Origin of the sequence: Streptomyces jeddahensis (genome assembly GCF_001642995.1) — a bacterium.
GTDB lineage: Bacteria > Actinomycetota > Actinomycetes > Streptomycetales > Streptomycetaceae > Streptomyces > Streptomyces jeddahensis.
Window position 1 is genome coordinate 1 of the sequence record NZ_LOHS01000177.1, and the last position, 57,056, is coordinate 57,056.

Here is a 57,056-nt window from a genome sequence, read left to right on the forward strand (position 1 = left end):
CCTCTTCGAGGTCGTCCCGCAGCTCACCGAGGAGATCAAGACCCGCAAGGGCTGATCCGCTCCTGAGCCTGCGAGGCCCCCGGGACCGTCTTCATCGGTCGCGGGGGCCTCGCTTCATGTCACGGGCAGCCCGCGGTCCGTCCCCTCCCTGGAGACGGAAGATGGTGTTGACCAGCGTGAAGCGCCGTGGATAACTTCGCTCAACGGATTGTTGATTCCGCGACGCGGAAAAGTGACGGTGGAGGGTGTGGACATGGGGCAGCACGAGAAGGTGGCCACGAGCCTCGCGGGCGCGGTCAGCGAGGCCGTCAGCGCCTCCCTCGCTCCGGTCGACGCGGAGCTGCAGCGCCGCTATCCCGGAGACCCCGGCACCCGCCAGCCCGTCCATACGGTCTACGTCCCCGGTGACGTCTTCGCCGCCGGCACCATCCGCTCCTGGGGCGACCAGGCGCTGAAGGCCCTCGACGAACACGCCCCGGACGCCGCCTCGTTCGCCGCCGTCCTCGGTCTGAGCGACGACCTCGCCGTCCCCGTGTACGACCGCGTCCGCGCCAAGCTGCAGCGCGAGCCCATCGAGGACCTGCGCATCGACTTCGAGGACGGCTACGGGCCCCGCCCGGACGCGGAGGAGGACGAGGCGGCCGCCCGCGCGGCGCGGCTGGTCGCGGAGGCCTACGAGAACGGCACCGCCGCCCCGTACATGGGCATCCGCATGAAGTGCATGGAGGCCGCCGTCCGCGACCGCGGCATCCGCACGCTCGACATCTTCCTCACAGGCCTGATGGACGCGGGGGGACTGCCCGAAGGGCTCGTCCTGACGCTGCCCAAGGTGACGTACGCCGAGCAGGTCACCGCCATGGTCCGGCTGCTCGAGGCGTTCGAGAAGGCCCGCGGCCTGGAGCCCGGCCGGATCGGCTTCGAGATACAGATCGAGACCAGTCAGGCCATCCTCGCCCCGGACGGGACGGCCACCGTCGCCCGGATGATCGACGCCGCCGAGGGCCGCGCCACAGGCCTGCACTACGGCACCTTCGACTACAGCGCGTGCCTCGGTGTCAGCGCCGCCTACCAGGCCAGCGACCACCCGGCCGCCGACCACGCCAAGGCGATCATGCAGGTCGCCGCCGCGGGCACCGGCGTCCGGGTCTCGGACGGCTCGACCAACGTGCTGCCGGTCGGCCCGACCAAGAAGGTCCACGACGCCTGGCGGCTGCACTACGGCCTCACCCGCCGGGCGCTGGCACGCGCCTACTACCAGGGCTGGGACATGCACCCGGGCCACATCCCGACGCGCTACGGCGCCGTGTTCGCCTTCTACCGGGAGGGTTTCGCGCAGGCCGCTGCGCGCCTCGCCGCGTACGCCAACCGGGCCGGCGGAGACGTCATGGACGAACCCGCGACCGCCAAGGCCCTCAGCGGATATCTGCTGCGCGGTCTGGACTGCGGCGCCCTCGACACGGCCGAGGTAGCACGGCTGAGCGGCCTCACCCGAGCCGACCTGGAAGGGTATGCGGCACCGCGGCGCGGCGACCTGACCGTGTCCGGCCGATAGCACGAGTGCCCGGGGCGCGGCAGTACCCCTCCCCGCAGCGCGGCCGCGCAGGTGCGGTCGCGAACCGGGCCGCAGCGGTCAGTCCACAGGCGGCAGTTCGCCCGAGCCGCGTGTGATCAGCCGGGTCGGGAGCATGGTGCGCTCCGGAGCGTGGGGCACGCCGTCCAGTTGCTGGAACAACCGCTCCGCGGCCGTACGTCCGAGCTGTGCGGCGTCCTGCGCGACGACGGTCACGCCCGGCTGCAGCAGATCGGCGAGCTCGAAGTCGTCGAAGCCGACGAGGGCCGTGGGCCGGGGCCGTTCGGACAGGACGCGCACCACCGTCACCGTCACACGGTTGTTGCCCGCGAAGACGGCGGTCACCGGTTCCGGGCCGTCGAGCAAGGTCTCGGCGGCCCGCCGGACCCGCTCCGGATCCGTGGCGCCCAGCGATATCCAGGTGTCCTCGACCGGGATGCCCGCCTCCGCCATGGCCGCGCGGTAGCCGCGCAGGCGCTCGGCCGCGGTGTGGATGACCGGTCGGTCGCCGATGAAGCCGATCCGGCGGTGCCCGTGCGCGAGGAGATGGGCGACGGCGTGCCGCGCGCCGCCGAAGTTGTCGGAGAGCACGGCATCCGCGTCGATCTTCCCGGCGGGCCGGTCCACGAAGACCGTGGCGACGCCCGCCCTGATCTCCGGCTCGAGATAGCGATGGTCGTCGCCCGCCGGGATGACCACAAGGCCGTCGACGCGGCGCGCGCACAGGGCGAGGGCCAACTCCTGCTCGCGGTCCGGGTCCTCCGCGCTGGAACCGTTGATGAGCAGCGCGCCGTGGGCACGGGCGACCTCCTCGACGGCGCGGCTGAGCGGGCCGTAGAAAGGGTCCGCCAGGTCCTCCAGGACCAGGCCGACGCTTGCGGTACGGCCCTTGCGCAGGACGCGCGCGCTGTCGTTGCGCCGGAAGCCCAGGGCGTTGATCGCCTCGTGGACGCGGCGTTCGGTGTCGGGCGTGACGCCCGGCTCGCCGTTCACCACACGCGAGACCGTCTTGAGGCCGACTCCGGCGTGCGCGGCGACGTCCTTCATGGTCGGACGGGAGCCGTAGCGGTTGCCGGGTCGGCGGGCGGTGTCGGCCACGTTTGCGCTGTCCTGTCCTGTCGTCCACGAGAAGCACGAGTGGGTCGTATGCGCCGGATGCGTACGGACGTCGGGTGCATCCCGCATGACGATGTGCTGCATAAGCATGTGCCGGTGAGCATAGGCCCTGGACAACGTTGTCAGAAGCGGGAGAGACTGTCCATCGCCTCATCTGGTGCACTCTCCGCACCTCGCCCTTCACCAGGAGATTCCACGCCGATGCAGAACGACCTCGTCGCCGCCCTCGACATCGGCGGAACCAAGATCGCCGGAGCCCTGGTGGACAGTGACGGCCGGATCCTTGTGCGCGCACAGCGTCCGACGCCGGCGCAGGAGGACGGCGAGACGGTGATGCGGGCCGTGTCAGAGGTCGTCGGCGAGCTCACCGCCTCCCCGCTGTGGGCACGGGCAGGGGCCCTGGGCATCGGCAGCGCAGGCCCCGTCGACGCCTCCGCCGGCACAGTGAGCCCGGTCAACGTCCCTGGATGGCGCGATTTTCCGCTCGTCGAACGGGTACGAGCGGCGGCCGGCGGACTGCCCGTCGAGCTCGTCGGCGACGGGGTCGCCATCGCGGCAGCCGAGCACTGGCAGGGCGCCGCCCGCGGGCACGACAACGCGCTCTGCATGGTCGTCTCCACGGGGGTCGGCGGGGGCCTCGTCCTCGGCGGAAGCCTCTACTCCGGCCCGACGGGCAATGCAGGCCACATCGGTCACATCAGCGTGCAGCTCGACGGCGACCCCTGTCCGTGCGGGGCGCGCGGCTGCGTGGAGCGGATCGCGAGCGGCCCCAACATCGCCCGGCGGGCACTGGAGTCGGGCTGGCGGCCCGGCCCCGACGGCGACACTTCGGCCGCCGCCGTGGCGGAGGCCGCGCGCGCCGGTGATCCGGTGGCCCTCGCCTCGTTCGAGCGCGCCGCCCAGGCGCTGGCCGCTGGAATCGCGGCCACCGCCACCCTCGTCGAGATCGACATCGCGGTGATCGGCGGGGGAGTGGCGAAGTCAGGCGATGTCCTCTTCGCGCCTCTGCGCAGGGCCCTGCGGGACTACGCGACCCTCTCGTTCGTACAGCAGCTGACCGTCGTACCCGCACTGATGGGCACGGACGCCGGCCTGGTGGGCGCGGCCGCGGCGGCGCTCGGTTCGAGGGCGGGGGCGGCTGCGGCGGGGGTCGGGGGCTGAGGGACTCCGGCTCGACCCGGGGTGGCCCGGAGGCGCCGGTTCCCCTTGCGGCGGCCGCCGGCGCACGCGCGCCGTCAGTCGAAGGCGTCCGTCATGCAGTCCCTGCGGCAGCCACCCGCCTCGTACCGCTGACGGAGCGCTGCGGCCGCCTGCTCGCGCGGTACGACGTCGTGGCCGAAGTGCTGGGATGCGATGCCGATCACGTCGTCGATGCGGACGATGACCGGCTCGCCCCGAGCGGCCCGGCGGCGCGCCGCCGCGATCGCCATGTCGGCGGAGCGGAGCAGCTGCCGCCGGTAGTCGCGTGCCAGCGCCGCACGGGCCCGTTTGCGGAACAGGGGGCGGATGGCGCGCCCCTTCCAGAGAGCCCCCGCTGCGATGAGCACCACGCCCAGCGCGACGAACCCCAGACCGGCCATGGACGTACCCGATCCGGGCGCGCCTACGCGGCCTCGCCGACGCCGCCGCGGACGGCCGCGGCCCACTCCATGACCAGGTGTTCGTACTCCACGCGCTCCTCGGCGGACAGCGTGCCGCCTGCGCGCAGCCACAACTCGCGGATCTGCTCGTTCACCGCGGCGGCAGACCGCACGGAACCAGAAGGCTGTGGGCTCGGGAACATGGAGCAAGACTAAGGCCAACGACCGGCTTCGGGAACACTCAGCTACCGGTCGGATCCGAGAAGTGATCGCGGGCCGCCGTCTCCCTCATCAGGCGCTGGTTTCCGTGGCAGGGTTGAGCGGGCAAGCCACAGGGGTCCAACAGAAGAGGGGGAAACGTGATCGTCTGGATCAACGGCGCGTTCGGTGCGGGAAAGACCACCACCGCACGGGAACTGATCGATCTGATCCCGAACAGCACGCTCTTCGACCCCGAGCTCATCGGCGGGGAACTGTCGTATCTCCTGCCGCCCAAACGCCTCGCCGAGGTCACCGACTTCCAGGATCTGCCGATCTGGCGGCGGCTCGTCGTCGACACGGCGGCGGCGCTGCTCGCCGAGCTGGGCGGAGTCCTCGTGGTCCCGATGACCCTGCTGCGCCAGGAGTACCGCGACGAGATCTTCGGCGGGCTCGCGTCCCGCAGGATTCCGGTCCGGCACGTGTTGCTCGCACCGGCCGAAACGATCCTTCGTGCGCGCATAGCCAGCCGTGACGTACCGCCCGACATACCCGACGGCGAGATACGCATACGCCAGTGGTCCTACGACCACATCGAGCCGTACCAGGCGGCACTCGGTTCCTGGCTCACCTCCGACGCGCATCTCGTCGACAACGGCCCGCTCACCCCGTACGAGACCGCCGTCCGCATAGCGGAGGCCGTGCGCACCGGGGACGCGCCCGTCTGCGACATCGTGCAGAGCCCCGAGCCGACCAGCGAGACCGTCGCATCCGGCGTACTGCTCTTCGACGAACAGGACCGGGTGCTGCTCGTCGACCCGACGTACAAGCCGGGCTGGGAGTTCCCCGGAGGCGTCGTCGAATCCGGGGAGGCGCCCGCGCGCGCGGGCATCCGCGAGGTCGCCGAGGAGACCGGCATCCGGCTGCAGGAGGTGCCGCGGCTCCTGGTCGTCGACTGGGAGCCGCCCGCCCCTCCCGGGTACGGCGGGCTGCGGCTGCTCTACGACGGCGGGCGGCTCGACAGCGGAGAGGCCCGGCAGGTGCTGCTGCCGGGCCCCGAACTGCGCGACTGGCGCTTCGTCACCGAAGCCGAAGCGGCCTCACTGCTGCCGCCCGTCCGCTACGAACGGCTCCGCTGGGCCCTGCGTGCGCGGGAACGCGGCGCCGCCCTGTATCTGGAGGCCGGTGTGCCGGTCGGCTGACGTGTGCCGACCCCGGTGCGCCGGCTCCTCGGGCATGTCGGAAGCGTGGCGGCGGCCGACGAGCGGCTTCCGCCCGTCGCCGCGCGCCGCACCACGTACGTCAACTCGCCGCGTAATTGCGCAGGAACAGCGCCTCCGCGACTGACAGCCGTTCCAGTTCCTCCGGCGACACGCTCTCGTTGACCGCGTGGATCTGCGCCTCCGGCTCGCTCAGGCCGATCAGCAGGATCTCCGCGTCCGGGTAGAGCGCGGCGAGTGTGTTGCACAGCGGGATGGAGCCGCCCTGGCCCGCGTACTGCATCTCCTCACCCGGGTAGGCGACGCTCATCGCCTCCGCCATCGCCGCGTACGCGGGGCTGGCGGTGTTCGCGCGGAACGCCTGGCCCTGGCCGATCTGTTCCGTCTGCACGCGCGCACCCCACGGCGTGTGCGCCTCGAGGTGGGCCAGCAGCAGCTTCGTCGCCTCGGCCGCGTCGACGCCCGGCGGCACGCGCAGGCTGATCAGCGCCTGCGCGCTCGCCTGCACGGACGGGGTGGCACCGACGACCGGTGGGCAGTCGATGCCCAGGACGGTGACGGCCGGCCGCGCCCAGATGCGGTCGGCGACGGTGCCGGAACCGATCAGCTCGACGCCGTCCAGCACCTTGGCGTCCTTGCGGAAGTCCGTCTCCGGGTACTGCAGTCCGTCCCACGAGGCGTCGCCCGTGAGCCCGTCGATCGTCGTCGACCCGTCCTCGGCGCGCAGCGAGTCCAGTACGCGCACGAGGGCGGCCAGCGCATCGGGTGCCGCGCCGCCGAACTGGCCGGAGTGCAGGTTGCCTTCGAGGGTGTCGATGCGCACGCGGACCATGGTCATGCCGCGCAGCGTGGAGGTGACCGTGGGCAGGCCCACGCGGAAGTTGCCGGAGTCGCCGATGACGATCGTGTCGGCAGTCAGCAGCTCCGGGTGCGCCTCGGCGTACCGCTCAAGGCCGCCCGTGCCCTGCTCCTCCGAACCCTCGGCGATCACCTTGACGTTGACGGGGATACCGCCGTTCGCCTTGAGGGCGCGCAGCGCCAGCAGATGCATGATCACGCCGCCCTTGCAGTCGGCGGCGCCGCGTCCGTACCAGCGGCCGTCGCGCTCGGTCAGGATGAAGGGCGGGGTGGTCCACGCGGCCTCGTCGAGCGGCGGCTGCACGTCGTAGTGCGCGTACAGGAGCACGGTCGGCGCGCCCTCGGGGCCGGGCAGGAAGCCGTACACCGACTGCGTGCCGTCGGGGGTGTCCAGCAGCGCCACGTCCTGGAAGCCCTCGGCGCGCAGCGCGTCCGCGACCCAGTTCGCCGCCTTCTCGCTCTCGCTCCTGGGGAACTGCTCGAAGTCCGCCACCGACTTGAAGGCCACCAGTTCGGTGAGCTCCTCCTTCGCCCGCGGCATCAGCGCGGCGACGGTCTCGGCGATCGGATTCGGCGACATGGGCACGCTCCTCGTAGGTGCGACGGCGCGTGCCTGCATGGCCATGCACGCATGCGCCTGTGTGCGTATTGCTTGTGGTTCGTTCTGGGTGGATTCGCGCGTGCTGGTTGTACGGCGAACACATTGCCGATCCTCCCACAGCGGCGGGCCGCGGCGTCCCCCGTAGGATGCGGGGGAAAGTGCGGCAGACGGCTGGATCGGGAGCGGCAGACCATCGTGAGCAGCGAGAACTCAAGCGAGAACTCAGCGGACGACGCTCGGCGGGTATGGGACGTCGTGGTGGTCGGGGCCGGGCCCGCGGGCGCCTCCGCGGCCTATGCGGCGGCCGTCGCGGGACGCCGTGTGCTGATCCTGGAGAAGGCCGAGCTGCCCCGCTACAAGACGTGCGGCGGCGGGATCATCGGCCCCTCGCGCGACGCGCTGCCGCCCGGCTTCGAACTGCCCTTCAAGGACCGGGTGCATGCGGTGACGTTCTCCCTGGACGGCAGGTTCACCCGCACCCGCCGCTCACGGCACATGCTGTTCGGCCTGATCAACCGTCCGGAGTTCGACCAGCAGCTGGTCGAGCACGCGCAGAAGGCGGGGGCCGAGCTGAGGACCGGTGTCACGGTCTCCCGGGTCGAGCAGCACGGCCCCTCCGTGCCCGACCGGCGCACCGTAGCCGTCGTTCTTCAGGGTGGCGAGACCCTGTACGCGCGCGCCGTCGTCGGCGCGGACGGCAGCGCCAGCCGCATAGGAGCCCATGTCGGCGTGAAGCTCGACCAGGTCGATCTGGGGCTCGAGGCGGAGATCCCGGTTCCGCCCACCGTCGCCGAGGACTGGAAGGGCAGGGTCCTCATCGACTGGGGCCCGATGCCCGGGAGTTACGGCTGGGTATTCCCCAAGGACGACACCCTGACCGTCGGCGTCATCTCCGCACGCGGCGAGGGCGCCGCCACCAAGCGGTACTTGGAGGACTTCATCGCGCGGCTCGGCCTCGCCGGCTTCGAACCCGCCATCTCGTCCGGGCATCTGACCCGCTGCCGCAGCGACGACTCCCCGCTCTCGCGCGGGCGCGTCCTAGTGTGCGGCGACGCGGCGGGCCTGCTGGAGCCGTGGACCCGCGAGGGCATCTCGTTCGCGCTGCGCTCCGGGCGGCTCGCGGGGGAGTGGGCGGTACGCATCGCCGAGGCGCACGACGCGGTCGACACCCGGCGCCAGGCCCTCAACTACGCCTTCGCGGTGAAGGCGGGCCTCGGGGTCGAGATGAGCGTAGGAAAGCGCCTGCTGACCGTCTTCGAGCGGCGGCCCGGTCTGTTCCACGCGGCGATCACCGGGTTCAGGCCCGCCTGGAAGGCGTTCACGGGCATCACCCGGGGATCGACCTCGCTGGCCGAGCTCGTACGGACGCATCCGATGGCGGGGCGCGCCCTGGCGGCGCTGGATCCTTCGGCGTAGCTCGGTTACGGCGTCGGCTGTCCTGGCCGGGACCCAATCGCGTGCGTACGGATTGTGGCTGTTGGGGGCGGGTGCCGCTTGCGCGTGTGCGGAGTGCGGCCGTTGGGGGCGGGTGCCGCTCGGGGCGTCAGCTCTTGACCGTGATGCGGAATACGGGGTGCTTGTGCGCCGCCGCGAGCAGCTCCGCGTCGGTGGAGTCGGCGTTGACGTCGCCGAAGAAGCGGCCGACCTCCCAGCCCCACTTCTTCAGGTAGGTCCGCAGGATCGGGGGCTTCTCCTCGTCGGGAAGCTCCACCGCGGTGAACTCCTGGGTCCGGCGGCCGACCTGGAGGCGCCCGCCGCCCGCGGCCCGCATGTTCCGTACCCACTCGGAGTGGCCGCGGGCCGAGATCAGGTAGGGGCCGCCCTCGTACGGCAGCGGGTTGACCGGCACGCGGCGCCACTCTCCGCTCTTGCGGCCGCGGACGGACAGCTCGGCGTGGCCGAGGAGGCTGATGCCGCGCCGGGCGATCCAGCCGATGAAGCGGTTCATGCCTGCTTCGAAGGCGCCGGGCTTGATGTAGTGCTGCTGTGCCATGGTGACCTCCACCCGTTGAGAGAGCAGCGCTGAGAGAGCACTGCTCTCGCTTGAGAGCAGTGTGCACGGGATCGGCGATCCAAAGCAAGAGCAGTGCTCTCTTTTTGGTGCGCCGATCTCGAATCGGTGGGGCGCTCTCGCGCAGAAGCGCCGCTCTCGAATCGGTGAAGCGCTCTCGGACAGAAGCACCGCTCTCGTACGTGTGCACTGCTCCGGAACCGTGGGAGACTGCCGCGCATGAGCACCGCACGTGGAGCCCGTGCCCGGGCGCGTACCGAGATCACCGCCGCCATCAAGGACGAGGCGCGCCGGCAGCTCGCCGCCGAAGGCGCCGCGAAGCTCTCGCTACGCGCGGTCGCCCGTGAGCTGGGCATGGTGTCCTCCGCCCTCTACCGCTATTTCCCGAGCCGCGACGACCTGTTGACCGCGCTCATCATCGACGCCTACGACTCCCTCGGCGAGGCCGCCGAGTCGGCCCACGCCAAGGCCGCCGACGCGGAGCCGGTGCGGCAGTGGACCGCCGTCTGCGAGGCGGTGCGCGCCTGGGCGCTTGCCCACCCGCACGAATACGCCCTCATCTACGGCTCACCGGTGCCCGGCTACTCCGCGCCCGACTCGACCGTGCCCGCCGCGTCGCGCGTCGGGCTGCTGCTCATCGGTATCGTCCGCGACGCCCTGGAGGGCCGCGGCATCGCACGCCCCCCGCTCCCCGCCAGACTGAGGCCGGAGGCTGAACGCATGGCGGCGGATCTGGCGCCCGACATGCCGCCGGAGGTCGTCGCCGCGCTGGTGGCCGCGTGGGCGCAGCTGTACGGGCTGGTCGGGTTCGAGGTCTTTGGGCAGTTCCACCGTGTCGTCGAGGATCGTGCGGTGTTCTTCTCCCACGCCGTAACGCAACTCGCCCACTCCGTAGGCCTGTTGAACCATGCAGGGACCTCGGGTGCGCCTCAGGAGTCCCGTCGCCCGCCTCGGGGACGAGGCAGGGGCACTGCATCGGGCGGGACGAGGGCCGGATCCTGACACGCTCCCGAGGCCGCGGAGGTACTCCGGCGGGAGTACGTGTGATCACCTCGCATGGCTGACGCCCGCGGCCCCTGCCGGCGTCTAGCGTGGCAGGCATGGAGGAGCAGCGCGTACGGCGACGCGGCGGCCCGCCGTGGGCGCGGGGCGGGCCCGCGCGGTGGTGCCGGAACGGGCCACCAGCGTGGTGGCGGCAGGGCCCGCCGTGGTGGAACCCTCATGCCTCCGCCAACGACGACGAGGACGTACGCCGCACGCGGTGGCCCTGGCGTTCGACACTGCTGTTCGCCGTGTTCGTGATCGCCGGCTCCCACTTCGCGGCACGGGAACAGGCCGGCGAACGCGTCGATCTGGACGTCCTCGCGGGGGTGCTGCTGATCGGGGCGGCGGGCCTGTTGCTGTGGCGGCAGCGGTACCCGGTTCTCGTGGCCTTCGGTACGGCGGCGGTCGCGACGATCTATCTGGGTGCCGGATATCCGTACGGCCCGATCTTCCTGGCCGTTGCCGTGGGCTGCTTCAGTGCGATCGTCTCCGGGCACCGCTGGGCGGCGTGGACGGCGCTCGGCATGCTGTGGGCGGCGCGTCTGCTGGTGGGGCACTGGCTCTACCGCTGGCTGCCTCCGCAGGGTGACGGCCCCGCCTCGTGGGGACAGGAACTGGGCGTCGCCACCTGGACGGTGGCCATCCTGGCGGTCTGCGAGCTCGCGCGCGTGCGGCGCGAGCAGTGGGAGCGCGACCGGGCCGAGCGGCGGCTGGCCGCCAAACGGCGGGCCGACGAGGAGCGGCTGCGGATCGCCCGCGAACTGCACGACGTACTGGCCCACAGCATCTCCGTGATCAACGTCCAGGCGGGCGTGGGCCTGGCGCTGCTCGACACCGACCCCGAGCAGGCCCGCACCGCGCTGACCACCATCAAGGCCGCGAGCAAGGAGGCGCTGGGCGAAGTGCGCCAGGTCCTCGACACACTCCGGACAGCGGGCGATGCACCGCGCGCCCCCGCTCCGGGACTCGACCGGCTCTCCGAGCTGGTCGAGCAGGCCGCGAGCGCAGGTCTCACGGTCGGCGTCGGGACAGAGGGACGGTGCGTTCCGCTGCCGCCCGGCACGGATCTCGCCGCCTTCCGCATCGTCCAGGAGGCGCTGACCAACGTCGTACGGCACTCGGGATCCCGGCACGCGCGCGTGCTCGTGCGGTACGAGGAACGGGCACTGCGGCTGCGCATCGACGACGACGGGCCCGCCACCGGAGCGGACGCAGGCGGAAGCGGCAACGGCCTCGCCGGCATGCGGGAACGTGCCGCAGGCCTCGGTGGCACGATCGAAGCGGGCACGCGCCCCGACGGCGGTTTCCGGGTGTCCGCCGTCCTGCCGCTCAAGGAGGACCGGTGATCCGCGTACTGCTCGCCGACGACCAGTCACTGGTCAGGGCCGGGTTCAGGGCACTGCTCGACGCACAGCCGGACATCGAGGTGGCCGGGGAGGCCGCGGACGGGGAGCAGGCGCTCCGTATGGTGCGCGAACTGCGCCCCGACGTGGTGCTCATGGACATCCGCATGCCCCTGGTCGACGGCCTCGCATCGACCCGCCGCATCACCGGCGATCTGGACCTCGCCGCGGTGAGGGTGGTCATGCTCACCACCTTCGAACTGGACGAGTACGTCTTCGAGGCCATCCGGGCCGGTGCTTCCGGCTTCCTGGTCAAGGACACCGAGCCGGAGGAACTGCTGCGCGCGGTCCGCGCGGTGGTGCACGGTGACGCGCTGCTGTCGCCGAGCGTGACGCGCCGGCTGATCGGGGAGTTCGCGGCCCGCTCCAAGGAACCCGCAGCCGCCGAGTCCCTGTCCCGGCTCACCGAGCGGGAACGCGAGGTGATGGCGCTGGTCGGCATCGGCCTGTCGAACGAGGAGATCGCCCGCCGTCTCGTCGTCAGCCCGCTCACCGCCAAGACCCACGTCAGCCGCACCATGGTCAAGCTGGGCGCCCGGGACCGTGCCCAACTCGTGGTGCTGGCTTACGAGTCGGGTCTGGTCAGGCCGGGCTGGTTGGGCTGAGCGCGCTGAGCGCGCGGCGGCGCGTGCCGGTGGATGTGTGAGTCTGCCGGTGGATGTCAGTCGCGGACGGCGACGCGTTCCTCCGCCACCTCCCGCTCCTCCTGTGCGGAGCGCTCCTCCAGTGCGGAGTCCCGTACGGAGTTCTCCTCCCGTACGGACTGCGCGACGAGCACCGACTGCTGCGGGCGCCGTGCGCGGAGCCCCGTGAGCGTGATCAGCAGCCCGCCGAGCGCGATCGCCGTCACGACCATCAGGCCCGGGCGGAAGCTGTCCAGTACGGCCTGGGGGGACGAGCCCCCGTGGCCGTTCGCGGTCACCACGGCCGTCACCACGGCCAGGAAGATCGCGCCGCCCACCTGGATCGACGTGTTGAGCAGCCCGGAGACCATGCCCTGCTCGTCGTCGTCCACGCCGTTGGTGGCCTGGATGTTGAGCGACGGGAAGACCAGCGCGCACGCCGCGCCGAGCAGCAGCATCGACGGCAGGATCACCGCCGCGTACTGCGGCGTCAGGCTGATCCGCAGGAAGAGCGCGTACGCGATGACCAGCAGCGTGAAGCCCGTGGCGATGACCCGCGGGGTGCCGAACCGGTCGACCACCGCGCCGATCTTCGTCGCCGACAGCGCGACCAGCGCACCAGCCGGCAGGAAGGCCAGAGCGGTCTGCAGCGCCGACCAGCCGAGCAGCGACTGCATGTAGAGCGTGACGAGGAACTGGAACCCGACGTACGAGCCGAAGAACGCCATCGCGCCCAGCTGCGCCCTGATCTGGCTGCTCGAGCGCAGTACCCCCAGCCGGATCAGCGGGCTCGTGGTGCGCTGCTCGATCCTCACGAAGACCGCGAGCAGTACGGCGACGGCGAGGAAGGAGAGCAGGGTCCGGGCAGACGTCCAGCCGGCCTCCGGCGCCTGGACGACGGTGAAGACGAGCAGCAGCATCGACGCCGTGCCGATCACGGCGCCCGGCACGTCGTAGCCGCCGTGCTTCTGCTCGCGCTCGCTGTGCGGGATCAGCTTGAGACCGGCGAGCAGGGCGACGAGCGCGATGGGGGCGGGCAGCAGCATGGTCAGGCGCCAGCTCGCCTCCGTGAGCAGGCCGGAGAGGACGAGTCCCATGGAGAAACCGGTGGCCGCGCAGGTCGTGTAGATCGAGAGGGCGCGGTTGCGCACCGGTCCCTCGGCGAACGTGGTGGTGATGATCGACAGACCTGCGGGCGCCGTGAACGCGGCGCTCAGGCCCTTGATGAACCGGCTGGCGATCAGCAGCGGACCGGAGTCGACGAGCCCGCCGAGCAGCGAGGCCAGGGCGAAGACGCCCAGCGCGACGAGGAAGACGCGGCGCCGGCCCAGCAGGTCGGCGGTGCGTCCGCCGAGGAGCAGCAGTCCGCCGTATCCCAGGATGTAGCCGCTGACGATCCACTGCAGGGTCGAGGTGGACAGATCGAGTTCGGAGCCGATGGACGGCAGGGCGACGCCGACCATCGAGACGTCGAGAGCGTCCAGAAACATCGCGGCGCAGAGGACGAGCAGGGTTCCCCACAGGCGTGGGGTCCAGCGCTCCTGCGTCGCGGAAGCGGTGAGCGGTGAGGTCATAGGCAGCACAGTACATGCGCATGCATCTGATGCAAGTGCATTTAATTCCGATGCAACAAACAGTTCTCTTCTGCTACCGTGCGGTCATGGCGGCGAAGAAGGCCGAGCAGGGGCTCGTGGACCAGTGGCGGGACATCCTCGCCGTGCACGCACGCACCATGTGCGAGCTCGACCGCGAGCTGCATCAGTACGGCCTGGGCGCCAGCGATTTCGAGGTTCTGGACGTACTCGCGGAGGGCGCGGCCGAGGACGGCGGCTGCTCGTACCGCGTGCAGGAGATCGCCGGGCAGGTCCATCTCAGCCAGAGCGCGTTGTCGCGGCTCATCGGCCGACTGGAGAAGGACGGCCTGGTCGAACGGGGCATGTGTGTGGAGGACCGGCGAGGCGTACGCGTCGCGCTGACCGAGAAGGGCCGCGACCTGCATGCCCGGGTGCGCCCGCTGCAGCGGGCGGTGCTGACGCGCATGCTGGCAGAGGGCCCGTCCGCCTGACCTCTTCCCCGTCCGCGTCCGTCACCTTCAAGTGACGGCTGACCTCTCCCGCCACAACGCCGCGAGAGAGCTGTCGCCGGTGACGCGGGGGAACGGCAGCCGGTTCCACAGCGACATATAGAGGCGCGCGGCCGGACCCGAGATCTCGCAGTCTGCTTCGCCTGTGCCGTCCTGCTCGGTCACCGGGGGCTCGGCCGAGAGCCGTACGGTCCACACCGCGTCCGTGTCGGTGGCGCGCACCCGCAGCACGCGCGGTTCAACCGAGCGGACCTTGCTCTTGCTCCGGGCATGGAAGCCGCGCAGCAGTTCATCGATACCGTCCGCGGCGAAGTCCCTCCCGATCTCCCCGGGCGTCCCGCTCCGCGCCGCCTCCGCATCGAACCGGTGTACCGCCGTCTCGTGCGCCTGCCGCCGGGCCCAGAAGGCGAGCGGCGACGGCGCGGGCAGAAAACTCCAGCAGTCCACATCGGGCGGGGCCGTCGACAGCGTCTCGACCAGCGCACGGTGCCCCACGCGGAACCATGCCAGCAGCTCATCGCCGTCGAGGTCCGGCAGACCGCCGTCCGGCTGGTACGAAGTGTGCCCCTCGGCGACGAACGCGGTGGCCCACCGGTGCACCATCCCCGTGTGCCGCAGCAGGTCGCGCACCTCCCAGCCTGGGCAGGTCGGCACCTTGGCGTCAGGCCCGGCCTCTTCGGCGGCGACGGCCAGCAACTCGCCCTCCGCCTCCAGCGCCTTGATGTGCTCCGAGGTCTCCATGCGGTGAGTGTGCCCGATGGAGTGCGGTCGAAGGCAACGTGAATTGGGCCTCCTGCGAGGATCGGCTCTCCTGACATGTGGCTGAGAGGTGGATGGGGGCTGATGTCCGGGTCAGTCCTTGACCGCGCCCGCGGTGACCCCGGCTGCCACGTACCGCTGTGCGAGGACGAGGAGGGCGGCGGCGGGGACGGATGCGACGACGGCGGTGGCCATGATTGCGTTCCATTCCTGGTTGTTGTTGCCGATGTAGTGGTAGATGCCGAGGGTGATCGGGCGCAGCTCGCCGCCTCCGTCGAGGGTGTTGGCGAAGACGAAGTCGGACCAGGCCCACAGGAAGCTGAACAGCGAGACGGTGACCAGGGCGTTGCGGCTCACCGGCAGGACCACGGACCAGAAGGCGCGCCAGGTGTTCGCGCCGTCGATGCGGGCGGCGTCGGTGAGCTCGTCGGGGATGCCCGCCATGAACGCCGTGAAGATCATGACGCCGAAGGGCACAGCGATGGTGGAGTCCGCGATGATCAGGCCCCACCAGGAGTTCAGCAGGCCCAGGTTGAGGAAGATCCCGTAGAAGCCCATCGCCATGACGATGCCGGGGACCATCTGGGCGATCAGCAGGCCGAGGCTGAGGACGCCGCCGCCGCGGGGACGCAGCTTGGCGAGCGAGAAGCCGGCCGGGGCGGCGAGGACGAGGGTGACCGCGACGGTGCCGAGGCCGATGAGCAGACTCGTGCCCAGGTACGGCATCTGGTCGTTCAGGACGGCCCGATAGCCCTCGAACGTGGGGTGCAGGGGCAGCAGGTCGGGCGGGGTCTTGCGCATGTCCTGCTGCGGGGTGAGGGACACGTTCAGCATCCAGTACACCGGGAACAGCATGAGCGCGGTCAGCACGACACCGATCACGGTGTTGCGGCGCGAGCGCCGGACGCCGGGCCGGGGGGACGTGATGGGACGGGCGGAGGTCGCGATGGGACGGGGCGAGGTCACGCTTCCTGCCTCCTCTGGACGCGGATGTAGAGCAGGCCGAAGACGAGGGCGATGAGAATGAGGATGTTGCCGACGGCGGCGCCCGGCCCGAACTTCGGGAGCAGCGTGCCGAATCCGAGCTGGTAGGACCACGTCGCCAGGGTGGACGAGGAGTCACCCGGGCCGCCCTTGGTCATGATCCAGATCAGGTCGAACACCTTGAGCGTGTACACCAGGCCAAGGAGCAGCGTGATCGCCGAGACCGGCCGCAGCAGCGGGAAGGTGATGCGCCGGAACTGCTGCCAGCCGCTCGCCCCGTCCAGCGCCGCGGCCTCGTACAGCTCCGCCGGGATGTTCTGCAGGCCGCTGTAGAGGATGACCAGGTTGAACGGGATGCCGATCCAGATGTTGGCGATGATGACCGACGTCAGCGCCCAGTGCGGCGAGGTGAGCCAGTCGACCGGTGAGACGCCGAAGACATGGAGGGCGTAGTTGACCACGCCGGACTCGCTGTTCAGCATCCAGGACCAGGTCGACGCCGACACGATCAGCGGCAGTAGCCACGGGATGAGGAACAGCGCCCTGAGGGTCGCGGCAAGGCGGAAGTGCCGGTTGAAGAAGACCGCGAGGGCGAGGCCGGCCGCGTACTGGAATGCGATCGACACGAAGGTGAAGACCATCGTGTTGCGCAGCGCGGGCCCGAACGTCGGGTCGTTCAGCACCTGCGAGAAGTTGTCCCAGCCGGAGAACGGTGCGTCGCCCGCCACGAACGACCGGACGGTGTAGTTGCGCAGGCTCAGGTCGAGGTTGCGGTAGAGCGGATAGACGTAGAAGGCGGCCAGGTAGGCGACGAGCGGGGCGACGAACGCCAGTGCGGTCAGCTGGCTCCTGCGGCGCCGACGGCGTGAGGGGGCGTCACGCCGGTCGGCGGTGCCCGTTCCGGACACGGCCGGGGACCGCTTCGGGCGGTCGACTCGGGCGATGGTCATGCGAACTCCTGGATGCGGGTGGCGGTGTCCGGAACGGGCGGCCTGCGGCAGCGGCGCCGCGCCGCGTCGGCCGCAGGTGTCGCGGGGGCCTAACCCTTGCCGGCCGCCGTCTGCGCCTCGTCGAGAGCGGCCTGCGGGCTCTTGCCACCGGACAGGGCCGCCTGCACCGCGGTCCACATCTGCTGCGAGATGGTGGGGTACTTCGTGCCCAGACCGCCGCTGGTCCGGCCGCGCGCCGATGCCACGGCCTCCACCCACGGCTTGAGCTTCGGGTTCGCCTTCACCTGCTCTTTCTGCACCGCCGTCGTCGGAGCGACGTACATGAGCGTCGTGTCGGTGGGCAGCAGATTCTTGTCGCTCGTCAGGCAGGTGACGATCTTCTTGCTGACCTCGTAGCGCGAGGTGTCCTGCTGCACCGGGACGGTGACGAACTCGCCACCGGTCGGCACCGGCGCCGAACCGCCGTTCCGTGCAGGGATGTTGATGATCCCGTACTCGAAGCCGGCCTTCTCGGCGTTGCCCAGCTGCCAGGTTCCGTTCTCGCCGAAGGCGTAGTCCCCGGTGGCGAACTCCTGCCAGCTGGTGGTCTGCGTGTTCTGCAGGACGTCCTTGGGCGCGTAGCCCTCGTCGACCCACTGCTTCCACAGCGACAGCGCGGCGACACCCTTGGCCGAGTTGAGCTCGGTGAGATCGGCACCGGCGCCCCAGAACCACGGCAGGAACTGGAAGCTGCCCTCCTCCGTGCCGATCGCGGAGAACGTGATGCCCTTCTTGCCCGCCGCCTTGACCTTCTTCAGGGCCCCGGTCAGCGACGCCCAGTCCTTGATGGAGGCGGGATCGACGCCCGCGGCCGACAGGACCTCCTTGTTGTAGTAGAGAGCGAGCGTGTTGGCGCCGATCGGTACGCCGTAGGACGTCCCGTCGAGGGTCCCCGCGCCGATGATGTTCTTCTGTATCGAGGACGTGTCCAGGCCGAGCTCGCTCGTCTTGGTCAGGATCCCGGCCTCCACCAGCGTGGACACCACCGGGTTGTCCACGAGCATCACATCGGGGGCGTTGCCCTGCTGGGCGGCCAGCAGCGCCTTGTTGCCCAGGTCCGTGGTGTCGTACCCGGTCCGCTTGAGCTTGACGCCGGCCTCGGTGCCGCACTGCGCGACGCGCTTGCCCCAGTCCGATGAGGCGTCGAACTGCGGGTAGGGGTCCCAGAACGTGTACGTCGCGGACTTCCCGGACGAGCCGGACGAGCCCGAACCGCCACCACCGCATGCGGTGAGCGATGCGAGGGTGCCGACGGCGACACAGGCGGCGAGGAGGGTACGGCGGGTGCTTCTCATCGGGGTGACCTCGTTGTCATGGGTGGGCACGAGCGGTGACGAGCAGTGACGAGCGGAGGCGCGCGGGGGCCAGGGCCCCCGCGAAGCCGTGGTGGGAAGCGGGCCGGGTTCAGGAGGTGGGCAGCCAGACGCGCATACTGCCGTCCTGGCGGTTGGCCCAGGCGTGGTACGGGATCGCTGTCAGTTCGATGGGCTCGTCGGCAGAGGCAGAGCCCGTGTCATCGGCGGTGGGCCGGTAGGGCCACCAGCCGGCGTCGGGAATCCGGCGGCGGTGGCCGGCGGCCACGACGGTGGTGACGCCGCCGAGCAGGTCCGGGCGGTGCTTCACCGCGAGCGGGTGCGTGGTGTCGATGACGATGTCGTCCAGGCCGCCGGGGTGGTCGACCTGTTCCAGGCAGTACACCAGCGGCCCACGCTCGATGGCCACGCAGCCGCGGACGGCGTCGACCCTGGGGTCGGCAGCGGTGAGCCGGGGCTCGAGGTCGAGCTCCAGGACGACCTGGTCGCCCGGCGCCCACGGCTGCTCCAGACGCAGCCAGCCGTCCGTGACGGGGGCGTCGGTCTGGGCGTACGTCCGCGTGCCGCACCGCACCCGGTATGCGCGGCACCACTGCGGGATGCGCAGGGACAGCGTCCATGGCCGGTCTGCCGGGGCTTCCTCGACAGTCAGGGTGATCGTGCCGTGCCAGGGGTAGTCGGTCTCGGAAGTCACCGTGACGGGGGAGCCGCCGAGGTCCGCGCGGTAGCGGCCGGTGACGTACTGGTGGATCTGCAGGCCCTGCCCGTCGGAGTCGGTCGAGGACAGGTAGTGCTCGAGGCCGGCCAGGAGGCGCATGGCGTTCGGCGGGCAGCAGGCGCAGCGGAACCAGCGGGTGCGGCGGGCCGACTGGTCGCCGCCGGTGTCCGTGTGGCCGTCGCGGACCTGCAGCGGGTTGACGTAGAGCCAGCGCTCGCCGTCCAGCGATACGCCGGCGAGGAACCCGTTGAACAGGGTGCGTTCGATCAGGTCGCTGTAGCGGGCCTCGCCGGTGAGCAGGGCCATGCGCCAGCTCCACTGGACCGAGGCGATGGCGGCGCAGGTCTCGCAGTAGGCGCGTTCGTTGGGCAGCTCGAAGGGGTCGCCGAAGTCCTCCTTGTCGTGGTGGGCGCCGAGCCCGCCGGTCAGATGGGTCTTGGTGGTGGTCATCGCGTGCCACAACCGCTCGGTGGCGGCGCGCAGTCCGGCATCGCCGGTCTCGGTGGCCAGATCCGTCGCGGCGGCCAGCAGGTAGAGCTGGCGTACGGCGTGTCCTTCGACTGTCGTCGCCTCGCGCAGGGGCACGCGGTCCTGGCAGTAGGCGGCGCCGCCGAGCAGGCCGTGGCCGTAGCGGTCGACGAAGTAGCCCGCCAGATCCAGGTAGCGCTGCTCGCCGGTCTCCCGGTACAGCTCGACCAGGGCCGTTTCGACCTCGGGGTGGCCGTCGATGCCGTCGATGGGCTTGCCGCTGCCGGGGGGACCGAAGACGGAGTCGATCTGGTCGGCGAAGCGGCGCGCGACGTCGAGCAGTTCGTCGCGTCCGGCGGCCCGGTGGTGGGCCACCGCCGCCTGGATCAGGTGCCCCGCGCAGTACAGTTCGTGGCCCCACCGCAGGTCCTGGTAGCGCTCGCCGCCCTTGCGGATCTGGAACCAGGTGTTGAGGTAGCCGTCGGGCTGCTGGGCGTCGGCGACCAGGGAGATGATCCGGTCCACGTCGGCGGCGAGCCGCTGGATCTCGGGATCGTCCCCGTCGCCGTCTTCGTCAGGACCCTGCGGGGCGAGCTGCCAGGATGCGGCCTCCAGCCACTTGTAGACGTCGGAGTCCACGAACGGGAAGTCGCCCCGGTGCTCGCCCTGAGCGGTGCCCGCCACCAGGCGCAGGTTGTGCAGGTTTCCCGCGGACTCCAGCAGCCCGGGGCCCTGCGGAATGGAGGTGCGCGCGTTCACCTCGCGTCGGGCGTGCCAGAAGCCGGCGCGCACCTCGGCAGCGGCGGGACGCAGCGCGGCACGGGCGTCGGGGCCGAGGCGGACCGGGCCCGTGCGGGGCGGGACGGAGCGTGTGCGGGGCATGGCTCTCCGGGGGATACGAGGGCTGGGAAGTGGAGGACGGGAGTGGCCACCGCACGTGGCGGTGCCCGCGGCCCGTGGACGTGCAGCTGGCGGCACGGCTACCGGTGCACGATGGGCAACCGATTGAGCAATCGTTTTCCTGCTGGAAGAGTAGAGGGCAGACCGAGGAGCCGGGTCAAGGGTCGCGCACAACATTTCTCCGGGTACCGAAGGGCTGGTACTCGGCGTCGGCGACTGCGACCATGGACGGCGCCGATGCCGTCAAGGACGACTCCGGTGCCGTCGAAGTTGACGACTGAGAAAAGGATTGCTCGTGACCGATGCCGCTCCGCGTTCCCCCTCCCCAAGCCGGGCGAAGCTCGCCGACGTAGCCGCCCTGGCCGGCGTCAGCGTGGGCACCGCGTCCAAGGCGCTGAACGGCAGCGGCAGGATGCGGCCCGAGACCCGGCAGAGGGTGCTCGACGCCGTGGAGGCACTCGGCTTCCGGCCCAACCAGCACGCGCAGAGCCTGCACACCGGCCGCAGCTGGACGGTCGGCCTGATGACGACGGACGGCATCGGCCGCTTCAGTACGCCCGTGCTCCTGGGCGCCGAGGACGCGCTCGGCGCAGGCAAGATCTCCGTGCTGCTGTGCGACACCCGGGGCGACTCCATCCGGGAGCAGCACCACCTGCGCAACCTCGTGGACCGCCGGGTCGACGGCATCATCGTCACCGGCCGCAGGACCGATCCGCGCCCTCCCCTCAAGGGCATCGAGCCGATCCCCACCGTCTACGCCCTCTCCCCGTCCACGGACCCCGCCGACATCTCCGTGGTCTCGGACGACCGCGGCGGCGCCCGCCTCGCCGTCGAGCACCTGCTCGCCACCGGCCGTACGCGGATCGCGCACGTCACCGGCCCCGAACACCATGCGGCCGCCCGCGACCGCGCCCGCCACGCGGTCGAAGTGCTGGAGCGCTCCTCGCTCGGCCTCGCCACCGGCCGGGTCCACTACGGGGAGTGGAGCGAGGCATGGGGACGGCGCGCCGCCGACGCGGTGCTGCGCACGGCACCGGACACGGACGCCTTCTTCTGCGGCAACGACCAGATCGCCCGGGGCGTGGCCGACGCCCTGCGCGAGCGGGGCCTGGACGTGCCCGGCGAGATCGCCGTCGTGGGCTACGACAACTGGGACACCATGGCCCTGGCCAGCCGCCCGCCCCTCACCACGATCGACATGGACCTCACCGAGATCGGCCGGATCGCCGCCCTGAAGCTCCTTGAGGCCATCGACTCCGGTCCGGTCCCGGGTGTGCACACCGTCGCCTGCCGCCTTGTCGTACGTGAGTCCACCTGAGACGAGTGAGCCCAACGGCGACGCATGGTTCGAACGGCGACGCATGGTTGATGACGCTGGAACTCGTCGGTATGTTGCCGAGCCACGTGCTGTGCAAGATTCGCTGCGGGGAGGGCGGACGGCGTGAGCCACGTCGAGAACGAGCTCAACAGCCAGCCCGAGTGCTGGCAGCGCGCCGCCGAACTGGCCGCAGGCCAAAGCCCGGTGCTGCCGGCCCCGGGCGAGCGGGTCGCCATCGTCGGCTGCGGAACCTCCTGGTTCATGGCGCAGTCCGCGGCGGCGCTGCGTGAACAGGCGGGCCAGGGCGAGACCGACGCCTTCGCCGCCTCCGAGTTCCCGGCCGCCCGCGCCCGCGCCTACGACAGGGTCGTCGCCCTGACGCGCTCCGGCACCACGACCGAGGTCCTCGACCTCCTCGGGCGCCTACGGGGATCCGCCCGCACGACCGCGATCACCGCCGACCCCCGGACGCCCGTGATCCAGGCCGCCGACGACGTCGTCGTACTCGACTTCGCCGACGAACAGTCCGTCGTGCAGACCCGGTTCGCCACCACCGCCCTCACGCTCCTGCGCGCCCATCTCGGCCTGCACACCGAGGCCGTGGCCGACGACGCGCGCACCGCGCTCGCCGAGCCGCTGCCCGAAGGGCTCGCCGACTGCACGCAGTTCACGTTCCTCGGGCGGGGCTGGACCGTCGGGCTCGCCCTGGAAGCCGGGCTCAAGATGCGCGAGGCCTCACTGGCGTGGACCGAGGCCTACCCGGCCATGGAGTACCGGCACGGCCCCATCGCCATCACCACAAAGGGCACCGCGACCTGGATGCTCGGCGAGGCACCCGAAGGTCTCGAGGAGCAGGTGCGCGCCACCGGCGGGATGTGGGTGGCGGGCCGGCTCGACCCGCTCGCCGAGCTGGTACGCGCGCAGCGGCTCGCCGTCGCGGTCGCGTCCGCCCGCGGTCTGAACCCGGACCAGCCGCGCCACCTGACCCGCTCGGTGATCCTCACCGACTCCTGAGCCGCTCGGTGATCCTCACCGACTCCTGATGACGCGGCCGCCACGGGACCCCTACACAGGACCGGGCACAGCCTGACCGCACGAGAAGGACCTGAGAGGAGCGAGCCGCCATTCCCCTTGCCGCCACAGGTGCGCTGGTCGCGTCGGCGTCCGCCGCGCGCACCGCCGTCGCCGCGTTCAACGTCATCACGCTCGAACACGTCGAAGCCGTCATCGCGGGCGCCGAAGCCGTGCAGGCGCCTGTCGTCCTGCAGATCAGCGAGAACGCCGTCACGTTCCGCCAGGGGCAGGTGCTCCCGCTGGCCCGCGCCGCGACCGCCGCCGCCGAGCGCTCGACGGTTCCCGTGGCGCTGCACCTCGACCACGTCCAGAGCGACGACCTGCTGCGGCAGGCCCCCGGCGCCGGGTTCAGCTCCGTGATGTACGACGCGGCGCACCTGCCGTACGAGGAGAACCTCGCCGCGACGCGCGCCGCCGCCGACTGGGGTCATGCCCAGGGGCTGTGGATCGAGGCGGAGTTGGGCGAGGTGGGTGGCAAGGACGGCCGCGCGCCGCTCGACGCCCACGCCCCAGGAGCCCGGACCGACCCGGCCGAGGCGCGGGCGTTCGTGGCCGGCTCCGGCGTCGACGCGCTCGCCGTCGCCATAGGAAGCTCGCACGCCATGCGGACCCGCACCGCGACCCTCGACCACGACCTGCTGAAACGCCTCGCCGCGTCCGCGGGTGTGCCGCTCGTCCTGCACGGCTCCTCCGGGGTGCGCGCCGGGGAAGTGTCGGCGGCCGTCGCCGGCGGCATCGCGAAGGTCAACGTGGGAACCGCGCTGAATCTCACGATGACCAGGGCCATCCGCGAGTACCTCGCCGTCCACCCCGACGCGGTGGATTCACGCACCTATCTGAGCGTGGCACGTGAGGCGATGGTGGGGACGGTGACGCAGCTGATCACGGTGGTACGCGGCGGCCCCGGGCAGTGACCGGGCGCGGTGACATGATGGCCGTGATGAGCGGTGAGTTGTTTCCCCGGTCCCGCTCGGAGGTGGCTCCCGGTGCCGTGCACCTCCCGGACTGGCTGCCCCCGGAGCGCCAGCGCGAGCTGCTCGAGGCCTGCCGCGCGTGGGCACTCCCGCCCGCCGGGCTGCGCACCGTGCGTACCCCCGGCGGCGGCACGATGAGCGCCCGGCAGGTGTGCCTGGGCTGGCACTGGTACCCGTACGGCTATGCCCGCACCGTCACCGACGGGGACGGAGCGCCCGTGAAGCCGTTCCCGCAGTGGCTCGGGGACCTGGCCCGCCAGGGGGTGAGGGACGCCCTCGGCGTCGCCGAGTGCTCCTCGCCGTACGACATCGCGTTGATCAACTTCTACGAAGAGGGCGCGCGGATGGGCATGCACCGGGACAGCGACGAGGACGCCGACGATCCGGTGGTGTCGCTGAGCCTCGGCGATGCCTGCGTGTTCCGGTTCGGCAATGTGGAGTCGCGGGGGCGGCCGTATGTAGACGTCGAGCTGCGCAGCGGGGACCTGTTCGTCTTCGGCGGGCCCGCGCGGCTCGCGTACCACGGCGTGCCGCGTGTCGAGCCCGGCAGCGGGCCTCCGGAGCTCGGGCTGCGCGGGCGGCTCAACATCACCCTGCGGGTGAGCGGGCGGCCGATACCGGCGGCGTGACGGTCGTGTTTCGAGGTGATGGCTCCGGCGCCCGATGGCCGCTGCATCCGCTGATCATGGGAGACTCGCCTTCATGAACGGCAACGAGGCCCATCCAGTGGCGGGAGAAACGTCCACGCGCAACAGGCTGGAGCGGGGGCGCGGCGCGCTCGGTCCCGCGTTGGAACTCGTCCACACCGGCCGCGCCCCGACCCGTGCCGTGCTCACCGCCGAACTCGGGGTCACCCGCGCCACGGCCGGGGCGGTCGCCGCGGAACTCGAAGCCCTCGGCCTGATCCGCGTGGACGTCCGCCCCACCGCGGCCACCGGATCGCAGGGAAGGCCCTCGCACCGGCTGGAGATCGCCGAACAGGGGCCCGTCGCGCTCGCCGCACAGGTGCACGCCGACGGGTTCCGGGCCGCGCTCGTCGGACTCGGCGGCCGTATCGTCGCCACCGCCCCCGGCTGCGAGATCATCGACCCGGACCCGGCGAAGGTACTCGGCTCCGTCGTCGAGGCGGGCGCCCGGCTGCTGCGCGAGACCGGACGGCGCTGCGTCGGTTCCGGGCTCGCCGTGCCGTCCGCCGTGGCCGAGCCCGACGGCACCGCGCTCAATCCGCTGCACCTCGCATGGCCTCCCGGCTCCCCGGTCCGGGAGATCTTCGCTGCGAAGATCCGTGAAGCGGGCATCCCCGGACCGGTGTTCGCGGGCAACGACGTCAACCTCGCCGCCCTCGCCGAACACCGGCACGGGGCGGGGCGCGGCGCCCGCGACCTGCTGTGCGTGGCCACCGGGCACCGCGGCGTCGGCGGTGCGCTCGTCCTCGACGGACGCCTGCACACCGGCAGTTCGGGCCTCGCCCTGGAGGTCGGCCATCTGACCGTGAACCCCGAGGGCCGCCCCTGTCACTGCGGAAGCCGCGGCTGCCTCGACGTCGAGGCCGACCCGCTCGCCTTCCTCAACGCGGCGGGCCGCACGCCAGGGCCCGAGGTGTCGCTGCTGCAGCAGGCGCTCGACCTGATCCGCACGCAGTACGCCGACCCGACGGTCCGCATGGCCACGGAGGCACTGATCGACCGGCTCGGCCTCGGGCTCGCGGGCCTGGTGAACATCCTCAACCCCGACCGCATCATCCTCGGCGGCCTGCACCGCGCCCTGCTGGACGCGGACCCGGAGCGGCTGCGCGCCGTGGTGGCCGACCGCAGCCTGTGGGGCCGCAGCGGCGGCGTACCGATCCTGGCGTGCACGCTGGACCACAACAGCCTGGTGGGGGCGGCCGAGTTGGCATGGCAGCCGGTGCTCGACGACCCGCTGGCGGCGCTGGGGCACGGCTGAGGCGGCCCCGCTGCGACTCAGGGCGAGTACCGGACAGTCCTCACCACAGTCGTCCGCGCGGCAGCCGGTCCAGCTCCGGCACGGAGAGGTGCAGCACCTGGAACACGTCGCCGGGCGCTTTGGGCGTGTCGTGTTCCCAGAGCGAGAAGTGCACCAGTTCCCAATGGCGCGGGTCGACAGCCGCCGCCGCGCACACCGCGCCGTCCTGCCCGGCCAGCCGCTCGGTCTCCCGTACGGCCTCGTCGATCAGGCCGGTGAGCGGCTCCGTGTCCGGCATGTGCTGCCGTCGGCGTACGGCGATCCGCGCGGCGGAGCCTGCGGCAGCTCCCGGCTCGTACGCGAGGCCGGACCAGTGCTGCACCACGGGGCGGCCGAAGTCGTCGACCAGACCCTGGAATCCGGGTCCCCAGAGGAAGGAGTTCATGCCTTCGGGGGTGTTCCAGAGGTAGAACGGTGCGTACTGGTTGACCGGGGAACCGCCGACCCCGCGCTCACGCATCAGAAACGCTTTCAGACCCAGGCCGGGGTAGTCGTCCATGAGCGGGCCCTTGCCCGTCCCGCGGATGCGGATGATGTCCATGTCGTAGTCGGCGGGCAGGGTGAGCTCGTACTGCATGGCGTGCATCGTGTGTCTCCCGAGGGATCAGCCGGTGGAGCCGGGTGCGAGCAGGGAGAGCAACCCTCGGACGCCCGCGTCGAACGCGGCCGGTGAACCGGACGCCCGTGCGAGGACGTAGCCGCCCTGGACCGTCGCCACGATCGTCGCGGCGATCGCCTCCGCGTCGAGTGACGGCGCGAACTCGCCCTGTTCCCTGCCCTCTTCGACGATTCCGGCGAGGCGTGCGCGCAGCCAGTCGAGCGTCTCGTCGACGGGCGCCCGCAACTCCTCGCTGGCGATCACGTCCGGGTCCATCGTCAGCCGCCCGACGGGACAGCCGCGCAGGACGTCACGCTCGCGCCGCAGATACGCCTCGATGCGCGCGTACGCCGAACCGGGAGTGCTCAGTACGCCCTCGGCAGTAGCGCGCATCTCGTCGGCGGTGCGCCGGATCGCGGCGAGGGCCAGGTCGGGCTTGCCCTTGAAGTGGTGGTACATGCTGCCCTGGCCGGCCCCCGCGTGCTGCTGGATGGCCTTCGGGCTGGTCCCCACATAGCCGCGCTCCCACAGCAGCTCCCGTGTGGACTCGATCAGCCGGTCCTGAGTGCTCATGCGGTCACTGTACATACTAGTAGGTACAGAAGGAAGCCATTCGGCGGACGCCCGGGGGAGCAGCCCGCCCGAGCGCTGCGTACTCCCGCAGAGGTAGGCGAACTGCCGCTGGCCGTACGACGACCTGATGCCCCTTCCGGAGGGAGCCTCGAAGCGTCACAGACACAGCTCACACAGCGACAGCACCGCTACCGAGGAGATGAGTCCGTATGCAGACCCTGGCGCACTGGGACGGCGGGCCCGGCCCGTGGATCCTGTTCTTCCCGCTGATCTGGGCGGCCGTCGTGATCGGCGTGGTCACCGTCCTGCGCCGCACCGTGTGGCGCGGCCGCCCCGGCCCGTGGCGGTCCCTGGACGGGCGCGGCCCGTGGGGTCCCGCCGGGCCGGCCGACGGCAATTCGCCCATCGCGCTGCTGGGCCGCCGCTTCGCCTCCGGTGAGATCGACGAGGACGAGTACTGGCGCCGCCTGTCGGTCCTCGACGAGCAGTTCGGGCGGAGCAGCGCTGGCAAAGGCGGTGCGGCATGACGACCACCGCGACCGGCACACGAACCGCAGCACGGGTCGTCGACGCCGTGAAGGTGTACGGCTCGGGCGATACCGCCGTGAGGGCTCTGGACGGGGTGAGCGTCGGCTTTCCGGCCGGGCGCTTCACCGCGATCATGGGGCCCTCCGGCTCCGGCAAGTCCACGCTCATGCACTGCGCGGCCGGGCTCGACACGCTCACCTCCGGCTCCGCCTTCATCGGGGACACGGAGCTGAGCACCCTTGACGACCGCCGCCTGACGCTGCTGCGCCGGGACCGGATCGGCTTTGTGTTCCAGGCGTTCAACCTGGTGCCGACGCTGACCGTCGCCGAGAACATCACGCTGCCGATGGACCTCGCGGGCAGGAGGGCGGACCAGCGCGACGAGGAGTGGATCGACGCGCTCGTCGACGTCGTCGGGCTGCGCGACCGGCTGCACCACCGGCCCGCGGAGCTGTCCGGCGGACAACAGCAACGCGTCGCCGTCGCACGCGCGTTCGCCGGTCAGCCCGACGTCGTCTTCGCCGACGAACCGACCGGCAACCTCGACTCGCGCTCCGGCGAGGAGGTGCTCGGGCTCCTCGGGCGGGCGGTGCGCCTGATGGACCGTACGGTCGTGATGGTCACCCACGACCCGGTGGCGGCCGCGCACGCCGACGAGGTCGTCTTCCTGGCCGACGGCCGCCTCGTCGACCGTATGGAGGCACCGACGCCGGAGCGGGTTCTCGACCGGATGAAGGCCTTCGACGTCAAGGCTCTCGACACCACGGACCTCGAAGACGAGGGCCTCGACGACAAGGCCCTCGATCCGCAGGCCCTCGAAGCGAGCGGCTCCCAGGAAGGGGTGCCGTCATGAGTTCCACGTCCGCCGCGTTGCGGATCAGCCTGTCGTCGCTGCGCGCCCACAAGCGGCGCTTCGCCGGGACCTTCTTCGCCGTGTTCCTCGGTGTCGCCTTTCTGACGGGCACGCTCGTCATGGGCGACACCCTGCGCGCCAGCTTCGACACGATGTTCGGCAACGCGGCGAGCGGCACCGACGCGGTCGTCCGGAGCGCCGACACCATCACCGCACCCGGCGAGCGCCAGGGTGTGCGCAGGCCGGTCGACACCTCGCTCGTCGCGACGGTGGAGAAGACGCCCGGTGTCGCGGCCGCCGCGGCCGACATCCAGGGCGCAGGTCAGCTCGTCGGATCCGACGGCGAACCGATCGGCGGTCAGGGCCCGCCCACCCTCGCGGGCAACTGGATCGACGACCCGAAGCTCAATCCGTACCGGCTCGCGGAGGGGCGCGCCGCGTCGAAGCCCGGCGAGGTGGTTGTCAACCGCGGCGCCGCCGAGGCGGGCGACCTGAAGATCGGCGACACGACCACCCTGCGCACCCCGGACCCCGTCCGGGTGAAGATCGTCGGCCTGGCCACCTTCGGGGGCGAGGACGGCATGGGGCAGGTGACCTTCACCGGCATGACCCAGGCCGACGCGGAGAAGTACCTCACGCCGAAGCCCGGTGAGGCCGCGAGCATCCTGGTACGGGCCGGCCCCGGCACCAGCCAGCGGGAACTGGTCGACGCCCTCACCCCCGTACTCCCCGAGGGAGTCGAGGCCATCACGGGACAGGAGTCGGCGCAGGAGAACACGGACATGATCTCCGGGCAGTTCCTGACCCTCTTCACGACCTTCCTGCTGGTGTTCTCCGGCGTCGCGCTGCTGGTCGCGACCTTCTCCATCCACAACACCTTCGCGATCGTCGTCGCCCAGCGCACCCGCGAGAACGCCCTGCTGCGTGCCCTCGGCGCCGCGCGCCGCCAGGTCACCGTGGCGACGCTCGCCGAGGCGACGGTCGTGGCCGTCGTCGCGTCCGCCGCCGGGCTCGCGGGCGGCATCGGTATCGCCGCCGGGCTGCAGGCGCTGTTCCCGGCCATCGGATTCCCGTTCCCGGACGGCTCCTTGGTGATCAGCGGCTGGTCCATGCTGCTGCCGCTCGCGGTCGGCATCGTGGTCTGCCTCGGCTCGGCCGTGCTGCCCGCCGTGCGGGCGGGACGCACCGCGCCCCTCGCCGCGCTGCGCGAGAGCGCCGTCGACCACTCCGGGACCTCGCGCGCCCGGGCCGTGGCCGGGACGGGAATCGCACTGGCCGCGGTCGCCCTCACCCTGACCGGGGTGCTGGCGTCGCCGTCGGTGTGGCTCGCGGGCGCGGGCGCAGTCCTGGCGCTCGCCGCGTTCGTGGTCCTCGGGCCCGTCGCGTCGTCGACGGCCGTACGCATCCTCGGCGGCCCGCTCGACCGCTTGCGCGGTGTACCCGGCCGCCTCGCCAGGCGCAACGCGCTGCGCAGCCCCAAGCGGACCGCCGCCACCGCCAGTGCCCTGATGATCGGCGTCGCGGTCGTCTCGCTGTTCACCGTCTTCGGCGCCTCGCTCAAGGCCACCATGGACCAGACCGTGTCCCGCTCCTTCGCGGGCGACGTGGCCGTCACCGCGCCGTCGTTCGGCGCGGGCGGCAGCGGACTCAGCCCCAAACTGGCCCCCGCGATCGCCAGGCAGCCGCAGGTGGACACGGCGGTCGGACTCGGCCGCGGTGTCGCCGAGGTCGACGGACAGGGCCGCGCCCTCACCGTCAGCGACCCGGTCGCTCTCGGCAAGGTCCTGGACCTCGGCACGGTCCGCGGCTCACTGGACGGACTCGGTACGGACGGCATCGCCATCACCGAGAAGGAGGCCGAGAAGCAGCATCTGGGACTGGGGGACAGGGCCGAACTCACCTTCACCGACGGCAAGAAGCAGACGTTCACCGTCCGCGCCCTCTACGGGCAGTCGGAGCTCGCCGGCGACTACGTCATCACCCGCCAGGCCTGGGCACCGCACCGCGGACAGGACTCCGACACTCTCGTCGCCGTCTCCTTCAAGGACGGCGTGAGCAAGGCCGAGGGCACGGCCGCGGTGAAGAAGGTCGCCGCGGAGTACGGGAATCCCGAGGTGCAGACCCGTGACGAGTACGCGCAGTCGTCGGCCGGCGGCATCGACATGATGCTCACCCTGGTCTACGCACTGCTCGCCCTCGCCGTGCTCATCGCGCTGCTCGGCATCGCCAACACCCTCACGCTCGCCCTGCATGAGCGCACCCGCGAACTCGGACTCCTGCGGGCCGTGGGCCAGACCCGGGCGCAGCTGCGCGCCATGGTCCGCTGGGAGTCGGTGCTCGTCGCCGCCTTCGGCACGATGGGCGGGCTGGCGCTCGGCGGCTTCCTCGGCTGGGTCCTCGTCGAGGCGTCCGACGGGGCGAGCGACAGCACGTTCGCCTTCGCCATGCCGCCGCTGCAGCTGGCCATCGTGGCGCTGGTGGGCCTCGGGGCCGGAGCCCTCGCGGGCCTGCGCCCGGCACGGCGGGCGGCACGGCTGGACGTGCTGCGGGCCGTCGCCACACAGTGACGGCGCGCCCGCGGGTCACCGCCCGGTCAACCGGCAGTCCCGCGCCGGGGTCACCGCCCGGTCAGCCGACAACGGCCGACCGGGCGGGAGCGTGTTCCGGTACGCGATCCTCGTCGGGCACCGTCTCCAGGTCCGCCAGCAGCGGATCTGTCGCAGTGACTCCGTACACGGAAGAGGCGGGCACGAGCACCGGCGGGGTGGACGGGACAGAGGCGGGAAGCGTGAACCACACGACCTTCCCGTGCTCGCCGTGCGGGCGAGCGCCCCAGCTCTCGCTCACCGCGGCGACCATGGAGAGGCCGCGGCCGCTGGTGGCGAAGGACTCCGCGTCATGGATCTGCGGGAGTCTCGGATCGTGGTCATGGACGGATACGGTGAGGCGGTCGAGCAGCAGCTCGAGCTCCACGGTGCACATCTTGTCCGGCTGTGCATGCCGGTGGACGTTGGTCAGCAGCTCGGTCACACCGAGCGCCGCCCGGTCGATCAGGGCGTCCAGATGCCAGTAGCGCAACTGCGCTGAGACGATTCTGCGGACCTGGCCGATCCGCGACGGCAGGGCCTGGAGCTCCACCGTGCAGTGCCTGCTTGGCTGACTGATCACGGCTGCGACTCCCCGAATTGAGGTCCGGAAGAAGACGAAGAACGGATCCAGCAAGGCGGCCGTGGATCACGGTTGCCTGCTGTGTGGCCCGACGGCTGGTTCGCACCGTAGTCGTCGGGGAACTCTGAGTAATTGATGAGAACTGAGACCAGAGTGACTCAGGGGGTGCCTGCGTGCAACTCGCGCCCCGCCGGCTTCGGCGGCTACGCCCGGCCGCCTCCGGCCCTGCGCACCGCCTCGATGAACCGGCGCGCGGAGGGCGGCCCGCCCTTGCCGGGGGCCGGGTCGTCCTCGGCGAGCGTCAGGTGGTAGCGCGTGCCGTTGACGTCGGCCAGCGCGCGGTCCTCGTCGCCCAGCCAGGGCTTGCCGGCGCGCACGCTCTGCACCGGTGCGCTGTCGATCTCGCTGCCGTAGCTGGTGAGCAACTCCAGCCTGCCGTCGGTGATCCGGATCTGCCCCGCCCGCGTGAGCGAGCGCAGCCCCTTGCCGATCCGCACGCCCGTGGCCGTGAACTCGGGCTGTGCCATGTTCCCCGCCCCCTCGTGTGCTCGGCCGTGTCGACCCGTGCTGCCGTGCAGTCTGCACGCGCCTGTCGTCGAGCACCAGTGCTCTCGGCGAGGCGGAACCCTCCGCCGGGAGCATTCCGCGGATGCGCCCCGGCTGCCCGCGGACGGTCCGTGAGGCGGTTCGTGGGCACGTCCGTGAGCCGTTCGTGAGCACGTCCGTGTGCCGTTCGCGCAGCCCTCCGTATCCCGCTCCCAGGCACTCCTTTGAGCCCCTCAAAGTTGCGTTTATGCAGGTGAGAAGCGTGCGGAAGGTGCCTATGATCGAAGCGTGCAGCCGGCGCGAACCGGGGTCGGCACGATGCGAAGGAGCCCCGCGGTGAGCACCACCCAGCAGGATCTGACCGGCAGCCCGCGCGCCACACTCGACGTGGACCGCAGCGACGCGGCGTACCGCGACTGGCTCAAAGAGGCCGTACGAAAGGTGCAGGCGGACTCCAACCGGTCGGCGGACACACACCTGTTGCGTTTTCCGCTGCCTGAGCAGTGGGGCATCGACCTGTATCTGAAGGACGAATCGACGCATCCGACGGGCAGCCTCAAGCACCGACTCGCGCGCTCGCTGTTCCTGTACGGCCTGTGCAACGGCTGGATCCGGCCGGGCCGCCCGGTCATCGAGGCGTCCAGCGGCTCGACCGCGGTCTCCGAGGCCTACTTCGCGAAGCTGATCGGCATCCCCTTCATCGCGGTGATGCCGCGCACGACGAGCGCCGAGAAGTGCCGCCTGATCGAGTTCCACGGCGGGAAGTGCCACTTCGTCGACGACCCCCGGACGATGTACGAGGAGTCGGCGGCCCTCGCGGTGGAGACCGGCGGCCACTACATGGACCAGTTCACCTACGCGGAGCGGGCCACGGACTGGCGCGGCAACAACAACATCGCCGAATCGATCTACCGTCAGCTGCGGTTGGAGCGGTATCCGGAGCCGGCATGGATCGTCGCCACGGCCGGCACCGGCGGCACCTCCGCGACCCTCGCGCGCTACGTCCACTACATGCAGTACGACACCCGCATCTGCGTCGCCGACCCGGAGAACTCCTGTTTCTTCGAGGGCTGGACGACCGGTGAAACCGACGTCACCTGCGACTCCGGATCCCGGATAGAGGGCATCGGCAGGCCCCGTATGGAGCCGAGCTTCGTGCCCGGTGCCATCGACCGGATGATGAAGGTGCCGGACGCGGCCAGCGTCGCCGCCGTCCGGGCGCTGGAGCGCGCCATCGGCCGCAAGGCGGGCGGCTCCACCGGCACCGGCCTGTGGAGCGCGCTGAAGATCGTGTCCGAGATGGTGACGGAGGGCCGCACCGGCAGCGTCGTCACACTGCTGTGCGACCCTGGCGACCGCTACCTCGACAAGTACTACTCGGACGCGTGGCTGGAAGGGCAAGGCCTGGACATCGCGCCGTACGTGACGGCGATCGACTCGTTGCTCGAGACGGCGGTCTGGCCGGACTGACGGGCGATCCGGGAGAGCGCGGAGGGAAGAGGGCGAGGGGGCGACGCTGTTCGGTCGCCCGGTGCTCAGGTGTTCGCAGCCAACAGCCGCCGGTCGAGCGCTGTCACCGCGTCACGGAAGGCACGCGCGAAACCTGGCCGACCCAGCCTCAGAGCGAACCGGAAGAGTGCGCTGCCGTCCGCGGCGAACGTCCACTGCACACGCGTGCCGGTGCCGGCCGGAGCCAGCCGCCACTCCTCGAGCAGGGCGCGCACCCCGGGCGCGTTCGTCTCGTCGACGCGGTACGCGTACACCTCCGGGGCCTTCGCCGCGACGATCGTCTCCTGGAAGCGCGTACCGCCCTTGAGCCGGACCTCCCGTCCCGTACCGTCCTCGGACAGTCGCGCGTACGTGACGGCCGCGAACCACTCGGACCAGCCCGTGATGTCCTCGGCGAGTGCGCGGAACACCACGTCCGGTGGCGCGGAGATCTCGCGGGTGAATACCAGGCGCAGCGGAGCGGACTCGGTGAACTCGAGTCCCACGGCGGTGAGGCGGCGTGCCATGAAAGGAACCCCCCAAGCGGAGACGGAGCCGCGGCGGCAGCCGATCGACCCGTCGCATGGGCGCGGTCGGCGAGGTGTCGGCAGGGCTGGGCCACCATAGCTGGCGGAACGTCAGATGTCTGCAGTAGTCCTCAGAGGTCTGCGGTTCTCACAGGCCGCGGTGGTCAGAGATCCGCAGCTCTCGGGGGCCCGGAGTTCTCAGGGGTCCGCGGTTCTCAGAGGCCCGCAGTTCTCAGAGGTCCGCAGCGAGGTCCGTCTCGCCCGCCACCACGAGCCGGCGCAGGTGCTCGGAGATCTCCGCGCGCGCCTCGGGCGGCAGCCCCGAGTCCGTCACGAGCGTGTCCACCTGCTCGAGCTCGGCGAAGGAACTCAGACCCACAGTGCCCCACTTGGTGTGGTCGGCGACCACGATGACGCGCCGTGCGGAGTGCACGAGCCGCCGGTTCGTCTCCGCCTCCGCGAGATTCGGCGTCGACAGACCCGCCTCGACCGATATGCCGTGCACACCCAGGAACAGCATGTCGAAGTGGAGCGCCGCGATGGCCTGGTCGGCGACCGGGCCGACCAGCGAGTCGGACGGAGTGCGCACACCCCCCGTGAGGACCACGGTCGCCGCGCCCTGGGCCTGGCCCGAACTGCGCTGCGCCGTGTGGAAGACATCGGCCACCCGGACCGAGTTCGTGACCACCGTCAGATCCGGCACGTCCAGCAGGTGCTGGGCCAGCGCATACGTCGTCGTACCGCCCGACAGTGCGATCGCCGAGCCCGGCGAGACGAGGGCCGCGGCCGCGCGCGCGATGTCCTCCTTGGCGGTCAGCTCCAGGCCCGACTTCGCCTCGAAGCCCGGCTCGTGCGTACTCGCCTCGACGACCGGGACCGCGCCGCCGTGGACCTTCTCGATCACGCCCTGGCGGGCCAGCGTGTCGAGGTCGCGGCGCACCGTCATGTCGGAAACGCCCAGTTTGCGCGTGAGTTCGTTGACGCGTACACCGCCGCGTCGGCGCACCTCGTCAAGGATCAGGGCGCGGCGCTGCTCCGCGAGGAGGTTCTGGTTGTCACTCACGCCCGCTCCGGTCCTTTCGCCTCGTCGATCCAGCAGGACGCCCCATCCTTGCACGAGCCACCGACAGCTGTGCCACTGCCTGCGTGAATGCCATACGCCAAGGTCACCGGATGGGGGAGATTCCGTGACGAGGCGTGCGCAAGCGCTCTCGAGCCGAGACCCTTGAACCTGCACATGACATAACGGGTGCATGGCATAAACCTTTGGGCCTGACACGCGTCAGGCCCGGCATACGGGCTGCCCGGAGATACGCGCAGGACGGGGGAAGCGGAACAGTGGATCGTGCCACAGAGCGTCCCGCGGCGGAGGAGACCGCCGCGGGACGAGGCGTCACGGCTGACGAGCCGACGGCAGCAGGCGATCGCGTCACATCCGGCGGTCGCGGCATGCCGGGCGAGACCGCCCTTGAGCTGCTGGTTCACGGAGTCGGGGGCACCACCCCCGAGGCGATGCTCGACGATCCGGGCACCGTGCGCGTCACCGGCGACGAGACCGCCGCGGTCTACCGGCGCATCGACGACGCGGACGCCGAGCAGCGGCCGGAGGACTACCGCGGCAAGCCGGTCCCCGAGGCGTACGTCTGGTCCAACCTCACCTCCGGCAACGGTTCGCGAGCCCTGTGGCTTCTGCTGCTGCCCTTCATGGTCGTCAACCTCGCGCACTGGATGCGCCCCACGGCCCGCAACCACACGAGGCACGTGCGCCTGTACGGCATGCTCGTGCGCCTGGCCGGACTGACCCTGACCGTGCTCCTTGTCGCCGCCGCGTGCGAGGTCGCCCTCGACCTGACGGCGTGGCAGTGCGCGGGCACGCGCGCGTGCGCCGAGGACCGCTCATGGCTCGGCTTCCTGTCGCCCGAGGTGTCCGGGCACGGCTGGTGGAGTCAGCCCGGCCGGCGCCTGGCCCTCGCGGCCGTGGCACCCGCGGCCCTCACCGGACTCCTCTGGTACCTCTCCCACCGCACCTGGAGTGCTTACGAGTCCCAGCAGCCACTGCCGCACCAGCCGGACCCGGAGGACGACACCAGCCGTACCGCCCTCGGCCGGCCCGGCTTCTGGTACGGGCGCCGTCTGGTGGCCCGGCTGCGCGCGGCGCACACCGCGGCGGGCCTGCTCACCGTGGCCGCGGCGGTCGGCACGTCCGCAGCGCGCTTCGACCGGCAGCCGGGCGGTCCCGCCCTGCTCGACGTGCTCGGACGTGCCCTCGACGCAACCCTCGTCGTGGGAGCGGGAGTCGTGGTGTGGGTGGTGTGCCGCAGGGGCCGCACCGAGCACCGGACCGACGAGCATCTGGACAAGGCCCTGATCCGCTGGCTGCCCGGCGGCGCGCTCGTCCTTCTGGTCCTCGCGGTGCTGTACGCGGGATGGTCGCGCCCCGGCTGGCGGTCCACCGGCCGTCTGCCCGGTGATGCGACGTTCGGTGGCATCACCCTGGTCCAGGGCCTGCTCGTCATCGCCCTGGCAGTGGTGGCCCACCTCCTCTTCCAGGCCGCACCAGACCAACGCACCGCCATGCGCGGACTCGGTGGACCGGCGGTGGCCATGCTGGCCTGCGCCCTCGGCGGGGTGATGACCGGCGGAGTCGCCCAGCGTGTCGGCGACTGGCTGGACGGCGCCGGAACGCCCGGCGCCGGAGGCACCATCGACGGCCCTCCCGTGCTGCTCACCTGGCAGGCCTCCGTGATCCCGCCGCTGCTGGTCGTGCTTGCCCTGGTGTGCGGCTGGCTCGCCGTGCTCACCTGGCGCCGCACACGCCGGGACATCCCCACGGTGACCCGCGACTACCCAGGCGAGCCGGCGGACACGGCACGCACCCTGCGTATCGCGGGGTCACGCGCGCGTGCCGCCCTCACCGACCGCGTGCCCGTGGTCGTGGGCATCACCTCCGCCGTCACCCTGCTGCTCGGCGCAGGCGCGCTCGCCGGAGCCTGGACGGCGGGCAAGGTTCCCGGTGAGGCGGCGAAGGGCCATGGCGCCTTCCTCGCCGGAACCGCAGAGACCGCACAGGCACTCGGCTCCTGGCTGATCAGCCTGGGCTTCATCCTGTTCGTCACCTGGGGCCGCCGCGCCTACCGTGACGCCTCGGCCCGCCGCACCATCGGCATCCTGTGGGACGTCGGTACGTTCTGGCCGCGCGCCGCCCACCCGTTCGCGCCGCCGTGCTACGCCGAGCGCGCGGTGCCGGACCTGAGCTGGCGCATGGCCACCTGGACGCGCACCACCGGCGGCAGGCTCGTCATCTCGGGCCACTCGCAGGGCAGCGTCCTCGCGGCAGCGGCCGCCTGGCAACTGACGCCCGCCGTACGCAAGCGGGTCGCCCTCCTCACCTACGGTTCACCACTGGAGCGGCTCTACGGACGGTGGTTCCCGGCCCACTTCGGCCCGGCAGCGCTGACGAGCCTGCACCGCGAGGTCGACTGCTGGCGCAACCTCTACCGGGCCACCGATCCCATCGGCGGCCCCGTCCGCGTGCACACCGCGGGCGCTCCTCAGGTCGATCGCGACGCCCTCAAGGACCCGCTCGCCTACGGACGCACCGAGCAGCATCCGCTTCCGGCGCCCATCCTGGGGCACTCCGACTACCAGGCCGACCCGGCGTTCGCGGAGGAACGCGCCCGGCTGCTGGCCCGTCTCAGGCCGGGCGTCCCCGCTCAGCGACCGGACGCCGGGCACCCGGAGGGCGCCGACGGCGGTCACGAGGCCGCAGCCGGTCAGGAGGAGGCCGGTGCCCGGGACGGTGCCGGTGGGGGTACCGCCACCGGCGATCCTCACGGCAGGTCGGGCAAGTCCTCCGGATAGAGCAGGGTGAGGTCGTCCGTGCTCGGCTCCGCGAGCTGGGCGACCCGTCCCGCGTGCCGCTCCACCATCGCCTCGAAGGTCTGCCGCGCCGTGCGGCCGTTGCCGAACGCCGGCCCCTTGGGGATCGCCGTGAAGTACTTCAGCAGCGCCTCCGCCGCACCCGGGGCGAGCCGGTACTCATGCTCCTCGGCCTGCTGCTCCACGATCTGCAGCAGCTCCTCGGGAACGTAGTCGCTGAAGGTGATCGTCCGTGAGAAGCGGGACGCCACACCCGGGTTGACGGAAAGGAAGCGCTCCATCTCCGCCGTGTAGCCCGCGACGATCACCACCACGGCGTCGCGATGGTCCTCCATCAGCTTCACGAGCGTGTCGATCGCCTCGCGGCCGAAGTCGCGGCCCGAGTCCTCCGGGGAGAGCGCGTACGCCTCGTCGATGAACAGCACGCCGCCGCGGGCCCGTTCGAAGGCCTCCTGCGTGCGGATGGCCGTCGAGCCGATGTGCTCCCCGACCAGGTCGACGCGCGACACCTCGACGAGGTGCCCCTTCTCCAGGACGCCGAGCGACGCCAGGATCTCGCCGTAGAGCCGGGCGACGGTCGTCTTGCCGGTGCCGGGCGACCCCGTGAAGACCAGGTGGCGTCTGACCGACGCCGCCTTCAGTCCTGCCTGTTGCCGGCGCTTGCCCACCTCGATCATGTCGGTGAGGGCACGCACCTCGCGTTTGACGCTCTCGAGGCCGACCAGCGAGTCCAGTTCACCCAGCACCGCCCTCGACTCCCGTGCGGTGACGGGCTGCTCCGGTGCGGCCGGCTCCTGTTCGGTGGTGCGCTGACCCGGGATCGGAGAGAGAAGGCCGCCGCCCGGCTGCGTCGCCGTCTGCACGGCCGCCTCCCGGGCGGGGCGCCGCAGACTTCCGCTCTCGTCGCTCGCGCAGTCCTCGACCAGCGGCCCTCCCGTGCCGCCTGACGCAGGGGAGGCACCCCCGTCCGCGAACTCGTAACCGCCGCGCGAGCAGCGCTCCGTACGGCATTTCCGCAGCGTCGTCCGGCATCCGTCGATGACGTGGAAGCCGTAGCCGCCGCTGTCGCTCACGAGGCAGCCATCGAACGTGCCGCGGCCCCCGGCGGAGACATAGAAGCCGGCCTCGGAGGGGGACGTGACCGCGCACCGCTCGATGGTGGGATCGGCGCCCTTGGTGACGATCACGCCGGTCTGCGTGGCGTCGAGGGTGCACCCCGTAAGGGTGCCGCCGCTGCCGTGGTCGCGGAACCAGGCGCCCGTCGCGGCCTCCCGGATACGGCAGTCGTCGAGTTGTGCGCTCGCCCCGTCGCTCACCGACACCGCCGTATTGCGCACCTGCGACAGGTCGCTGTCGACGACGTCCACGCGCGAACCGCGGTCGAGGACGAACAGCGCGTCCGGCACGTCGTGCACCCGGCACGAGTCGAGGACTGCGGTCGCGCCGTCGCTCACCCAGACGGCCGGGTAGTCGCCCGTACTGTCGTGGATCTCGCACTGGTTGGCGTCCACGCGTGTGCCCGGGTCCCATACGGACAGGCCGTTGCGGCCGAACCGGCGCACGCTGGACCGGGTCAGGGTCAGCACGGAGCGGGAGCGCAGGTCGATCGCGTTCTCCGGGATCTCGTGGATCCGGCAGTCGGCGAGCGTGAGGACGGCGTCCGTGTCGAGCGTGATGCCGTCGGCGGTCGTACGGTGCACATCGCACTCCGTGAGACTCGCCGTGGCGTGCCCGGTGACCTGGATGCCGGAGCCCTTGATCTCGTACACCTCGCAGCCGACGGCGTCGAGGCCCGTGTCCTCGCCCGTCGCCGAGAGGCCCGCGCCCGAGGCGTGGTGCACGCGGCACCGCTCAAGGCGTGGATAGGCGCCGCCGCGCACCGCGACGCCCGACTGGCCGGCGGCGACGACCTCGCATTCCTCGAAGACGCCACCGCCGCCGTCCAGCACGGCGATGCCGATGCCCGCCGGATTGTCGACCGTGCAGCGGCGCACGGCCGGGCGCGCGCCCCCGCGCACCTCGATACCACTGGCCGATCGCGTCACGACGCGCACATCCGAGAGCTCCGGGGTGCCGTCCTCGACGAGCAGGGCGGGCGCGGCGGTGTCCTGGCCCTCTACGTGCAGGTGCTGCACCACTGCGGAGGCGCGCACCGTCAACGGCACCCCGTCGGCGGGCGCGATGCGCACCGATCCGGGCGAGCCCTCCGGGCCGCGCAGCGTCACGGCGCGCCGGACGACGAGATTCTCCCGGTAGGTGCCGGGAGCCACGGTGAGGACGTCGCCATCCCCGGCGGCCTCCAGGGCGGCGGCGAGGGATGCGTACTCGCCTGTGCGGCGCCGCCACCGCGACGTGCCGGTGTGCGTCACCTGGACCGTGCCCTGTGCCATGGGTCTGCTCTGCCCCCACCTCGTCGTACGCGGGTCCTTGCGAAGGGTGCCGGAGTGTTCGGCCGGTCCACCGTAGCGTGCGCGGAGAGGGGCAGTTGACCCAAGACCAGCACTCTCAGCTGCCGGTGCCCGTCCTGCCCCAGTCCGGACCGGTCTTCTCCCATGCCCGGTCCCAGCGCGCATACCGCCGCAGGACCATGCGCCATACGATCAGGCGCCTGCCGCCCTCGACGAGCGCGGCCGCTGCGGCGGCCGCGCCGAATCCGGCGAGCACCGCGTGTGTCGTGGCGGTGGTGGTGTCGAGGGGGCGGCCTACGACCGCGCCGTGCGCGTCGGTCCACAGTGCGAACCGGTCGCCGGCGTGGGGCTCTTTGAGGTCGGCCATGACGGTGCCGCGGTGTGCGGTGCCGTCCGGTGCCGTCCACTCGGCGATCACCCGGCTCTGGGAGTCGCGGTCGGGCGCCGTCTCCGGGTCGGGGTCGAGCCGTGGCTGCGCCACCACCTTCACCACGGTCGCGGATATCCGGTGGCGCTCCCGCTGCTGCTCCTTGACCGACTGCAGCAAAGCGTGGCGGGAGAGATCTCCGATGACAACACCGACGACCGGCACGGCGACGGCGATCAACAGCGCGGCGGCGAGCGCCACCCATGCCTCGACGAGGTCGGTCCTGCGGCGCAGCGGATTGTGCCGCCAACGCCAGAAGCCTGCGATCGCTCGCACAGTCCTGCACCCCCTTCCCCGTCCGTGATAACCCTGAACGGCACGGCCCACGCGCTCATTGCAGCGAAGAGAGAGCGAGATCACGCCTCACCCCGCTCGAGGATCATTCACACCGGCCCAACGACGGTGGCCCGCGGATGTGTTCCCTCGCCGGAACCGGTCACTCGAGGATCTCGACCGTGTCGCCGACGCGGATCGTGCCACCCGACTCGGGCACGAGGTTCTGCCCGAAGACCAGTTGGTCGCCGAAGCGGCGGTGGCGGGCGAGGGTGCGCAGCGGCTCCTTGCCCCGTTCGGCGGTGGTCTGGTCGGTGGTGGTCACGACGCAGCGCCCGCACATCTTGGCCACGCGGAATGTCACTTCGCCGATGGCTATGCGCGACCAGTCGTCCTCGGCCCAGGGAGCTGTGCCGCGCACCACGACGTTGGGCCGGAAGCGGTTCATGGGGAGCGGTCCCTCGTCGGCGTGGTCGCCCTGTGCGATGAGGGAGTTGAGGGCGTCCAGCGACGAGAGCGCGGTGAGCAGCAGGGGATAGCCGTCGGCGAAGCTCACGGTCTCGCCGGGCCGTGCGTACTCGGGGTCGATGGGACGGCGCGTGGACGGGTCGTCGAGATGGACCAGGCGCACGTCCGTGTCCAGGTAGTCGCTGAACCACGCGTGCGCCGCAGCGTCGGCAGGCACCGCCTCGACCTTGTCCCGCCAGATCTCCACCAGGCTCGTGCCGGTACCCGGCTCCGGTACGTCGACGGTCAGCTGCTCGCGTCCGGGCGCGGACAGTCGTATGCCGCCGCCGGGCAGCAGCTCGGCGGCGGCCAGCGCCATGCGCGGATGCGGGCGCTGTGTGACGACCTTGCCCGCTTCGTCGACCAGCATCCATCGCCGGTCGCCGTGGAGCCCCCAGGGCTCCACGACCGCCTCACGCGCCGTGTGTCCCCGAGCCGCCTTCAGCGGGTGGACGTGGATCGAGTCGAGCACCCCATTCGCCATGAGGCCATCTTGCCAGTCGGCACCGACAGCCCATGGCTTTGGATCAATATCCGCGCTGCTGGGGGTTGTACGGGTCCTGGTACGGGCCCGGGGCGGGGCGGGGCTGCGCCGGTCGCATCGCCTCGTAACCCGCGCTCTGCACGGGGCGCTGCGGGGCCTGCTGCGCCGGGTAGCCGCGCGGGCCCGTCGGCTGCTGCGGGATGTACGGCGCCGGGGCCTGTTGCAGCGGGGCGGGCTGCTGGGCCGCATGGCCGTACGGAGAAGCCGGCTGCGGAGAGGGGGCGGACGGCAGGGCGGGCAGCGCTGCCGGCAGCGCGGGCAGATGGTTGCCCGTGTCGTACGCGGACGGAACACGGATCGGCGCGATCTGCGGTGTGCCCCGCTCTGCGACGAGCGAGTCGTAGATGGGAGTGTCCGGGAAGGACGGCGCGGAGTAGTAACCGCCGCCATAAGTGGAGCGGGGGGAGGTCATGGCACATAAGTTAAGCCCACGATGTGCTGGTTGGGGAGACCGATAAGAGGGTTGTTTTCCGTGTCGGCTGTGGCCGCGGATCCCCAATGCGAGCGAACTCGGCAAAAACGGTCGTCTTTTGGGGCTGGGTTCGTGTAAAGGCCGAGTTCCCGAGGGGTTACCGGTGGTTGACCGGGGAGCCTCGTGCAAGTTCAGGGGCGGTGTTGGTTCGGCCGGAATGGGGTGGGCGTCAACAGAGTGGGCGTCAACAGAAAGGCAGCTCGGTCCAGCCATGGCGAGGCGTGTTGGTGGCGGACATGTCAACGCCCAAAGGTTCGAATCTTCAGGTGCAGGCGTCGCTGTCCGGATCGAATTCGGGACGGTGTTCCGGCCTCGGGATGCCCGATGCGGATGCCTCCGCTCGGCGCATGGTTCAGCGCTGCTCGGGCGCGGCCTCGGGCGCCGACCCCGGACGCGTATAGGTACGGCCCTTCCAGGCCGCTCCTCGCCCCCGGTAGTGCTGCACCGCGGAGTCGACGGTCATCAGGAGATACAGGAAGGCGATGGCGGGCAGCAGCGGCGCGAGCCACAGCGGCTGGTCGTAGGTGCGCAGCATCGGCGCGTACGTCGCTGCCATCAGCAGCCACGCCGTGCCGCCGGCCGTGATCGCCGCCGCGTTGCCCGCGAGGAGGCCGACGACCAGTGCAACGGGAGGCATCAGATACACCAGTGCCAAACCGGCTACGGTCCCGAGCAGCAGCAACGGATTGTGCCGCAGCTGCGCATAGGCGCTGCGCGAGATCATCCGCCAGAGGTCGGCAAGGCGCGGGTACGGGCGCACGCTGTCCACGCGGTCGGCAAGACCGAGCCAGATGTGGCCGCCACTGCGTTTGACCGCCTTGGCGAGCGAGACGTCGTCGATGACGGCGTGCCGGATGGAGTCCGGCACCTGGGCCCGTGCGGCGGCGTCGAGGCGCAGCAGCACACATCCGCCGGCCGCGGCCGCAGTCCGGGAACCCCTCTTACCGATCCGGCGGAACGGATAGAGCTGGGCGAAGAAGTACACGAAAGCCGGAACCACGAGACGCTCCCACAGGCTCTGCGCGCGCAGCCGGGCCATCAGGGAGACCAGATCGAATCCGCCCGTGCGCGCAGCGGCCACCAGCTCCCGCAGACTGTCCGGCCGATGCGCGATGTCGGCGTCGGTGAGCAGCAGGTACTCAGGTGCACGCGCGCGTGCCAGTCCGATGCCGTGCCGCACGGCCCAGAGTTTGCCCGTCCAGCCCGCGGGCGGCTCGCCGGGCGACGAGACGGTGAGCGGCAGCCCGCCGTGCCGATCGGCCAGGGCGCGCGCCAGTTCTCCCGTGCCGTCCGAGCTGCCGTCGTCGACGAGGAACACCTCCGCTCGCCCCGGATAGTCCTGGGCCAACAGCGACGGCAGACTCTCGGGCAGTACGGCGGCCTCGTCCCGCGCGGGTACGACGATGCCCACGGCAGGCCAGTCCCGTGGATCCTCACGCGGCGGCAGCGACACGTTCGTACGCCAGAAGAAGCCGTGGCCCAGCAGTAGCCACAGCCAGGCGGCCAGTGATCCGACGGCGGTCCAGACAACGGCGCTCACCCGCCGCAGTCTGCCCCACCACACCGGGGACCGGGACCCGATCGTCTAAGGTGACCGGGTGAAGATCGCGCTTGTGGACTCGGGACTCGGACTGCTCGCGGCGGCTGCGGCGGTACGCCGTCTGCGCCCCGACGCGGACCTCGTGCTGTCCACGGACCCCGACGGAATGCCCTGGGGACCGCGCACCCCCGATGACGTCGCGGACCGCGCCGTGGCCGCCGCGGAGGCGGCCGCCGCACACGGGCCGGATGCGCTGATCGTGGCCTGCAACACCGCTTCCGTGCACGCCCTGCCCGTGCTTCGCGCACGTCTGGAGCCGGGCCTGCCCGTCATCGGAACCGTTCCGGCGATCAAGCCGGCGGCCGCTGGTGGCGGCCCCATCGCCATCTGGGCGACGCCCGCCACCACGGGAAGCCCCTATCAGCGGGGCCTGATCAACGACTTCACCTCCGGAGTGGAGGTGGCGGAGGTGCCGTGCCCCGGCCTCGCCGATGCGGTGGAGCAGGCCGACGAGGCCGCGATCGAGAAGGCGATCGCCGCCGCCGCGGCGCTCACCCCGACGGATGTAAGGGCCGTCGTCCTGGGCTGCACCCATTACGAACTCCTCGAGGATCTCATCCGTGAGGCCCTCCAGCAGCCGGACCTGCCGCCGCTCGTCCTGCACGGCTCCGCAGACGCCGTCGCCGCCCAGGCGCTGCGCAGGATCGATGAGCGTCCTGCCCCGTCGTCGACCGCGAGTGGCGGCCTGACCGTGTTGCTCAGCGGCCGTGAGGCTGCACTGCCGGCGACCGCCCTGACGTACGCCGAGGGCCGGCTGCTCGCGGCCGTCAGCCCCGCCCCCTGACGGAAACCGGCGACAGTCACGCTCCGCAGCCCTGTGCCTTCCTTGAGGAACATGAGTAGTCTCATGCCATGAGGGACCACCCCCACGGCCAGCGGGGCAGCGCCGGCCCCCCGCCCGAGATCTGGACCGGCCGCGCGACCAATCGAGCACAGTGGCTTCTCGCGACGGCGGGCTTCGCCTGCCTGGCACTGGGCATCCAGCTGGCCGTCGAGTCCCCGTGGGCGTCGGGTGTCACCGCCCTCGTCATGTCCGTCGTGGGCTGCATCGCCGTGGGACTCCTCGTGCTCTTCGGCACGCTCGCATTCGTCCATGTAGCCGTGAAGGTCGACAAGGACTACCTCGAGGTGCGGTGCGGTCACATCGGCGTCCCCCGCCGCCGTATTCCGCTTGCCGACGTGGTACGGGTCGACTTCGTCCCCAGGGTGACCCCCAGGCACTGGGGCGGCTGGGGGTATCGCTGGCGCCCGGAGAAGGGCACCGGGGTCATCGTGCGGCGCGGCGAGGCCGTGGTGCTCAGGCTGGGCGACGGTCACACCTTCACGATCACCGTGGACAACGCGGAGGCGGCGGTGCGGGCCATCCGTGCCCGGCTGCGCCCGACCGCCTCCGGTCCCACGCTCTGACCGGCCTCAGCGACCCCCACGCTCTGAGCAGCCTCAGCGCCCCTCCGTACATCCCTCGCCTCCGGAACGTTCCTGCGCGTCGGCGAAGTCGTGCGCGAACTCATCGCCCCATGCCCGGGACGTCGCGAGCCCCGCGAGCAGCCCTCCGCCCACCGTCACCGTCGTGAAGCTCAGTACGTTGCCGACCAGCGCCATGAGGGCCAGGGCCGTCAGAGCGGCACCCGCCGTGAGGGCGACCGGCGTGGCACGCGGCGACCGCCACAGGGCGTACAGGATCCAGCAGAACACCGCGGCCAGCAGACCCACCCCCACCAGTCCCTGTTCGGCCGCCGCCTGCAGCGGCGCTGAATGCGGCCTGCCGTCCGTGGCCAGTGTCTGGGCGACCGTGGGGCTGAGCTCGCCGAACCGGCCGGGACCCACACCCAGGAAAGGCTCCTGGCCGGCCAGGTCGAGCGCGTCCCGCCACAGAAGGACCCGGTGCTGGGTGAGCTGGCCCTCGAGGGAGGCCGTCAGCCCGTCCGGCAGGACATCCTTCGTGACAGCCAAGGCCAGGCCCGCCACCACGACCGGGGCGGCCCCGAGACCTGCGAGACCCAGGCCCCTGCGCCGCATCCGGTCGGCAGCGAGCGAGTACAGCAGCACACTGGCGCATGCCACGACCCCGGCCGTCGACTCCAGCGCCGCGGCAGCCACCACGATCCCGGCGGCGAGCGACCGTAGAGCCAGCCGCAGCGGAGGCTGCTCAGCGGCCCAGGCCGCTGTACACGCAGCCCCGGTGGACAGTGCGAGCAGCGCGGCGGTGGCCCCGGCGTCGCCGAGCGGCGATGCGAGATCCGGGCCCGGGGCCGCCGGAGGAGCCGTCGCCGCGATCACCAGGCCCGCGACAGCAGAGGCGCCTGGCGCCGCGACCGGAAGGAGCGTCCCCGTGATCCGTCCGCACGCATAGCCGGCGGCCACGGCCAGTACGGCGAGAAGCACGCCTTCGGGCCTGCCCTGGCGGCCGGCCGCGGTGACCAGGGACCACACCGCGCACGCCGACACCAGGACGACACCGACCGCGTCCGAGACATTGCCGCGTTCGCGCACACCGGGCGGACCGCCTGCGGCCGCCATCCCCGTAGCACCCACCCGTCGCCCCCCGACCTGTGACGGGCCCCGGCTGCCGGGGCCGGATTCGGCCACGCGCCGGGGACTCGCGCACACGGTAACGGCTGGGCCACCGCTTTGTGGACAGGTTGCGCAGGAACGATGCACTAATCGCGCAGGCGGCGGTCCGTGACGGCCGGTACGCCCGCATTGCGGGGGGCGAGGTTACGCGCCGTAGACTCGCCCGCGTGACCGTCACCGCCAGCTCCGTGGACGAGCAGGACCAGCTCGAACCGCGAGCAGAACACACCCCCCGTGCGGCGCGCATCGCGCGCAGGCTCGTCCCGGCCGCCGCGGCGGCGCTCTCCGGAGTGCTGCTCTACGTCAGCTTTCCGCCCCGGACGCTGTGGTGGCTGGCCCTGCCTGCCTTCGCCGTGTTCGGCTGGTGTCTGCGGGGCCGCACCTGGAAAGCGGGACTCGGGCTCGGCTACCTCTTCGGACTGGGCTTCCTGCTTCCCCTGCTCGTATGGACGGGTGTGGAGGTCGGCCCCGGGCCGTGGCTGGCGCTGGTCGCCGTCGAGGCAGTCTTCGTCGCACTGGTGGGCGCCGGTATCGCAGTGGTGTCGCGGCTGCCCGTCTGGCCGGTGTGGGCGGCCGCTGTGTGGATCGCCGGTGAGGCGGCACGCGCGCGTGCGCCGTTCGGCGGCTTCCCCTGGGGGAAGATCGCCTTCGGGCAGGCGGACGGGATCTTCCTGCCTCTCGCTGCGCTGGGCGGCACCCCGGTGCTCGGCTTCGCGGTCGTCCTGTGCGGCTTCGGCCTGTACGAGATCGTCCGTCAGCTGGCCGGGGCCCGACGTGCCGGGACTGTGCGCCGTGGCGCTGCGGCGGCGGCCGTGCTCACCGTGGCCGTACCGGTCGCCGGTGCCTTCGCCGCGAGTCCGCTCGTCAGCGACGCCGCCGAGGACGGTTACGCGACCGTGGCCGTGATCCAGGGCAACGTGCCCCGCGCGGGGCTCGACTTCAACTCCCAGCGCCGCGCCGTGCTCGACTACCACGCGCGCGAGACCGAGCGGCTGGCCGAGCGGGTCAGGGCGGGCAAGGTCGCACAGCCCGACTTCGTGCTGTGGCCGGAGAACTCCTCAGACATCGATCCCTTCCGCAACCCCGACGCGCGCGCCGTGATCGACGGGGCGGTCAAGGCGATCGGCGTGCCCATCTCGGTCGGCGGCGTCGTCCAGGCCGACAACGGCAAGCTCTACAACGAGCAGATCCTGTGGGACCCGGAGAAGGGCCCCACCGACACCTACGACAAGCGGCAGATCCAGCCCTTCGGCGAGTACATACCGCTGCGCTCGTTCATCCGCGTCTTCAGCAGCGACGTCGACATGGTGCGGCAGGACTTCAGCCGGGGCACCAAGCCGGGCGTGTTCACCATGGCGGGCACCAAGGTGGGCCTTGCCACCTGCTATGAGGCCGCATTCGACTGGGCCGTGCGCGACACGGTGACGCACGGCGCCCAGATGATCTCGGTGCCCAGCAACAACGCCACCTTCGACCGCAGCGAGATGACCTACCAGCAGCTCGCGATGTCCCGGATCCGCGCCGTGGAACACAGCCGGACCGTCACGGTGCCGGTGACCAGCGGCGTCAGCGCGGTGATCATGCCGGACGGGCGGATCGTCCAGAAGACGGCGATGTTCACCGCGGACTCGCTCGTCGAGAAGGTGCCACTGCGTTCCTCGCAGACGCCGGCGACGCGACTGGGCGTACTCCCCGAGGCCCTTCTGGTACTGCTCGCGGCCGGAGCGCTCGGCTGGGCCGGGGCGGTGCGAAAGCGTCGCGGCGAGGCCGTCGCGGTGATCCGTTCCCGCGAACAGGTGCCGGCGGGCCGCCAGGCCGACAGGGTCTAGGGTCGGCGCATGGCTACTCCTGACTTCATCCGTACGATCCGGGCCACTGCCGGCCAGCAGCTGCTGTGGCTCCCAGGCGTCACCGCCATCGTCCTGGACGACGAGGAGAGAGTGCTCCTCGGGCGACGCTCCGACACCCGCAAGTGGTCGGTGATCGGCGGCATTCCGGACCCGGGGGAGCAGCCTGCGGCATGCGCCGTGCGCGAGGTGTACGAGGAGACGGCGGTACGGTGCGTCGCCGAGCGCGTCGTCCTCGTCCAGGCCCTGGAGCCGGTCACCTATGCCAACGGCGACACGTGCCAGTACATGGACATCACGTTCCGCTGCCGGGCTGTGGGCGGCGAGGCACGGGTGAACGACGACGAGTCGCTGGAAGTGGGCTGGTTCTCGGTCGATGCGCTGCCGGAGCTGAACGAGTTCGGGATGCGGCGCATCAAGCAGGCGCTGGCTGATGAACCCACATGGTTCGACCCTATGAGCTAGGGGGGAAGTATGTGGCTGCGCCACATCGGTTGATGTGGGGGTCCTGCTTAGGGTCGGGGTATGACCGCGCCTCACACCCACGGCAGCCCTGCTCAGGCCCTCGGAGCCCAGCCCCTCGACCTCGGCGGCCGCACCGCACTCGTCACCGGTGCCGCGGGCGGCATCGGCCGTGCCTGTGCACTGCGGCTGGCCGCCGCCGGGGCGAAGGTGAGGGCCGTGGACCGCGACGACGCCGGCCTGTCGGAGCTCGTCGCCCAGGCCGGCGAGCTGCCCGGCAGCATCGAGTCGCGGGTCCTCGATCTCACCGATCTGGATGCCGCGGAGCAGGTGGCAGAGGGCACCGACATCCTCGTCAACAACGCCGGCATCCAGCTCGTCCGGCCGATCGAGGAGTTTCCGCCCGACGTCTTCCACACGGTGCTGACAGTGATGCTGGAGGCACCGTTCCGCCTCATCCGCGGGGCGCTGCCCCACATGTACGGCCAAGGATGGGGCCGGATCGTCAACATCTCCTCCGTCCACGGGCTGCGTGCCTCGGCCTTCAAGGCCGCGTATGTGGCGGCCAAACACGGTCTCGAAGGACTCTCCAAGACAGCCGCCCTCGAAGGCGCACCACATGGTGTCACCTCGAACTGTGTGAACCCCGGCTATGTGCGTACCCCACTGGTGGAAAAGCAGCTCGCTGACCAGGCCGCCGCGCACGGCATCCCGCAGGAGCGCGTGCTGGCGGAGGTCCTGCTGCAGGACAGCGCCGTCAAGCGGCTCATCGAACCCGCCGAGGTCGCCGAGGCCGTCGCCTATCTGTGCAGCCCACAGGCGTCTTTCGTCACAGGCGCGTCGCTGGTGATGGACGGTGGCTGGACGGCCCACTGACACAGGACCCTGCTGGCCGGCACTGTCCGCCGCTAGCCAGGGGACTGTCACGTGGCCACAGCTCGGCCGACACAGCCGGCAGGTGTCCTGCGGACCGATTGGGCCCGGATCGACTCGTCCAGGACTGCCCCGGTCGGGACCGACTCGTCCAAGACCGACCCGGTCAGCGCTCGAACACCCGAACGCCCGCCGGGTTATCCACAGGGCTGGCGGGCCCGGCCGTCCGGCAGGTAATCCTTGTGAACATGTCTCGCGATCAACTGCACTCCGCCGAAGGCGCCACGGCCGGCGCGGAGGCACCCTTCCTGGAGCTCCTCGCCCGAGGGGCGTCCGCCGATGCGTACGAGCAGCCGGTGCTGCTCGCCCGCGCCGACGGGCAGCCGCCCGAGCGCATCGCCGCCCTGGAGCAGGCCAAGCTGCTCGCTCTGCGCGTGCGTTCGGAGATAGAGGGGCGGCGGCGCCGCGAGGCCGAGCTGTCCGCGCTCTTCGAAACAGCGCATGACCTTGCAGGCCTGCGTGATCTCGACGCCGTCCTGCAGGCCATCGTGCACCGAGCCCGTTCCCTGCTGGGCACGGACGTCGCCTACCTCAGCCTGAACGACCCGGCCAGGGGCGACACGTACATGAGGGTCACCGAAGGCTCCGTCGCGGCCCGCTTCCAGCAGCTGCGGCTGGGCATGGGGGAGGGGCTCGGCGGCCTCGTCGCCCAGACCGCCCGTCCGTATGTCACCGACGACTACTTCAAGGACGAGCGCTTCCAGCACACGCGGGCCATCGACGCCGGAGTGCGAGAGGAAGGCCTCGTGGCCATCCTCGGCGTACCGCTCATGCTGGGAGCGCACGTCATCGGAGTACTGTTCGCCGCGGACCGCCGTGCCCGCGTCTTCGAACGGGAACAGATCGCCCTGCTCGGCTCGTTCGCGGCCCTCGCCGCCGCAGCCATCGACACGGCGAACCTGCTGACGGAGACACGGGAGGCGCTGGGACGCCTCGAGCGGGCCAACGAGATCATCCGTGACCGCAGCGGTGTGATCGAGCGCGCCTCTGATGTCCATGACCGGCTCGCCGAACTGGTGCTGCGGGGCGGAGGAGTGCACGACGTGGCCGCGGCCGTCTCCCAAGTCCTGGACGGCTCCGTGGAATTCGCCGACGCGGGCACCGCTCCGGCCGAGGCCCTGGAGACATCCCGAGCCGAAGGCCATGCCGTACGCCACGATGGTGACTGGATCGCTGCTGTCGCCGCCGGCGATGAACTCCTGGGTGCGCTGGTGCTGCGTGGCCACCCAGGGCTCGACCCCGTGGACCAGCGCACCCTGGAACGGGCGGCCATGGTCACATCACTCCTCATGCTTGCCCGCCGCTCGGCATCCGAAGCCGAACAGCGCGTCCGCGGAGAACTCCTCGACGACCTCCTCGACGCCCGGGACCGGGATCCGCGCGTGCTGCGTGAGCGTGCAGTCCGGCTGCGCGCCGACCTCGACGCAACGCATGTGGTCCTCGCCGCCCGCCTGGAGGCACCGGCCGCAGACGCCGAGGAGGGAGCCGCGGGGCGCCGGCGGCTGTGGGCCGCCGCCTCCCACCTCGCGGCGACGCGACACGGACTGGCCGCCGCCCGCGACGGCGGCACCGTCCTTCTCCTGCCGCTCCAGGAAGGCGGCACCGCGGCCGAACTGGCCCGCCGCACCGCGAAACACCTCGGCACTGCCGTCCATGAGGCGGTCACCGTCGGTGCCTCCGCCCCCGTCGAGGACCTCGCCGCGCAGCCGGACACGGTCGTGGCCGCGTATGGGGAGGCGCAGCGCTGTCTCGACGCGCTGCGCCTGCTCGGCAGATCCGGCGAAGGTGCCGCCGCCGAGGACTTCGGATTCCTGGGCCTGCTGCTCTCCGACACCCGGGACATCGCCGGCTTCGTCGACCGCACCATCGGCGAGGTCGTCGCCTACGACGCACGGCGTGGCACCGATCTGCTCCGCACCCTGGACGCGTACTTCGCCTCCGGCATGAGCCCGGCGCGCACGAAGGACGAGCTGCACGTCCATGTGAACACCGTGGCGCAGCGCCTGGAGCGCATCGCCCGGCTGCTGGGTCCGGAATGGCAGAACCCGGCCCGTGCTCTTGAGATCCAACTGGCTCTGAAACTGCACCGGTTGTCGAGCGCCGTCATAGCGTGACCCCCGCACGCGCCGGGGCGTGCGGGGGTTGAACGGAAGCGCCGAGCCTTATGCGGTCCGGGCGTCGGCAGGCGACGTCACGGGGGCCTCCTGACCGCCATCGGGCTCTACCTGCGCCAGGTCACGGAGCCTGGTCTCCTTCGCCGCGCCGACCGCGATCAGCGTCACCACCGCTGCCGCGATCACATAGAGGGCGATGAGCGTGGAGCCGCCGGTTTCCTCGAGCAGCGCGGTAGCGATGAGCGGCGCAGGCGCGCCTGCGGCAACGGACGCGAACTGCGCGCCGATAGAGGCGCCCGAGTAGCGCATCCGCGTTGCGAACATCTCGGAGAAGAAGGCAGCCTGCGGGGCGTACATCGCGCCGTGCAGGACCAGCCCGACGGTCACCGCGAGAAGGAGGTTCATGAAGCTGCCGGTGTCGATCAGCGCGAAGAACGGGAACATCCAGAGGCCGATTCCTGCCGCGCCCAGCAGATAGACGGGCCTGCGGCCGACGCGGTCCGACAGGGCGCCCCAGAGCGGGATCACCGCGAAGTGCAGGGCAGATCCGATGAGTACGGCGTTGAGCGCGGTCTGCTGGGAGACGCCGGCCGAGGTCGTGGCGTACACGAGGATGAAGGCGGTGATGACGTAGTAGCTGATGTTCTCCGCCATGCGTGCGCCCATGGCGACCAGGACGTCCCGCCAGTGGTGGCGCAACACGGCGATCAGCGGCAGCTTCTCCACGTCGGCGGTGTTCGCCCCCTTGCGCGCTTCGGCCTGAGCAAGTGCCGCCTTGAAAACGGGAGATTCATCGACAGAGAGACGAATCCACAGACCGACGATCACCAGCACACCGGACAGCAGGAACGGGATGCGCCAACCCCATGAAGTGAACGCGGCATCGGACAGCACTGCGGTCAGCAGCGACAGCACACCGGTGGCCAGCAGCTGGCCGGCCGGGGCGCCGGTCTGGGGCCACGACGCCCAGAACCCACGGCGCCTGGCATCGCCGTGCTCGGACACCAGCAGTACGGCACCGCCCCACTCGCCGCCGAGCGCGAAGCCCTGCACCAGCCGCAGCACCGTCAGCAGCACCGGTGCAGCGGTTCCCACGGTCGCATGGGTGGGCAACAAGCCGATCGCAAAGGTGGCCCCACCCATCAGCAGCAGACTCAGCACGAGCAGCTTCTTGCGCCCGAGCCGGTCCCCGTAGTGCCCGAAGACCAGCGCTCCCAGCGGCCGGGCGGCGAAGCCGACGGCATAGGTCAGGAAGGAGAGCAGCGTTCCCACGAGCGGGTCGGAGTCGGGGAAGAAGAGCTTGTTGAAGACGAGCGCGGCGGCGGAGCCGTAGAGGAAGAAGTCGTACCACTCGATGGTGGTGCCGATGAGGCTTGCGGCGACGATGCGCTTGAGGTTGCCTGGGGGTGGTGGAGCGGTGGTTGCGGAGGCCATGTGCGCCACTTCCTCGTATGGGGTGGGGACGGGTACGTGTCCGGACACCGTAGAAACGTGCAGGTCAGGCGCACATGTGGCGGGACAACATAGTTCCGCGGCAGGCTATGCGCGCGGCCCCCATGCCTGGGTGGGACAGCGCCGCTTCCCCAGATGTTCGAGCCGGTGCGCGGCTTCGCTCCGGACATCGTCGGCGCGTAGAGCAGCTCGCGCGGGCTCTGGAGGTCATCCGTCGGCAAACACCAAGGTGGAGATCACCAAGGCGTTCACCGACTTCTACGCCGGCGCCTTCGGCCCCGTGCCTCGCATGGCGCGCCTGGCCTACGACCGATAGCCAGTTCGCCGCCACCCCGTACGGGGACGCCGAACGGTACGCGCTGATCGCCCTGCTCGGCGTCGCCATGGGAGTCCAGAACGCCGCGCCCGCGCCCTGGCCGATCCCGGACCTGACCACCACCGTCCTGACCCTGACCATCATTGGCATGGCCTCCGACAGCAAGGCCGCCGGGGGTCACGGCGGCAAGAGCTGCCGCCGCACCCTCTCGACGCCCGCCATGTTCGCCGGGGCCTTCTCGGCGCCGTGGCCGTCCTGCACGGCAGTCCGGCGCTTCCCTGCTGTACGCCAACCTGGCAGCCGCTCACCTGCCGTCGCGGCGCGCGGCCGTCTCAGTTGCCGACGAGGGCGTCGTGGATGGCCCACCCCATGTCGCCGGCACACCAGCTGATGTTGCCGAGGACGGCGACGTCAAGGTCCTGCTGCGGGTAGTGGTAGAGGCGGGCACTGACTCCGTCCTCCTCGCCCGTGTGGCCCCATCGGACGATGGTTCCTTCGTCGTCGAGGATGTGGGTGAGGCCGAAGCCGTACATCCACCGGTAGCCGCGGACCTTCTCCGCGCGCTCATCGACCTGCGGGGTCAGCGCCAGGCGCGTGGTCTCCTCGTTCAGCAGCCGCCCGTAGCGCAGTGCGTGGGCGAAGGCCGTGAGATCGGCGGCGGTACAGGTGGCCCCTCCGTCGGCGGCGGCACCGGGGGTGGTCGCGTAGTGATTCGTTCGGTACGGGGTGGGGCTGTCGGCGGTGCTGAGGTATCCCTCGGCGGTGTCAGGACCCAGGTCGTCCAGGGCCGGGAATCCTGCCCCGCTCATCCCGGCACGGGCGAAGACGTCGTCGGCGATGACCTCCTCGAAGGAGCGGCCGGTCACCGACTCGATGAGCAGGCCCAGCAGGATGTAGCCGGCGCCGTTGTACAGATGGCGCTCCCCGGGAGGGAAGTGGGGCTTCTTGCCGGCGAACAGCGGCAGGTAGTCCTTGTTGCTCCGCAGCAGGTACAGCGGGTGGGAGGAGGTCAGGGCGGCCCATTCGGCCTCCCAGTCGTCGCTGCCCTCCTCGAACCAGTCGCCGATGCCCGACGTCATCGTGAGGGCGTGATGGATCGTCACGCGCGAATCGAGCTGCGGCATATGGTCTTTCACGAAGCCCACCAAGGCGTCGTCCAGGCGGACGTGCTCGTGCTCGACGAGCTGCAGGACGGCGACCGCTGTGAACATCTTGGACACCGACGCCACCCGGAAGCGTGTGTCGCAGGTGTTCGGTATGGACCACCGCCGTGACGCCATCCCGAGCGCGCGGGAGAACACCGGCTCCCCGTGCCGCGTGACACGGACCGTACCGGAGAACCCCTTCCTCTCCGCGAGACCTGAGACGACCTCCTCCAGGCGAGCAGGATCGAAGCCGTCAGCCGTCGTCACCGTCGTCACCGCAGACCCCCGCAGAAGAAAATGTTCACCAGCCATCGGTGATGATCGTCAGAAGTCCGCCCGCGGGCAACCGCTTTACCGGTGCCTGCCCGCGTGCCCGCCCGCCTCGCCGCGGCGAGAGCGTCGCCCGACCCGCGTCGACCGCTGACCCGTGTATGAGAACTGCCGCGGCAGCGCTGGGCATTTGCCGGCCCGCGAAAGCGGCCGCGCGAACCGCGAGACCGCTGTCGACCTCCCGGCGCACGGAGCGGTATCCGGCCCAGCAGGGACCCAGCCGTGTGCAGCATGATCAGGGGACCCAGCGCACACCGGCCTCCGGCCGCTACCGACGCGTCACGTGTCCCCTCGTGTCTGAACCGGCCCGCCCCGCTTCGGCCGCGGCCCCGAAGTAGTCGCCGCCCTTGCGCCTCACGTCGTCGGTTCCCCAGGCCCTGCCACCTGCGGTCGGCAGTTTGGCCATCCGCGGTATGTGCTTGGAGCAGTGGATATAGGCTTCCTCGACCTCGATCTCGACCCACACCTGCGGGCGCCGCCCCGGTACCGGATCGCGCGGGAGGTCCGGGTACGCGGTGCGCATGTCGTCGTCGGAGACGAGGCGGGCGGTGCCGTTGACGTGCAGGCCTATCCGATCGCGGAGGAAGTCGATCATCAGGATGCCGACGTGGGGGTTCTCGCGGATGTTGCCGAGGCTCGCCATGACGCCGTTGCCACGGTACTCGGGGTAGGCGAGCAAGCGTTCGCCGAGCACCTGGAGGAAGCCCTGCGGCCCGGCGCGGAACGTGCTGTCGCATTCGCCGTGGGCGTCCGACGTGGCGAGGAAGAACATCTCCTGCCGCGCCACGAACTCACGCATCCGCGAGTTGAGCCGGTCGAGAACCTGCTCCTCGTAGAACCGGTCGGCGCGGGCGAAGGTGCCCAACTCCCGCTGGATCTGGTGCTCGCCGTGGCTTCCGGGGCGGTCTGCGCGCTCATCGTGGTGCAACGATTCTCCTGTGACCGGGCTTGGCGAAAGCAGGGGTGCCTCGAGACGTAACGCGTGATTTCCGGGAGGTGACCGACCCGGACGCCCGCAACACCATGCTTGGTGCGGCGGCCCTGTTCCCGCTCCGGGCCGACAGTTTAGGCGATGACGTCGGCGACGTCGCCCGGCCTGGGTCACTCGATCTCCGTCGATGTGCTGCTGGCCCTCGAGGAGTTGGTGCCGGAAGACGACGAAGGCGAAAACGACGCAGGAGAAAACGACGCAGGAGAAAACGACGACGAAGGCGACGTGCCGCTCAGCGCCTGCTGGATATCGGCGGTAGGAAACTGAACCCGTTTGCTCTGCGTGAGCAGCCGGCGGTGGAAGTCGCCCATGACGACTGCTGGGCGGGCGTACCGGTCGATGATCGCTCTGATCTCGGGCGGGACGCCATCGGGGCGGCGGCCCGCGATCCATTCCCGCAAGAACGTGTCGTGGTCGATGTCACCGCGCACGTCATGAAGCAGGTGGTAGCGGAGCAGATGGCTGCCTGCATAGCAGCGGTCGTAGGCCAAGTGGCCTGCCAGGAACGCCGCTTCTTCCGCGGAGAGTGCGAATTCTGAGCTCAGAGCGAGGCCGAAGTCCGCGAAGTACAGCTGCCGGCCGTCGGTCAGCAGATTGGCGAAGTGCGCGTCGAAGTGGACCAGTCCATGAGAACTCATGAACTCCGTCCCGCGGTTCAAAGCGTCCTCGATCCACACATAGGGCGAGTCGGCCCCTGGCTCCGCGTAGCCGGAA

At 71.2% G+C, this 57,056-nt stretch carries 51 protein-coding genes (1 of these 51 running past the window's edge); 24 read left to right on the forward strand and 27 right to left on the reverse strand.

All coding sequences use genetic code 11. The features are described from left to right. The first annotated feature begins 253 nt into the window (after positions 1-253). The gene (locus tag STSP_RS33790; RefSeq protein WP_067284853.1) at positions 254-1,552 is read left to right on the forward strand and encodes a DUF6986 family protein; all 1,299 of its coding nucleotides are present in this window, start codon (positions 254-256) and stop codon (positions 1,550-1,552) included. Between the two features lie 78 nt (positions 1,553-1,630). On the opposite strand, the gene STSP_RS33795 is transcribed toward STSP_RS33790, so the two are convergent. After that, complete coding sequence (locus STSP_RS33795; RefSeq protein WP_067284854.1) at positions 1,631-2,668, reverse strand: LacI family DNA-binding transcriptional regulator; 1,038 nt, start codon at positions 2,666-2,668, stop codon at positions 1,631-1,633. A gap of 219 nt (positions 2,669-2,887) precedes the next feature. Between STSP_RS33795 and STSP_RS33800 the strand changes: the two genes are divergently transcribed. Then, positions 2,888-3,847, forward strand: coding sequence for an ROK family protein (locus STSP_RS33800; RefSeq protein ID WP_067284855.1), 960 nt, complete (start codon positions 2,888-2,890; stop codon positions 3,845-3,847). A 74-nt stretch (positions 3,848-3,921) separates the two neighbouring features. On the opposite strand, the gene STSP_RS33805 is transcribed toward STSP_RS33800, so the two are convergent. Together STSP_RS33805 and STSP_RS37905 are read right to left on the reverse strand one after the other, a co-directional pair. After that, positions 3,922-4,266, reverse strand: a complete 345-nt coding sequence (locus STSP_RS33805; RefSeq protein ID WP_067284856.1) for a hypothetical protein — start codon at positions 4,264-4,266, stop codon at positions 3,922-3,924. Between the two features lie 23 nt (positions 4,267-4,289). Beyond that, positions 4,290-4,469, reverse strand: coding sequence for a hypothetical protein (locus tag STSP_RS37905; protein ID WP_078067724.1), 180 nt, complete (start codon positions 4,467-4,469; stop codon positions 4,290-4,292). A gap of 156 nt (positions 4,470-4,625) precedes the next feature. Between STSP_RS37905 and STSP_RS33810 the strand changes: the two genes are divergently transcribed. Beyond that, on the forward strand, positions 4,626-5,666 hold the full coding sequence (locus STSP_RS33810) for an NUDIX hydrolase (RefSeq protein WP_067284857.1): 1,041 nt from the start codon (positions 4,626-4,628) through the stop codon (positions 5,664-5,666). Between the two features lie 100 nt (positions 5,667-5,766). Here STSP_RS33810 and STSP_RS33815 read toward each other — a convergent pair whose 3' ends face one another. After that, the gene (locus tag STSP_RS33815) at positions 5,767-7,122 is read right to left on the reverse strand and encodes a dipeptidase (RefSeq protein ID WP_067284858.1); all 1,356 of its coding nucleotides are present in this window, start codon (positions 7,120-7,122) and stop codon (positions 5,767-5,769) included. 216 nt (positions 7,123-7,338) lie between these two features. Here STSP_RS33815 and STSP_RS33820 point away from each other — a divergent pair, with 216 nt between their 5' ends. Next, positions 7,339-8,559, forward strand: a complete 1,221-nt coding sequence (locus STSP_RS33820) for a geranylgeranyl reductase family protein (protein ID WP_067284859.1) — start codon at positions 7,339-7,341, stop codon at positions 8,557-8,559. A gap of 127 nt (positions 8,560-8,686) precedes the next feature. Here STSP_RS33820 and STSP_RS33825 read toward each other — a convergent pair whose 3' ends face one another. Beyond that, positions 8,687-9,136 (reverse strand): nitroreductase family deazaflavin-dependent oxidoreductase, encoded by a 450-nt coding sequence (locus tag STSP_RS33825; RefSeq protein ID WP_067284860.1) that lies wholly within the window; start codon positions 9,134-9,136, stop codon positions 8,687-8,689. A gap of 237 nt (positions 9,137-9,373) precedes the next feature. Between STSP_RS33825 and STSP_RS33830 the strand changes: the two genes are divergently transcribed. From STSP_RS33830 to STSP_RS33840, 3 genes are all read left to right on the forward strand, one after another. Further along, a complete protein-coding gene (locus tag STSP_RS33830; RefSeq protein ID WP_078067725.1) occupies positions 9,374-10,156 on the forward strand; it encodes a TetR/AcrR family transcriptional regulator in 783 nt (260 codons plus the stop codon). A gap of 89 nt (positions 10,157-10,245) precedes the next feature. After that, positions 10,246-11,544, forward strand: a complete 1,299-nt coding sequence (locus STSP_RS33835; RefSeq protein ID WP_067284861.1) for a sensor histidine kinase — start codon at positions 10,246-10,248, stop codon at positions 11,542-11,544. Continuing rightward, positions 11,541-12,206 carry a response regulator gene (locus STSP_RS33840; protein WP_067284862.1) on the forward strand — a complete coding sequence of 222 codons (666 nt, stop codon included), beginning with the start codon at positions 11,541-11,543 and terminating at the stop codon, positions 12,204-12,206. The genes STSP_RS33835 and STSP_RS33840 overlap by 4 nt, the downstream gene beginning before the upstream one ends. 56 nt (positions 12,207-12,262) lie before the next feature. Here the strand turns inward: STSP_RS33840 and STSP_RS33845 are convergent, their stop codons facing one another. Further along, positions 12,263-13,798, reverse strand: coding sequence for an MFS transporter (locus STSP_RS33845; protein WP_067284863.1), 1,536 nt, complete (start codon positions 13,796-13,798; stop codon positions 12,263-12,265). 86 nt (positions 13,799-13,884) lie between these two features. Between STSP_RS33845 and STSP_RS33850 the strand changes: the two genes are divergently transcribed. After that, the gene (locus tag STSP_RS33850) at positions 13,885-14,289 is read left to right on the forward strand and encodes a MarR family winged helix-turn-helix transcriptional regulator (protein WP_067284864.1); all 405 of its coding nucleotides are present in this window, start codon (positions 13,885-13,887) and stop codon (positions 14,287-14,289) included. A 27-nt stretch (positions 14,290-14,316) separates the two neighbouring features. On the opposite strand, the gene STSP_RS33855 is transcribed toward STSP_RS33850, so the two are convergent. The 5 genes from STSP_RS33855 to STSP_RS33875 form a co-directional block, all read right to left on the reverse strand. Continuing rightward, positions 14,317-15,048 carry a maleylpyruvate isomerase family mycothiol-dependent enzyme gene (locus tag STSP_RS33855; RefSeq protein ID WP_067284865.1) on the reverse strand — a complete coding sequence of 244 codons (732 nt, stop codon included), beginning with the start codon at positions 15,046-15,048 and terminating at the stop codon, positions 14,317-14,319. A 111-nt stretch (positions 15,049-15,159) separates the two neighbouring features. Continuing rightward, positions 15,160-15,921, reverse strand: coding sequence for a carbohydrate ABC transporter permease (locus STSP_RS33860; RefSeq protein ID WP_067284904.1), 762 nt, complete (start codon positions 15,919-15,921; stop codon positions 15,160-15,162). A gap of 107 nt (positions 15,922-16,028) precedes the next feature. Further along, positions 16,029-17,000, reverse strand: coding sequence for a carbohydrate ABC transporter permease (locus tag STSP_RS33865; RefSeq protein WP_067284866.1), 972 nt, complete (start codon positions 16,998-17,000; stop codon positions 16,029-16,031). Between the two features lie 89 nt (positions 17,001-17,089). Then, a complete protein-coding gene (locus STSP_RS33870; protein WP_067284867.1) occupies positions 17,090-18,334 on the reverse strand; it encodes a sugar ABC transporter substrate-binding protein in 1,245 nt (414 codons plus the stop codon). 109 nt (positions 18,335-18,443) lie between these two features. Continuing rightward, positions 18,444-20,420 carry a glycoside hydrolase family 127 protein gene (locus STSP_RS33875; protein ID WP_067284868.1) on the reverse strand — a complete coding sequence of 659 codons (1,977 nt, stop codon included), beginning with the start codon at positions 20,418-20,420 and terminating at the stop codon, positions 18,444-18,446. A 313-nt stretch (positions 20,421-20,733) separates the two neighbouring features. On the opposite strand from STSP_RS33875, the gene STSP_RS33880 reads away from it, so the two are divergent. The 5 genes from STSP_RS33880 (at position 20,734) to STSP_RS33900 (ending at position 25,748) form a co-directional block, all read left to right on the forward strand. After that, positions 20,734-21,756 (forward strand): LacI family DNA-binding transcriptional regulator, encoded by a 1,023-nt coding sequence (locus STSP_RS33880; protein ID WP_078067727.1) that lies wholly within the window; start codon positions 20,734-20,736, stop codon positions 21,754-21,756. A 123-nt stretch (positions 21,757-21,879) separates the two neighbouring features. Further along, entirely contained in the window at positions 21,880-22,770 is an 891-nt protein-coding gene (locus tag STSP_RS33885; RefSeq protein ID WP_067284869.1) for an SIS domain-containing protein, read from the forward strand. Between the two features lie 110 nt (positions 22,771-22,880). Next, positions 22,881-23,744: a class II fructose-bisphosphate aldolase gene (locus STSP_RS33890; RefSeq protein ID WP_067284870.1), complete on the forward strand. Its 864-nt coding sequence runs from the start codon at positions 22,881-22,883 to the stop codon at positions 23,742-23,744. A gap of 26 nt (positions 23,745-23,770) precedes the next feature. Continuing rightward, positions 23,771-24,433, forward strand: a complete 663-nt coding sequence (locus tag STSP_RS33895; protein ID WP_067284906.1) for an alpha-ketoglutarate-dependent dioxygenase AlkB family protein — start codon at positions 23,771-23,773, stop codon at positions 24,431-24,433. 73 nt (positions 24,434-24,506) lie between these two features. Next, positions 24,507-25,748, forward strand: a complete 1,242-nt coding sequence (locus tag STSP_RS33900) for an ROK family protein (RefSeq protein WP_067284871.1) — start codon at positions 24,507-24,509, stop codon at positions 25,746-25,748. 40 nt (positions 25,749-25,788) lie between these two features. Here STSP_RS33900 and STSP_RS33905 read toward each other — a convergent pair whose 3' ends face one another. Then, on the reverse strand, positions 25,789-26,373 hold the full coding sequence (locus tag STSP_RS33905) for a DUF4865 family protein (RefSeq protein WP_067284872.1): 585 nt from the start codon (positions 26,371-26,373) through the stop codon (positions 25,789-25,791). 18 nt (positions 26,374-26,391) lie between these two features. Beyond that, positions 26,392-26,973: a TetR/AcrR family transcriptional regulator gene (locus STSP_RS33910; RefSeq protein ID WP_067284873.1), complete on the reverse strand. Its 582-nt coding sequence runs from the start codon at positions 26,971-26,973 to the stop codon at positions 26,392-26,394. Between the two features lie 194 nt (positions 26,974-27,167). On the opposite strand from STSP_RS33910, the gene STSP_RS33915 reads away from it, so the two are divergent. Genes STSP_RS33915 through STSP_RS33925 form a run of 3 tightly spaced genes read left to right on the forward strand, consistent with a single transcriptional unit; the run spans position 27,168 to position 30,906 of the window. Further along, positions 27,168-27,485 carry an SHOCT domain-containing protein gene (locus tag STSP_RS33915; protein WP_067284874.1) on the forward strand — a complete coding sequence of 106 codons (318 nt, stop codon included), beginning with the start codon at positions 27,168-27,170 and terminating at the stop codon, positions 27,483-27,485. Further along, positions 27,482-28,339 carry an ABC transporter ATP-binding protein gene (locus STSP_RS33920; RefSeq protein WP_232789903.1) on the forward strand — a complete coding sequence of 286 codons (858 nt, stop codon included), beginning with the start codon at positions 27,482-27,484 and terminating at the stop codon, positions 28,337-28,339. Before STSP_RS33915 ends, STSP_RS33920 begins: the two co-directional genes overlap by 4 nt. Continuing rightward, on the forward strand, positions 28,336-30,906 hold the full coding sequence (locus STSP_RS33925) for an ABC transporter permease (protein WP_067284875.1): 2,571 nt from the start codon (positions 28,336-28,338) through the stop codon (positions 30,904-30,906). The genes STSP_RS33920 and STSP_RS33925 overlap by 4 nt, the downstream gene beginning before the upstream one ends. 61 nt (positions 30,907-30,967) lie before the next feature. Here STSP_RS33925 and STSP_RS33930 read toward each other — a convergent pair whose 3' ends face one another. Together STSP_RS33930 and STSP_RS33935 are read right to left on the reverse strand one after the other, a co-directional pair. Next, entirely contained in the window at positions 30,968-31,507 is a 540-nt protein-coding gene (locus STSP_RS33930) for an ATP-binding protein (protein WP_078067728.1), read from the reverse strand. Between the two features lie 203 nt (positions 31,508-31,710). Beyond that, complete coding sequence (locus STSP_RS33935; RefSeq protein WP_067284877.1) at positions 31,711-32,034, reverse strand: hypothetical protein; 324 nt, start codon at positions 32,032-32,034, stop codon at positions 31,711-31,713. A 337-nt stretch (positions 32,035-32,371) separates the two neighbouring features. Here STSP_RS33935 and STSP_RS33940 point away from each other — a divergent pair, with 337 nt between their 5' ends. Next, complete coding sequence (locus STSP_RS33940; protein ID WP_408646397.1) at positions 32,372-33,523, forward strand: PLP-dependent cysteine synthase family protein; 1,152 nt, start codon at positions 32,372-32,374, stop codon at positions 33,521-33,523. A gap of 65 nt (positions 33,524-33,588) precedes the next feature. Here STSP_RS33940 and STSP_RS33945 read toward each other — a convergent pair whose 3' ends face one another. Both STSP_RS33945 and STSP_RS33950 read right to left on the reverse strand, forming a co-directional pair. Continuing rightward, positions 33,589-34,068, reverse strand: coding sequence for an SRPBCC family protein (locus STSP_RS33945; RefSeq protein WP_067284879.1), 480 nt, complete (start codon positions 34,066-34,068; stop codon positions 33,589-33,591). A 232-nt stretch (positions 34,069-34,300) separates the two neighbouring features. Beyond that, entirely contained in the window at positions 34,301-35,131 is an 831-nt protein-coding gene (locus STSP_RS33950; protein ID WP_067284880.1) for a DeoR/GlpR family DNA-binding transcription regulator, read from the reverse strand. Positions 35,132-35,517: 386 nt separating this feature from the next. Here STSP_RS33950 and STSP_RS33955 point away from each other — a divergent pair, with 386 nt between their 5' ends. Further along, complete coding sequence (locus STSP_RS33955; RefSeq protein WP_078067729.1) at positions 35,518-37,929, forward strand: hypothetical protein; 2,412 nt, start codon at positions 35,518-35,520, stop codon at positions 37,927-37,929. Here STSP_RS33955 and STSP_RS33960 read toward each other — a convergent pair. The 5 genes from STSP_RS33960 to STSP_RS33980 all read right to left on the reverse strand — a co-directional run bounded on the left by STSP_RS33960 (position 37,899) and on the right by STSP_RS33980 (position 44,118). After that, positions 37,899-40,337: a right-handed parallel beta-helix repeat-containing protein gene (locus STSP_RS33960; protein ID WP_067284881.1), complete on the reverse strand. Its 2,439-nt coding sequence runs from the start codon at positions 40,335-40,337 to the stop codon at positions 37,899-37,901. The genes STSP_RS33955 and STSP_RS33960 overlap by 31 nt on opposite strands. 115 nt (positions 40,338-40,452) lie before the next feature. Next, positions 40,453-41,058, reverse strand: a complete 606-nt coding sequence (locus STSP_RS33965; protein WP_067284882.1) for an Rv1733c family protein — start codon at positions 41,056-41,058, stop codon at positions 40,453-40,455. 160 nt (positions 41,059-41,218) lie between these two features. Continuing rightward, positions 41,219-42,046 carry an MOSC domain-containing protein gene (locus tag STSP_RS33970; RefSeq protein WP_067284883.1) on the reverse strand — a complete coding sequence of 276 codons (828 nt, stop codon included), beginning with the start codon at positions 42,044-42,046 and terminating at the stop codon, positions 41,219-41,221. Positions 42,047-42,089: 43 nt separating this feature from the next. Continuing rightward, complete coding sequence (locus STSP_RS33975) at positions 42,090-42,518, reverse strand: DUF6643 family protein (protein ID WP_067284884.1); 429 nt, start codon at positions 42,516-42,518, stop codon at positions 42,090-42,092. 412 nt (positions 42,519-42,930) lie between these two features. Next, complete coding sequence (locus tag STSP_RS33980) at positions 42,931-44,118, reverse strand: glycosyltransferase (RefSeq protein ID WP_067284885.1); 1,188 nt, start codon at positions 44,116-44,118, stop codon at positions 42,931-42,933. A gap of 58 nt (positions 44,119-44,176) precedes the next feature. Between STSP_RS33980 and STSP_RS33985 the strand changes: the two genes are divergently transcribed. Then, positions 44,177-44,962 (forward strand): glutamate racemase, encoded by a 786-nt coding sequence (locus STSP_RS33985; RefSeq protein ID WP_067284886.1) that lies wholly within the window; start codon positions 44,177-44,179, stop codon positions 44,960-44,962. Between the two features lie 68 nt (positions 44,963-45,030). After that, entirely contained in the window at positions 45,031-45,585 is a 555-nt protein-coding gene (locus STSP_RS33990) for a hypothetical protein (protein ID WP_067284887.1), read from the forward strand. Positions 45,586-45,618: 33 nt separating this feature from the next. Here STSP_RS33990 and STSP_RS33995 read toward each other — a convergent pair whose 3' ends face one another. Then, positions 45,619-46,698: an O-antigen ligase family protein gene (locus STSP_RS33995; protein WP_067284888.1), complete on the reverse strand. Its 1,080-nt coding sequence runs from the start codon at positions 46,696-46,698 to the stop codon at positions 45,619-45,621. Positions 46,699-46,919: 221 nt separating this feature from the next. On the opposite strand from STSP_RS33995, the gene lnt reads away from it, so the two are divergent. From lnt to STSP_RS34015, 4 genes are all read left to right on the forward strand, one after another. Next, positions 46,920-48,581 (forward strand): apolipoprotein N-acyltransferase, encoded by a 1,662-nt coding sequence (lnt, locus tag STSP_RS34000; protein WP_067284889.1) that lies wholly within the window; start codon positions 46,920-46,922, stop codon positions 48,579-48,581. A gap of 9 nt (positions 48,582-48,590) precedes the next feature. Continuing rightward, on the forward strand, positions 48,591-49,064 hold the full coding sequence (locus STSP_RS34005) for an NUDIX hydrolase (protein ID WP_067284890.1): 474 nt from the start codon (positions 48,591-48,593) through the stop codon (positions 49,062-49,064). Positions 49,065-49,124: 60 nt separating this feature from the next. Further along, complete coding sequence (locus STSP_RS34010; protein WP_067284891.1) at positions 49,125-49,937, forward strand: 3-hydroxybutyrate dehydrogenase; 813 nt, start codon at positions 49,125-49,127, stop codon at positions 49,935-49,937. A gap of 245 nt (positions 49,938-50,182) precedes the next feature. Further along, positions 50,183-52,108 carry a helix-turn-helix domain-containing protein gene (locus STSP_RS34015; protein WP_067284907.1) on the forward strand — a complete coding sequence of 642 codons (1,926 nt, stop codon included), beginning with the start codon at positions 50,183-50,185 and terminating at the stop codon, positions 52,106-52,108. A 48-nt stretch (positions 52,109-52,156) separates the two neighbouring features. On the opposite strand, the gene STSP_RS34020 is transcribed toward STSP_RS34015, so the two are convergent. From STSP_RS34020 to STSP_RS34035, 4 genes are all read right to left on the reverse strand, one after another. Next, on the reverse strand, positions 52,157-53,542 hold the full coding sequence (locus STSP_RS34020) for an MFS transporter (protein WP_067284892.1): 1,386 nt from the start codon (positions 53,540-53,542) through the stop codon (positions 52,157-52,159). A 666-nt stretch (positions 53,543-54,208) separates the two neighbouring features. After that, the gene (locus tag STSP_RS34025; RefSeq protein WP_198547504.1) at positions 54,209-55,288 is read right to left on the reverse strand and encodes a serine hydrolase domain-containing protein; all 1,080 of its coding nucleotides are present in this window, start codon (positions 55,286-55,288) and stop codon (positions 54,209-54,211) included. 331 nt (positions 55,289-55,619) lie between these two features. Further along, positions 55,620-56,279 carry a pyridoxamine 5'-phosphate oxidase family protein gene (locus tag STSP_RS34030; protein WP_067284893.1) on the reverse strand — a complete coding sequence of 220 codons (660 nt, stop codon included), beginning with the start codon at positions 56,277-56,279 and terminating at the stop codon, positions 55,620-55,622. Positions 56,280-56,452: 173 nt separating this feature from the next. Further along, on the reverse strand, positions 56,453-57,056 hold the 3' portion of the coding sequence (locus tag STSP_RS34035; RefSeq protein ID WP_078067734.1) for a protein kinase family protein. Its footprint extends 575 nt past the window's final position; 604 of the gene's 1,179 nt are visible here — the last part of the coding sequence; its start codon lies off the right edge, out of view; the stop codon is at positions 56,453-56,455.

Excerpts from the sequence above, each read along its gene's own strand:
- STSP_RS33815 (WP_067284858.1), bottom strand. The coding sequence starts at position 7,122 with ATGTCGCCGAATCCGATCGCCGAGACCGTCGCCGCGCTGATGCCGCGG.
- STSP_RS33825 (WP_067284860.1), bottom strand. The coding sequence starts at position 9,136 with ATGGCACAGCAGCACTACATCAAGCCCGGCGCCTTCGAAGCAGGCATG.
- STSP_RS33855 (WP_067284865.1), bottom strand. The coding sequence starts at position 15,048 with ATGGAGACCTCGGAGCACATCAAGGCGCTGGAGGCGGAGGGCGAGTTG.
- STSP_RS33865 (WP_067284866.1), bottom strand. The coding sequence starts at position 17,000 with ATGACCATCGCCCGAGTCGACCGCCCGAAGCGGTCCCCGGCCGTGTCC.
- STSP_RS33850 (WP_067284864.1), top strand. The coding sequence starts at position 13,885 with ATGGCGGCGAAGAAGGCCGAGCAGGGGCTCGTGGACCAGTGGCGGGAC.
- STSP_RS33800 (WP_067284855.1), top strand. The coding sequence starts at position 2,888 with ATGCAGAACGACCTCGTCGCCGCCCTCGACATCGGCGGAACCAAGATC.
- STSP_RS33900 (WP_067284871.1), top strand. The coding sequence starts at position 24,507 with ATGAACGGCAACGAGGCCCATCCAGTGGCGGGAGAAACGTCCACGCGC.
- STSP_RS34015 (WP_067284907.1), top strand. The coding sequence starts at position 50,183 with ATGTCTCGCGATCAACTGCACTCCGCCGAAGGCGCCACGGCCGGCGCG.
- STSP_RS33955 (WP_078067729.1), top strand. The coding sequence starts at position 35,518 with ATGCCGGGCGAGACCGCCCTTGAGCTGCTGGTTCACGGAGTCGGGGGC.
- STSP_RS33975 (WP_067284884.1), bottom strand. The coding sequence starts at position 42,518 with ATGACCTCCCCCCGCTCCACTTATGGCGGCGGTTACTACTCCGCGCCG.
- STSP_RS33935 (WP_067284877.1), bottom strand. The coding sequence starts at position 32,034 with ATGGCACAGCCCGAGTTCACGGCCACGGGCGTGCGGATCGGCAAGGGG.
- STSP_RS37905 (WP_078067724.1), bottom strand. The coding sequence starts at position 4,469 with ATGTTCCCGAGCCCACAGCCTTCTGGTTCCGTGCGGTCTGCCGCCGCG.
- STSP_RS34005 (WP_067284890.1), top strand. The coding sequence starts at position 48,591 with ATGGCTACTCCTGACTTCATCCGTACGATCCGGGCCACTGCCGGCCAG.
- STSP_RS33805 (WP_067284856.1), bottom strand. The coding sequence starts at position 4,266 with ATGGCCGGTCTGGGGTTCGTCGCGCTGGGCGTGGTGCTCATCGCAGCG.
- STSP_RS33925 (WP_067284875.1), top strand. The coding sequence starts at position 28,336 with ATGAGTTCCACGTCCGCCGCGTTGCGGATCAGCCTGTCGTCGCTGCGC.
- STSP_RS33945 (WP_067284879.1), bottom strand. The coding sequence starts at position 34,068 with ATGGCACGCCGCCTCACCGCCGTGGGACTCGAGTTCACCGAGTCCGCT.
- STSP_RS33910 (WP_067284873.1), bottom strand. The coding sequence starts at position 26,973 with ATGTACAGTGACCGCATGAGCACTCAGGACCGGCTGATCGAGTCCACA.
- STSP_RS33860 (WP_067284904.1), bottom strand. The coding sequence starts at position 15,921 with ATGCTGTTCCCGGTGTACTGGATGCTGAACGTGTCCCTCACCCCGCAG.
- STSP_RS33990 (WP_067284887.1), top strand. The coding sequence starts at position 45,031 with ATGAGGGACCACCCCCACGGCCAGCGGGGCAGCGCCGGCCCCCCGCCC.
- STSP_RS33790 (WP_067284853.1), top strand. The coding sequence starts at position 254 with ATGGGGCAGCACGAGAAGGTGGCCACGAGCCTCGCGGGCGCGGTCAGC.
- STSP_RS34010 (WP_067284891.1), top strand. The coding sequence starts at position 49,125 with ATGACCGCGCCTCACACCCACGGCAGCCCTGCTCAGGCCCTCGGAGCC.
- STSP_RS33870 (WP_067284867.1), bottom strand. The coding sequence starts at position 18,334 with ATGAGAAGCACCCGCCGTACCCTCCTCGCCGCCTGTGTCGCCGTCGGC.
- STSP_RS33995 (WP_067284888.1), bottom strand. The coding sequence starts at position 46,698 with ATGGCGGCCGCAGGCGGTCCGCCCGGTGTGCGCGAACGCGGCAATGTC.
- STSP_RS33895 (WP_067284906.1), top strand. The coding sequence starts at position 23,771 with ATGAGCGGTGAGTTGTTTCCCCGGTCCCGCTCGGAGGTGGCTCCCGGT.
- STSP_RS33960 (WP_067284881.1), bottom strand. The coding sequence starts at position 40,337 with ATGGCACAGGGCACGGTCCAGGTGACGCACACCGGCACGTCGCGGTGG.
- STSP_RS33915 (WP_067284874.1), top strand. The coding sequence starts at position 27,168 with ATGCAGACCCTGGCGCACTGGGACGGCGGGCCCGGCCCGTGGATCCTG.
- STSP_RS33845 (WP_067284863.1), bottom strand. The coding sequence starts at position 13,798 with ATGACCTCACCGCTCACCGCTTCCGCGACGCAGGAGCGCTGGACCCCA.
- STSP_RS33920 (WP_232789903.1), top strand. The coding sequence starts at position 27,482 with ATGACGACCACCGCGACCGGCACACGAACCGCAGCACGGGTCGTCGAC.
- STSP_RS33970 (WP_067284883.1), bottom strand. The coding sequence starts at position 42,046 with ATGGCGAATGGGGTGCTCGACTCGATCCACGTCCACCCGCTGAAGGCG.
- STSP_RS33905 (WP_067284872.1), bottom strand. The coding sequence starts at position 26,373 with ATGCACGCCATGCAGTACGAGCTCACCCTGCCCGCCGACTACGACATG.
- STSP_RS33875 (WP_067284868.1), bottom strand. The coding sequence starts at position 20,420 with ATGCCCCGCACACGCTCCGTCCCGCCCCGCACGGGCCCGGTCCGCCTC.
- STSP_RS33940 (WP_408646397.1), top strand. The coding sequence starts at position 32,372 with ATGCGAAGGAGCCCCGCGGTGAGCACCACCCAGCAGGATCTGACCGGC.
- STSP_RS34020 (WP_067284892.1), bottom strand. The coding sequence starts at position 53,542 with ATGGCCTCCGCAACCACCGCTCCACCACCCCCAGGCAACCTCAAGCGC.
- STSP_RS33830 (WP_078067725.1), top strand. The coding sequence starts at position 9,374 with ATGAGCACCGCACGTGGAGCCCGTGCCCGGGCGCGTACCGAGATCACC.